The 57,671-nt window shown below is 51.1% G+C and carries 47 protein-coding genes and 1 riboswitch (1 of these 48 only partly in view); of the genes, 12 read left to right on the top strand and 35 right to left on the bottom strand.

Annotation, left to right across the window (positions count from 1 at the left end; translation table 11 throughout):
- On the top strand, nt 1–581 hold the 3' portion of the coding sequence (locus LCH85_15925) for an aldo/keto reductase (GenBank protein ID MCA0353482.1). The gene continues 280 nt to the left of window position 1, outside the view; only the last 581 of its 861 coding nucleotides appear in the window; its start codon lies beyond the left edge, outside the window; the stop codon is at nt 579–581.
- 244 nt (nt 582–825) lie between these two features.
- On the top strand, nt 826–2,079 hold the full coding sequence (locus LCH85_15920; GenBank protein ID MCA0353481.1) for a glycosyltransferase: 1,254 nt from the start codon (nt 826–828) through the stop codon (nt 2,077–2,079).
- Nucleotides 2,080–2,146: 67 nt separating this feature from the next.
- On the opposite strand, the gene LCH85_15915 is transcribed toward LCH85_15920, so the two are convergent.
- The 3 genes from LCH85_15915 to LCH85_15905 form a co-directional block, all read right to left on the bottom strand.
- Entirely contained in the window at nt 2,147–4,282 is a 2,136-nt protein-coding gene (locus tag LCH85_15915; GenBank protein ID MCA0353480.1) for a hypothetical protein, read from the bottom strand.
- A gap of 116 nt (nt 4,283–4,398) precedes the next feature.
- Nucleotides 4,399–6,483, bottom strand: coding sequence for a cellulose binding domain-containing protein (locus LCH85_15910; GenBank protein ID MCA0353479.1), 2,085 nt, complete (start codon nt 6,481–6,483; stop codon nt 4,399–4,401).
- A gap of 299 nt (nt 6,484–6,782) precedes the next feature.
- Nucleotides 6,783–7,307, bottom strand: coding sequence for a GNAT family N-acetyltransferase (locus tag LCH85_15905; protein MCA0353478.1), 525 nt, complete (start codon nt 7,305–7,307; stop codon nt 6,783–6,785).
- A gap of 167 nt (nt 7,308–7,474) precedes the next feature.
- Here LCH85_15905 and LCH85_15900 point away from each other — a divergent pair, with 167 nt between their 5' ends.
- From LCH85_15900 to LCH85_15875, 6 genes are all read left to right on the top strand, one after another.
- Nucleotides 7,475–7,903 (top strand): CBS domain-containing protein, encoded by a 429-nt coding sequence (locus tag LCH85_15900; GenBank protein MCA0353477.1) that lies wholly within the window; start codon nt 7,475–7,477, stop codon nt 7,901–7,903.
- 21 nt (nt 7,904–7,924) lie between these two features.
- Complete coding sequence (locus tag LCH85_15895; GenBank protein ID MCA0353476.1) at nt 7,925–9,337, top strand: FAD-dependent oxidoreductase; 1,413 nt, start codon at nt 7,925–7,927, stop codon at nt 9,335–9,337.
- An 86-nt stretch (nt 9,338–9,423) separates the two neighbouring features.
- On the top strand, nt 9,424–10,089 hold the full coding sequence (locus LCH85_15890) for a hypothetical protein (GenBank protein MCA0353475.1): 666 nt from the start codon (nt 9,424–9,426) through the stop codon (nt 10,087–10,089).
- Between the two features lie 366 nt (nt 10,090–10,455).
- Nucleotides 10,456–11,301 carry an ABC transporter permease gene (locus tag LCH85_15885; protein ID MCA0353474.1) on the top strand — a complete coding sequence of 282 codons (846 nt, stop codon included), beginning with the start codon at nt 10,456–10,458 and terminating at the stop codon, nt 11,299–11,301.
- Between the two features lie 1,142 nt (nt 11,302–12,443).
- Nucleotides 12,444–14,195 (top strand): S8 family serine peptidase, encoded by a 1,752-nt coding sequence (locus LCH85_15880; GenBank protein ID MCA0353473.1) that lies wholly within the window; start codon nt 12,444–12,446, stop codon nt 14,193–14,195.
- A 148-nt stretch (nt 14,196–14,343) separates the two neighbouring features.
- On the top strand, nt 14,344–14,643 hold the full coding sequence (locus LCH85_15875; protein ID MCA0353472.1) for a DUF4231 domain-containing protein: 300 nt from the start codon (nt 14,344–14,346) through the stop codon (nt 14,641–14,643).
- A gap of 114 nt (nt 14,644–14,757) precedes the next feature.
- On the opposite strand, the gene rfbC is transcribed toward LCH85_15875, so the two are convergent.
- Complete coding sequence (rfbC, locus tag LCH85_15870) at nt 14,758–15,324, bottom strand: dTDP-4-dehydrorhamnose 3,5-epimerase (protein MCA0353471.1); 567 nt, start codon at nt 15,322–15,324, stop codon at nt 14,758–14,760.
- Between the two features lie 78 nt (nt 15,325–15,402).
- On the opposite strand from rfbC, the gene LCH85_15865 reads away from it, so the two are divergent.
- The gene (locus tag LCH85_15865) at nt 15,403–16,956 is read left to right on the top strand and encodes an HD domain-containing protein (protein ID MCA0353470.1); all 1,554 of its coding nucleotides are present in this window, start codon (nt 15,403–15,405) and stop codon (nt 16,954–16,956) included.
- Here LCH85_15865 and LCH85_15860 read toward each other — a convergent pair.
- The 3 genes from LCH85_15860 to ftcD all read right to left on the bottom strand — a co-directional run bounded on the left by LCH85_15860 (nt 16,927) and on the right by ftcD (nt 18,961).
- Complete coding sequence (locus LCH85_15860) at nt 16,927–17,064, bottom strand: hypothetical protein (protein ID MCA0353469.1); 138 nt, start codon at nt 17,062–17,064, stop codon at nt 16,927–16,929. The genes LCH85_15865 and LCH85_15860 overlap by 30 nt on opposite strands.
- 189 nt (nt 17,065–17,253) lie before the next feature.
- Complete coding sequence (locus LCH85_15855; GenBank protein MCA0353468.1) at nt 17,254–17,412, bottom strand: hypothetical protein; 159 nt, start codon at nt 17,410–17,412, stop codon at nt 17,254–17,256.
- 61 nt (nt 17,413–17,473) lie between these two features.
- Nucleotides 17,474–18,961, bottom strand: coding sequence for a glutamate formimidoyltransferase (gene ftcD, locus LCH85_15850; protein ID MCA0353467.1), 1,488 nt, complete (start codon nt 18,959–18,961; stop codon nt 17,474–17,476).
- A 382-nt stretch (nt 18,962–19,343) separates the two neighbouring features.
- Here ftcD and LCH85_15845 point away from each other — a divergent pair, with 382 nt between their 5' ends.
- A complete protein-coding gene (locus tag LCH85_15845) occupies nt 19,344–19,919 on the top strand; it encodes a hypothetical protein (GenBank protein MCA0353466.1) in 576 nt (191 codons plus the stop codon).
- Between the two features lie 61 nt (nt 19,920–19,980).
- Here LCH85_15845 and LCH85_15840 read toward each other — a convergent pair whose 3' ends face one another.
- On the bottom strand, nt 19,981–21,141 hold the full coding sequence (locus tag LCH85_15840; GenBank protein MCA0353465.1) for a thiamine ABC transporter substrate-binding protein: 1,161 nt from the start codon (nt 21,139–21,141) through the stop codon (nt 19,981–19,983).
- A gap of 59 nt (nt 21,142–21,200) precedes the next feature.
- A riboswitch (TPP riboswitch) is annotated at nt 21,201–21,303 on the bottom strand.
- 276 nt (nt 21,304–21,579) lie between these two features.
- Between LCH85_15840 and LCH85_15835 the strand changes: the two genes are divergently transcribed.
- Both LCH85_15835 and LCH85_15830 read left to right on the top strand, forming a co-directional pair.
- Nucleotides 21,580–23,337: an ABC transporter ATP-binding protein/permease gene (locus tag LCH85_15835; GenBank protein ID MCA0353464.1), complete on the top strand. Its 1,758-nt coding sequence runs from the start codon at nt 21,580–21,582 to the stop codon at nt 23,335–23,337.
- A 131-nt stretch (nt 23,338–23,468) separates the two neighbouring features.
- Nucleotides 23,469–25,322, top strand: coding sequence for an ABC transporter ATP-binding protein/permease (locus LCH85_15830; protein MCA0353463.1), 1,854 nt, complete (start codon nt 23,469–23,471; stop codon nt 25,320–25,322).
- A gap of 240 nt (nt 25,323–25,562) precedes the next feature.
- Here LCH85_15830 and LCH85_15825 read toward each other — a convergent pair whose 3' ends face one another.
- The 27 genes from LCH85_15825 to rsmH all read right to left on the bottom strand — a co-directional run bounded on the left by LCH85_15825 (nt 25,563) and on the right by rsmH (nt 57,668).
- A complete protein-coding gene (locus tag LCH85_15825) occupies nt 25,563–26,318 on the bottom strand; it encodes a segregation/condensation protein A (protein ID MCA0353462.1) in 756 nt (251 codons plus the stop codon).
- Nucleotides 26,319–26,529: 211 nt separating this feature from the next.
- The gene (locus LCH85_15820) at nt 26,530–27,780 is read right to left on the bottom strand and encodes a Glu/Leu/Phe/Val dehydrogenase (protein MCA0353461.1); all 1,251 of its coding nucleotides are present in this window, start codon (nt 27,778–27,780) and stop codon (nt 26,530–26,532) included.
- A 39-nt stretch (nt 27,781–27,819) separates the two neighbouring features.
- A complete protein-coding gene (locus tag LCH85_15815) occupies nt 27,820–28,761 on the bottom strand; it encodes a 2'-5' RNA ligase family protein (protein ID MCA0353460.1) in 942 nt (313 codons plus the stop codon).
- 64 nt (nt 28,762–28,825) lie between these two features.
- Nucleotides 28,826–30,574 (bottom strand): peptide ABC transporter substrate-binding protein, encoded by a 1,749-nt coding sequence (locus LCH85_15810; GenBank protein MCA0353459.1) that lies wholly within the window; start codon nt 30,572–30,574, stop codon nt 28,826–28,828.
- Between the two features lie 255 nt (nt 30,575–30,829).
- A complete protein-coding gene (locus LCH85_15805) occupies nt 30,830–31,819 on the bottom strand; it encodes a dipeptide ABC transporter ATP-binding protein (GenBank protein ID MCA0353458.1) in 990 nt (329 codons plus the stop codon).
- A gap of 12 nt (nt 31,820–31,831) precedes the next feature.
- The gene (locus LCH85_15800) at nt 31,832–32,806 is read right to left on the bottom strand and encodes an ABC transporter ATP-binding protein (protein ID MCA0353457.1); all 975 of its coding nucleotides are present in this window, start codon (nt 32,804–32,806) and stop codon (nt 31,832–31,834) included.
- Nucleotides 32,807–32,831: 25 nt separating this feature from the next.
- Complete coding sequence (locus LCH85_15795; GenBank protein MCA0353456.1) at nt 32,832–33,803, bottom strand: ABC transporter permease; 972 nt, start codon at nt 33,801–33,803, stop codon at nt 32,832–32,834.
- Between the two features lie 52 nt (nt 33,804–33,855).
- Nucleotides 33,856–34,923, bottom strand: a complete 1,068-nt coding sequence (locus tag LCH85_15790; protein ID MCA0353455.1) for an ABC transporter permease — start codon at nt 34,921–34,923, stop codon at nt 33,856–33,858.
- A gap of 318 nt (nt 34,924–35,241) precedes the next feature.
- Nucleotides 35,242–37,161 carry a peptide ABC transporter substrate-binding protein gene (locus tag LCH85_15785; GenBank protein MCA0353454.1) on the bottom strand — a complete coding sequence of 640 codons (1,920 nt, stop codon included), beginning with the start codon at nt 37,159–37,161 and terminating at the stop codon, nt 35,242–35,244.
- Between the two features lie 337 nt (nt 37,162–37,498).
- Entirely contained in the window at nt 37,499–38,665 is a 1,167-nt protein-coding gene (gene ftsZ / locus LCH85_15780) for a cell division protein FtsZ (GenBank protein MCA0353453.1), read from the bottom strand.
- A gap of 70 nt (nt 38,666–38,735) precedes the next feature.
- Nucleotides 38,736–39,983 (bottom strand): cell division protein FtsA, encoded by a 1,248-nt coding sequence (ftsA, locus tag LCH85_15775; protein ID MCA0353452.1) that lies wholly within the window; start codon nt 39,981–39,983, stop codon nt 38,736–38,738.
- A 253-nt stretch (nt 39,984–40,236) separates the two neighbouring features.
- A complete protein-coding gene (locus LCH85_15770; GenBank protein ID MCA0353451.1) occupies nt 40,237–40,581 on the bottom strand; it encodes a small basic family protein in 345 nt (114 codons plus the stop codon).
- Nucleotides 40,582–40,592: 11 nt separating this feature from the next.
- On the bottom strand, nt 40,593–41,441 hold the full coding sequence (locus LCH85_15765; protein MCA0353450.1) for an FtsQ-type POTRA domain-containing protein: 849 nt from the start codon (nt 41,439–41,441) through the stop codon (nt 40,593–40,595).
- Complete coding sequence (locus tag LCH85_15760; protein MCA0353449.1) at nt 41,438–42,523, bottom strand: D-alanine--D-alanine ligase; 1,086 nt, start codon at nt 42,521–42,523, stop codon at nt 41,438–41,440. The genes LCH85_15765 and LCH85_15760 overlap by 4 nt, the downstream gene beginning before the upstream one ends.
- On the bottom strand, nt 42,520–43,428 hold the full coding sequence (locus tag LCH85_15755; GenBank protein MCA0353448.1) for a UDP-N-acetylmuramate dehydrogenase: 909 nt from the start codon (nt 43,426–43,428) through the stop codon (nt 42,520–42,522). The genes LCH85_15760 and LCH85_15755 overlap by 4 nt, the downstream gene beginning before the upstream one ends.
- Nucleotides 43,429–43,430: 2 nt before the next feature.
- Nucleotides 43,431–44,711: a tetratricopeptide repeat protein gene (locus LCH85_15750; protein ID MCA0353447.1), complete on the bottom strand. Its 1,281-nt coding sequence runs from the start codon at nt 44,709–44,711 to the stop codon at nt 43,431–43,433.
- 4 nt (nt 44,712–44,715) lie between these two features.
- Nucleotides 44,716–46,047: a UDP-N-acetylmuramate--L-alanine ligase gene (gene murC, locus LCH85_15745; GenBank protein ID MCA0353446.1), complete on the bottom strand. Its 1,332-nt coding sequence runs from the start codon at nt 46,045–46,047 to the stop codon at nt 44,716–44,718.
- A 160-nt stretch (nt 46,048–46,207) separates the two neighbouring features.
- A complete protein-coding gene (locus LCH85_15740; protein ID MCA0353445.1) occupies nt 46,208–46,840 on the bottom strand; it encodes a hypothetical protein in 633 nt (210 codons plus the stop codon).
- Between the two features lie 5 nt (nt 46,841–46,845).
- A complete protein-coding gene (locus tag LCH85_15735; protein MCA0353444.1) occupies nt 46,846–47,871 on the bottom strand; it encodes a glycosyltransferase in 1,026 nt (341 codons plus the stop codon).
- A 16-nt stretch (nt 47,872–47,887) separates the two neighbouring features.
- Nucleotides 47,888–49,330: a putative lipid II flippase FtsW gene (gene ftsW, locus LCH85_15730; GenBank protein MCA0353443.1), complete on the bottom strand. Its 1,443-nt coding sequence runs from the start codon at nt 49,328–49,330 to the stop codon at nt 47,888–47,890.
- Between the two features lie 15 nt (nt 49,331–49,345).
- Nucleotides 49,346–50,206, bottom strand: a complete 861-nt coding sequence (locus LCH85_15725; GenBank protein MCA0353442.1) for a rhomboid family intramembrane serine protease — start codon at nt 50,204–50,206, stop codon at nt 49,346–49,348.
- Between the two features lie 153 nt (nt 50,207–50,359).
- On the bottom strand, nt 50,360–51,658 hold the full coding sequence (murD, locus tag LCH85_15720; GenBank protein MCA0353441.1) for a UDP-N-acetylmuramoyl-L-alanine--D-glutamate ligase: 1,299 nt from the start codon (nt 51,656–51,658) through the stop codon (nt 50,360–50,362).
- Between the two features lie 71 nt (nt 51,659–51,729).
- Nucleotides 51,730–52,860: a phospho-N-acetylmuramoyl-pentapeptide-transferase gene (gene mraY, locus LCH85_15715; protein ID MCA0353440.1), complete on the bottom strand. Its 1,131-nt coding sequence runs from the start codon at nt 52,858–52,860 to the stop codon at nt 51,730–51,732.
- 17 nt (nt 52,861–52,877) lie between these two features.
- Nucleotides 52,878–54,347: a UDP-N-acetylmuramoyl-tripeptide--D-alanyl-D-alanine ligase gene (locus tag LCH85_15710; protein MCA0353439.1), complete on the bottom strand. Its 1,470-nt coding sequence runs from the start codon at nt 54,345–54,347 to the stop codon at nt 52,878–52,880.
- A gap of 44 nt (nt 54,348–54,391) precedes the next feature.
- The gene (locus tag LCH85_15705; GenBank protein MCA0353438.1) at nt 54,392–56,218 is read right to left on the bottom strand and encodes a penicillin-binding protein 2; all 1,827 of its coding nucleotides are present in this window, start codon (nt 56,216–56,218) and stop codon (nt 54,392–54,394) included.
- 36 nt (nt 56,219–56,254) lie between these two features.
- The gene (locus LCH85_15700) at nt 56,255–56,626 is read right to left on the bottom strand and encodes a hypothetical protein (GenBank protein ID MCA0353437.1); all 372 of its coding nucleotides are present in this window, start codon (nt 56,624–56,626) and stop codon (nt 56,255–56,257) included.
- A gap of 28 nt (nt 56,627–56,654) precedes the next feature.
- Nucleotides 56,655–57,668: a 16S rRNA (cytosine(1402)-N(4))-methyltransferase RsmH gene (gene rsmH / locus LCH85_15695; GenBank protein MCA0353436.1), complete on the bottom strand. Its 1,014-nt coding sequence runs from the start codon at nt 57,666–57,668 to the stop codon at nt 56,655–56,657.
- Between the last annotated feature and the right edge of the window lie 3 nt (nt 57,669–57,671).

Here is a 57,671-nt window from a genome sequence, read left to right as displayed (position 1 = left end):
GTTCGCTCCAACGCTTAGGCCTCGATTATCTCGACCTGTATTTGATTCACCAACCCTACGGAGATATTTATGGTGCGTGGCGGGCTATGGAAGAGTTATATCAGGCAGGCCGGATTCGCGCGATTGGGGTCAGCAATTTTCACCCCGATCGGGTAATGGATTTGATCGTTCATAACCAAGTTCCGCCTGCGGTCAACCAGATTGAAACGCATCCATTCCAGCAGCAAATCGATACTCAGCAGTTCTTACAGCAACAGGGTGTACAGATCGAGTCGTGGGGGCCATTTGCTGAAGGTAAACATGCTATTTTCCAGAATGAGCTACTAGCAGGTATTGCCGCTACCCATCAAAAAACCGTTGCACAGGTGATTCTGCGCTGGTTAACTCAACGTGGGGTTGTGGCAATTCCCAAATCGGTACGCAAAGAACGCATGGAAGAAAACTTCAACGTGTTCGATATTACCCTTAGCCCAGAAGAAATGGCGGCGATTAGCACATTGGATACAAAAACCAGCAGCTTCTTTGACCACCGTGACCCCGCCGTCGTGAAGATGTTAGGTGAAGCAAACCGCCCAACCTAGAATACTAATCATATCCAACACCCTCACAGCAGTTGGTGGCAACTGCACCAGAATATTCGATCTGCTCGTCTACAAGCGGCTCAATTATGTGAGCCGTTTGTGGTTTTAGGCGATTTTCCTCAAATCAACGAGCCAAACAGTAATTCAATGCATGTTCCTTGACGCTAGCTACAGATTGTGATATTTATAACATAGTTGCTAAGCGAAAACTCTTCGTTTGGGGCTGGCGTATGCGGGGGTGTTCATGGATATTAGCATCATCAGTTATGGTTCGCGCGGCGATGTTCAACCATTTGTAGCGATTGCACGAGCATTACGCCATGTAGGGCATCAAGTTCAACTGGTTGGCCCAGCCAATTTTGCTGCGCTAAACCACGATGCAGGTGTTCCGTTCGTTTCGGTCGGGGTTGATATTCAAGCCTATTTGCGCGAACGCATCGCTAGCTTATCCGGTTCGCGCAATGTAATAGAGTTGCTCAAAAGCCTGCGTAACGAACTAAACGAATTGATTGAAGGAATTGCCCAAGAAACATTGCAAGCCTGTCAAGGAACTGATCTCATCCTTGGGACTGGCCCTCAGACCGCTAGTTTTGCTGAACGACTTGGGGTTCCATTTATCGAAGCAGTGCTGCAACCGCTAACTCCCACCCGCGCCTATCCCTCGCCAATTGCCCCAGCTTGGCTCCAACTTGGCGGATTCGCCAACTATCTCACGCATCTTGGTTTTGAGCAGATTTTTTGGCAGATCTTTCGGCCCACAGTCAATCGAGTTCGCAGCCATGTGCTGGGCTTACCATCCTATGGCTTTACCAGCCCGTTTGGTAAAATCCGCGAGCAGGTTCCGTTGCGGCTGCACGCCTACAGTGCTTACGTTATGTCACGCCCAACCGATTGGTCTGCACAGCATCACGTCACAGGCTTTTGGTTTCTGCCAGCACCAGCCGATTGGTCGCCACCGGCTGAGCTTTGCGCCTTTCTGGCTGCTGGGCCAGCTCCAATGTATATTGGCTTTGGCAGTATGATGGGTGGTGATCCACGACAATTAACTAGCACTGTGAAGGAAGCCTTAGCTCGCTCTGGCCAACGTGGAATTCTCGCTGGCGGTTGGGGAGCATTAGCTGAAACCGCAGAGCCAACCGATCAATTATTTTTTGTTGACAGCGTGCCACATCAGTGGCTATTCCCTCAAATGGCGGCAATTGTGCATCATGGCGGTGCTGGCACAACTGGCGCAGCCCTACGCAGTGGCCGACCGTCAATCGTTGTGCCCTTTGCCTTCGATCAGACTTTCTGGGGGCGACGGGTGGCTGAGCTAGGCGTGGGTTCCGCACCCATCCCACGTTCGCAGATTACAGTCGATCGGCTGGTGACGGCGATTAATCAAGTAACAACCCAAGCTGCAATTCGTGAACGAGCAGCCCAGCTTGGCAACCAAATTCAGCAAGAATATGGCACAGCACAGGCGATCGATCTGATTCTTCGGATAGCTCGACGTTAATTTGGCACGCCAAAACCCACGATTAATATGATCGCAAACGGCTCATGTATCTGAGCCATTTGTGGTTTTAGGCGATTTCTTCTGGCTCCAGCACTGGCAAATTCCATAATTCTTCAGGCACTTGAATATGAATATGGGTGCCACCCTGCTCTGGCGTAGCAATATTCAGGCTGCCACCAATCACCATTAACAAACCGCGATGCAGGCGTAAGCCACTACCACTGCCCGATGAACTTGCTTGATGGGTTTGTATGCCCACACCATCATCACAAATATCGACGATTAAACCATGTTGCCAATCGATTTGCACTCGCATCTGCAAGGATCGGCGTGGATCGTTGCCACGGGCATGGCGGGCAGCATTACGCAGTGTTTCTTGCAAGGCATAGCTAATCACTTCGCCGATAAATTGCGGCGTATCAGCCAAACGCGCTTCTGCCGCAGGCGCAACGGTATAACTGACCTGATCAAAGGCATTGCCAAAATCAACTAAAACCATATCGTGTAAGGTTTGGGCTAAACCACCTTGGGCCAAACGATGCGGTGTAGCTGGCGGCAACGAGCGAATCAGTGCCGAGAGTTTGGTATGAGCCTCGGATAACGCCTGAATTGTTTGTTGAGCCATGGGATCGTTGGCCGAAACTGCACTGAGATGAATCAAGGCGGCATGAATTTGCGGCAATACATCATCGTGCAAGGTGCGTCGCCCTTGGCTACCCAAGACTTTGACCTCAGCAATGCGTTGGCGCAACACATCGCCGAGCATTCGCGCTGCTCGTTCGCCAGCCAGCGCATCGGTCAAACGCGCACAACAGGCCGCCGCAACTTCCATCAATTCTTCGCTATACACCGCGCCGGCTTGGGGCGAACCAAGCACCAAGGCTCCGGCCAAACCACGTCCATCCCACAAGGGCACGGCCCACTCCGCGCCACTTTGCGCCTCAAGCCGAATGCCCGAATTTCGGCGCTCGTTGGAGATTGGCAATTGTTCAAGCAATGGAATTGGAGTTTGACCCCAGTGATAGCTAATCACGTTGGGCAGGCCTGGCACTGCATCGCGCAACAATAAACAAGCGCGTTCCGCCCGCAGCACATCACGACTGACCGCCTCAACCAAGCCTTCGACCGAAGCCGAAAGGCTAGCCCCACCATCCAACAAACGATCTTGAAAGTGCAAACTGCCGACGAACGGGCGCAAACGCTCCATAAAAGCCTCGTGCTCAACCCGATAACGCCAGCTCAACAGGCCATAGGCCAGCGAAGCCAAGGTTGTAGCAAACAATACAATGTAGATCGAGGCCACTTGCAGCGCTGAGCTGACCCCAACCATCAAGGCAAAGCCGCCAGCAATCGCCACCAACCAACGCCATTGATCGATACGGTTCCATTGGGGCAAGGGGCGATCGGTAAAGGCGGCGTAGGCTCCCATGGCCTGACCAGCAGCCCCCAACGCCGCTGCCACCACAATCAACACCATCACATCAAGCTGAAAAAATAGTTCGATTGCGCGATCAGCCAGCCAAGCGACCTCTGGGGTACGCCCCGATGAACCTTGCGAAAAAACGATCACTGCACCGATTAATGCCACAATTCCGGCCAGCAACCCCAACAACGAAGTGCGAAACAGCCACGAGCGCACCCGCAGCCATGCCTGATGTGGCAAGTTGTTGCGCCGCCCTGGGCCAGTCAATAAGGCATGAATCGGCAAGCTAAAACACATAATCAAGGCCAAAAGATAGCCTGCCACAATAAACGGCAAATTAGCAACCAACCAAGCTGGCACAATTTTCAGGGCTAAAATTCGCGCTTCTTGAGGCAAAGGATAAATTGCGGTCAGCACCAAGCCCAAAATTCCAATAAAAATACCCATAGTAAATAGCAGCAATTTATGAATCCGCAGGCTCTTACCGCTCACTCCGGTATACCAAATCATCGTGGCATACCAGGCATAGGGCGCAAGCAACGAAACCACGCTGATCACCCGCCACCAAAAGGGCAAGCCCACATCAACCACTGGTGGGCCGCGTCCAATAATCGCTGCATGAATCAAAAAGAACACGCCAGCCATCAATAAACCAGTCGCTGCTAAACGCGGGCCACGTTCACGCCCGCCATCGAGCGCCACCGTCATGCCTAACCACAAACAGATAATGGCATTGAAAATTGAAATTGCCAGCGCGATCGATTGCAGAATAAAAATCATGAGTACTACCTATAAGCCAGTTGTTTCATCATACCAGCTTCAAGCTAGCACCTAGGTGCTTAAACGCCAACGACGATCCCATTGCTGAGATCGTCGTTATGCCGTTGCGATTGAGTTTATTGGCAGGTTACGCCATTGAGTTGGAAGGCGTTGCTTGGCAAACTTGGAACACTCCCAACACCTTGGAAACCAAAGTTGGCTGTGCCACCATTACCTGCAAGATAGCCATTCCAGCCAGCATTCGTGACGGTAACTGCGCTACCAGTTTGGCTGAGCGTACCATTCCACAGGTTGCTGATGGTTTGGCCACCGGGGAAGTTGAATTTCACATTCCAGCCATTTAAAGCGCTTGGCTGCAAGTTGGTTACGGTAACATCGGCGATAAAGCCTACGCCCCATTGGCTCGTCACCTTGAAATCAACTTTGCAAGCGCCGCCAGTGCTGGTTGGCGTAGCCGTTGGCACTTGGGTTGGCGTGCGCGTTGCGGTTGGAATATTCGTTGGCGTGACGGTTGGAATGGTAGTTGGGGTAGAAGTTGGGCCTTGGGTTGGTGTGCGCGTTGCGGTTGGAATATTGGTTGGCGTAGCCGTTGGCGCTTGGGTTGGCGTGCGCGTTGCGGTCGCCGTTGGCCCAGTGGTTGGGGTTGGTTGGTTGCTATTGAGCACACCCACGGTCAGATAGTCGGCGTAGATCGTCGCTGTGCCACTATTACCCGTAAGTGCATTGAATTCAACCCCCAATTCGCGCACTTGGTTGATATCAGGCACACCTGCCAATTCAATTGTCAGCAAACTAGTGCCCGAATCGATCAGCACAGTCCCACTATCTTTCCAATTCCAAGCGCTTCCAGTCTTGATGTAAAGCTTAGCACTGAGACCGCTCCCAACATTTTGGGCACTCAGGCGAATTTGGATGCGTGATTGACCAGTTAAATCGAGCTGGATCGGGAGCTGAATCGCAGCGGGAGTAGCAGCTAAATTAACTTGAGCTTTGATTGAACGTTGGCCATTGGCAGCCCATTCGGTGTTGACAACTGGCCCCGAAAGCAAATTCGAGCCAGTCCAGCCTTGCAGCGTGCCATCTTCAAAATCGCTGACCACGATCCCAGGAATTGGCGTAGGCGTTGGTGTGCCCGGCGTTGCTGTGGGAGCGATCCCAAGCGTACCATTCCAAAGCTGGCCAACATTGGTACGATTCAAGGTTGCCCAATGGGCATAGGTGCTTTGAATGCGGCTATCGGTATTGCGATAAAACATATCGGTGTGCCAAATCATAAAGTAGGCAAATGGCGCGCTGCTCAACAGAGCTGGGTCCATCATGTAGTCGGTTTCGCTGAGGGCTTTAATCTTGGTTTGCGAGAAACGCCCAAGATCTTCATACCAACTCACATAGTTGCCCGAAGTTTCGTTATATACATCGCTGCCCAAAATATCGGCTTGGCCAGCGGGATACCAAGCCGTGCTGACCCCTTTGACCCCAGGTGTCCAAACCCAGATCAGGTTGTGCAGGCCACGGGTGGTTACCAAATAGCTGAACATATCATCCCAAAGGCGGCGATAATTGGTGGCTCCATTATCTTTATCCCACCAAAACCAACCACCACCAGCCTCGTGGTAGGGTCGCCATAGCACTGGCACGCTGGCATCTTCGAGCTGTTGCAAATCATCGGCAATATTATCGAGCCAAATCAGATAATTATTGCGTTCAGTCGTGCCATTGACAAACATATTGTCAATATCAACCACCGTGAACATATCTTGATGGTTAGTGCCTTGGCTGGCAAGTGGGGTCCAGTGTTGGCTGATGGTTGGAATAACTTTGGCATTGGTCCAATCGCTGATGATCGCATCGATCATCCATTGACCATCGTTAGGCAGTGCGCCGCCGATCGGAAAATCCCAGCCACGCAATGCGGGGTAACGTTGTGGATTAGTGCGGGCAAAAACCGCATTCGACATTTCGTCTTTGCGCGAATTATCCCAGTGGACTTCTTGCTGACCACCTAGCCAATACTGACCTTTGTATTGGACAAAACGATCGAGCACATTTTGGGCATACGGGGCGAGATTTGGATCGGCGGCTTGATAGGCGGTAATCGCGGCCTTGGTGGTGTGCGTTGGTAACAAACTCAGTGAACCAAGCAAGACCCCAAGGAGCGCAATGGTCAACAACGACCGCGAACGGCTCAGGTTCGACCACATGGCGACAATCTCCTTTGATTGAGGACACTCAGCATTGGGTATTGATCGTGGCAAGAACGAGGCGAGAATGCGATGGCTACGCGTGCGAATGTCCAAGAGTCCAGAGCAAATATAGGAACATTCCCACCAGCGATAATAGTATAAATTTTTAAAGAGTCAATTAAAATCTTAAGTATTTCTTTAGAATTTAAAGCCAAGCAGCTGCTAGATAAATGGCTATCCAGCAGCTGCTTGAAGATTTTAGGGCGTTATTTTACTAATAATTTAGATCAATCGCGGCTTCAATCTAGGATCAATCATTACCCAGCCCAAGCCGATTTGGTTTGACGAAAGAGCACATGCGGCAGGTTAGCTCGCTCAAAATGGCGTTCATAGCGCATACCTAATTTTTCAGCAACCCGCTGTGAAGCAATATTGGTGGTCATGGTAAAAAGCACAATCGAAGCTAACTGCAATTGCTCGAAGGCGACAGCTCGCGCTTGGCTAGCAATTTCGGTCGCCAAGCCTTGGCCCCACCACTCTGGCAGCAAGGCATAGCCAATTTCAGTTTCGGGCTGCTCATCAAGCTGCAATAAACGTAAACCGCCGCGCCCAACAAAGGCTCCGCTGGCACGATCATGAAAAATACACAAGCCATAACCAGCTTGTTGCCAATCAGTAATTTGGTTATGTAAACCCTGTAAAGTGCGTTGACGATCTTGCAAACCGCCGAGGGTTGCCATTACCGTAGGATTTTGGTGCATTGCCGCCAATAGATCGGCGTGTTCAAGGCTGATTGCGCTGGCAATCAAACGTTTAGTTGAAAAAACCTGGGGATCAAGCATACAACCTCACAAGAAATTTCAAATAGCACGATTCTGACCAAAATTAATTATCAATTAAGCTAATACGGCATTGATCTTGCATATCGGGATCGACATAAGTATGATACTATCAGCATGGCATCGTTGCCCTACATCGTCCCCATTCGCTGCTAGATTGGAGGTACGCTATGAAGATCAAGCATGTGCTCGCAACCAAAAGTCCCATCATTCATACGATTACTCCGCAAGCCCCACTGAGCCAAGCCGTGGCGATTTTATCCGAACACAATATTGGCACGTTGGTGGTAATGGAAGCTGATCGAATTGCCGGAATTATCTCCGAGCGAGATATTATTCGGGCCGCAGCCCAAGACCCGGCAATTTTTGAGCGCCAAGTGCAGCATGTAATGACGGCCAATGTGATAACCGGTCGCCCCAGTGATGATCTTAAAGCCGTGCTCCAAACCATGACCAACCGCCGCTTCCGCCACTTACCCATTCTTGATGGCGACATCTTACTTGGGATTGTGTCGATTGGCGATGTGGTCAAGGCGCAACTTGGGGAATATGAAGGTAAGCTCGATACCCTCGAAACTCAAATTATCGAAGAGGGCTAGACGCTCAAAAGGATTGCGATCATGACAACTGTGGGAACTGAAGCGCAGCCATTACGGGTTGCGATCATTGGTTCTGGGCCATCGGCATTTTATGCGGCGGATCACTTGCTCAAACAAAGCGATCTGGTTGTAGAAGTTGATATGTTCGACCGTTTGCCAACGCCATTTGGTTTGGTACGCGGCGGGGTTGCGCCCGATCACCAGAAGATCAAGACCGTCACCAAGGCCTTTAATTTGGTTGCCAAAAATCCTCGTTTTCGTTTTTTTGGCTATGTGGAATATGGCAAAGATCTGAGCCACGCCGATCTAGTTGAACACTATCATCAAATTTTATATGCCACTGGTGCGCAAAGTGATCGCCATATGGGGATTCCTGGCGAGGATCTGACCAATAGTTTTCCGGCGACCGCCTTTGTGGCTTGGTACAACGGCCATCCCGATTATCGCCATTTACAATTTGATCTCTCGCAAGAGCGGGTGGCGGTGGTTGGGGTTGGCAACGTGGCAATCGATGTGGCACGGATCTTGTGTCTCTCGCACGAAGAATTGGCGCGTACCGACATCGCCGACCATGCTTTGGAAGCGCTCAGCAAAAGCAATATTAAAGAAGTGTATTTGCTGGGGCGACGTGGGCCAGCTCAAGCGGCCTTCACCACTCCCGAAGTTAAAGAATTGGGCGAGTTGGAAGAAGCTGATGTGGTGGCGATTCCCAGCGAAGTTGCCCTCGACGATGTGAGCCGCGCCGATCTTGAGGCTGGTGGCGATAAAGCCGCTCAGAAAAAGGTCGAATTGCTGCAAGGCTATGCTCAACGTGCGCCCGAAGGCAAAAAACGCCGCTTGATTTTCCGCTTCTTGGTTAGCCCAACCGAAGTTTTAGGCGATAGCGATGGGCGGGTAGCAGGCTTGCGTTTGGCTAAAAACGAACTCTACGCCAGCGAATCGGGCAGCATCGCCTCACGCGCAACTGGCGAAACCGAAGATTTGCCAGTTGGCTTGGTTTTCCGTTCGGTCGGCTATCGTGGTGCGCCGCTGGTTGATGTGCCATTCAACGAGCGCTGGGGAACCTTCCTCAATCAAAAAGGCCGAATTCTCGACCCAACCAGCCAACAGCCCAAAGTTGGCGAATATACTGCTGGCTGGATCAAGCGCGGCCCTAGTGGCGTGATTGGCACCAACAAGCCCGATGCGGTTGAAACTGTCCAATGTATGTTGGAAGATTTGGCGACAGGGCAAGTGCTCAATCCAAGCCATGCCGAGCGTGAGAGCATTGAAAAATTGGTGCAAGAACGCCAACCCAACTATGTGACCTTCGCCGATTGGCAACGCCTCGACGAGATTGAGGTTGCCAATGGCGCGGCTACAGGTCGGCCACGGGTCAAATTCACACGGATCGAAGATATGTTGGCTGCCCTTGGCAAAAATGTAACTGCCTAAAATTCTAGGTATAGTAAAACAAATAGATGATTTTTAATTCATTCTATTTGTTTTACTATTTAATAAACTAATTCAAGTGAGGTTTTATGAGACAACACAATCTTAGCAGTAGAGTTTATGAAGGTGAGTGGTTTTTTGTTTGTCAACCACCTTGCAATGGTTATTTAATCGAATACTCGTTTCATAAATTTGACACGATTGCTAGTAATTTCTTAACAAACTCGCCAATTCATACAAATCAAAATTGTCATTTATGTGGTGGGTTATTAGAATGGGCAGGGTATGGTGGCGCAATGCCTAATACAGAAAGAATATTAAGACTATTGCAGGATGGACATAATATGGCGGCAACAGTCATTATCGCTTCATATATAGAGAGTTCATTACAAAATCTTCTATGGGCAGTATTAGTAGATAATGGAATTGAGTCTAAAAAATCTGAGATATTTATTGAAAAAGGAAGATTATCACGAGATAATCTTATAAATATGATAAAAAACATAGGAAATTTTAATATCAAAGATATAGTTTTTCCTATAAGGAATATGGTTGCTCATGGAAAAGGGTTTCATAAGGAGGAAAGTTTCTATAAATTAGAAGTTTTAAGCCAAGCAAACGATATAGATAAATGGATAAATCATTTAACTAAAGACCGAGAGATATCAAATTTCATGCCAAGCGAATCTGAAAGATGGTTACTATTTATGAGTGTTTGGGCTGATGGATTTAAGAAATATATAGAAAATTTATAATAGTATCATATAATTTAATAATTATTTAGCATTATAGTATAAATAAGCCTAGTAAAATCCTGCTTTTATCCTTCTTTCTATACCCCTAACTTCAATATTCATCCTTTTTCGCTAAAGATTAGTGAGATTATATTTCTATGCTTTTTATTATTCATCCTTCATCCTTTGAAACTCTGCGCCAAACACCGATCCCCAACCCCCAACAACCGATCCCCAATTCCTATGTTCTTTGCTCTATGTTCTTAATTTCATCCCTCATAATTCATCCTTCATAATTCGCTCTGCCTTTTGGCGGATTTGGCATGATGCAGAACGCAGTACAATGCATATAGCAACTACCCATCATCGTAAAACAAGGAGCAAGCTATGGCATTTGGGCGTTCGTTTTGGCGTGAAACCCGCGCATCGTATGCATTTGTTGAGCGCAATATCAACTTAATCAAACGCTATTGGGGTTGGGAAGTTGTTTGGTTAATCTATTCGATTGTCAATGCCTTATCGATTACCTTTATTGGTAAGGCGGTTGGGGCGATTACCGGCCAAGAATTCGACCAAGCAACAATCAATGCCACAATTTTATATTTGATTGTCGGGACATTGGTTTGGCACTATTTAGCGGTAGTCTTTGATTGTATTGCTGAATCGGTGCAGTGGGAGCGTTGGGAAGGTACGATTGAATATACCTTTATGGCTCCGATTTCACGGCTGACCCACATGCTGGGCACAACGATTTTTGCAATCTTCTGGGGCTTGTTTCATACAGGGATTATTTTGGCCTTTGTGGCGGTGTTTTTTCAAATTAGCCTTGAGAATGCCAACTTCTTGGGTGCAACCGTCATCTTGCTGACGGGCAGTATCAGCTTTATAGGCTTAGGGATTGTCGCGGCGGTCTTGCCATTGCTCTTTCCTGAACGTGGAGCGCAGATGACGAACATCGTCAAAGCCACAATTTTGCTGGTGTCGGGCGTGTATTATCCAATTAGCGTGTTGCCAACCTGGATGCAGCCACTGGCCTCGGTCTCGCCAGCGACCTATGTTTTGGAAGGCATGCGGCGGGCTTTGCAAAATAATGCGGGGCCGCTTGACCTCTGGGCCAGCTACCTGTTGCCATTATTGGGCAGTGGTTTGCTACTTGTTCCCTTTGGCTTGTGGATTTTCTTGCGGGGCGAGGAATATGCCAAACGCACTGGCCGCCTAAAACGCAACGGCTAAGCGCTTATTGACACATTTTTGCAGCAACTAGCCCAATTTGAAGCCATTTTGAACATAATTAATCATTTTACTCAGCAGTGACGCTAAAAATTAATGGTATAGATTCAATATCCCCCTTGGGGGGTATTTTTTTATAATCTAGGGCTAGAGTAACCACTGTACTACGAAGCATTATAGGACCAAGGTCATGCTTTTCAGGCCGAGGTTAAACCTTTTAGCGACTTCATGGGGGATAGCTATCCCCCCTTTAGTACCAAAGAACCATTAATAATTTTGACAAAAAACTGCTGGACAGTTACAATATGCCTAACAACCTACCTACGATAGCCTGTAGAAGCCATTTTTTAGTGAATCACGGCTATTCGGCCTAGGAATCAGCCTGATCAGCCACCAATGGTTTCAACGTGAGAGGTCTCTGGCGTTAAGGAGGAATCTCACCACACATCCAACATTCCTACAGCTAACGTATCATCGCCCAACACCAATAAACTCCACCGGATCTTGCTCGGTTTACCGGAACATCCCCGTGTAAATAGCGAGGGAGGCTACCATGATTATCATTTTCTAAATGAATTCAGCATAATCGAACTGACATAACGTTTGGGGGTCTGTTTATGGTAATAATCTTCTAAGATTGAGGGTGTGCAAGCCTCGGATACTAAGCGCTGATCTTCCCAATGCAGGGTGGAACACGACCGATGAGCAACGCTCGTCGCCAGGATCAACGAGGTTTTGTGAATTCACAGCTATATTTTGGTTGTGTTGAGGCCATATGCACTATCTTGGGGAGGATTTCATGATTATCATTTTCTAAACTGACCGTTCAATAAACTCTAGCAACCATCACGAGATCAGCGATTTCGTGATGGTTGTGTTTTTAGCCTACGACAAATAAATATTAATAATTTTGACAAATTCGTTAAAATGATTTAATATATGTCATGTACTCGACCACTTGAGTATCCCGACGTTGTTCGACTGGCCACTTACTTCATCCACAGAAAGGGGCATGCGACTTCGGAAGAACCCAACGGCCTCACCGATTCCTTCGAAACAATGATGTGTACGTGCGGTAATCCAACCACTGTCGGTTTTGGGATTGCCCATGGTAAATTTGCAATCCACATATTGAGGAGGCACCCTTGAAGCGTCTGTTTGTTTCATTCGTCTTGATCTGCAGTCTTGTCATCATCTTCAGTGCTCCCAACCCATCATTTGGTCAAAGCCGTACTCCTGCGAAACCAGTTGATCGCGTTGATTTTGCTGCTCCAGCAGTTGCAGGCCAATTTGTGGTCAAGTTCAAAGCCACGACCAGCAAAGCCAACCGTAGCTCGGCCCTCAAAGCCCTCGGCGCAGTACAAATCGATCGCATTGCAGCGCTTGATGCAGAAGTGATCGAAGTTGCGAGCCTCAAGAGCAACGATACCCTCGCAGGTCGCGAAGCTGTCTTAGCTGGCTTGAAGCAAAATCCCAATGTCGAATATGCCGAACCCAATTTTATTTATAATGTGAATTTTACGCCCAATGACCCAAGCCAAAGCTCACAATGGGCATGGGGTGTCATCCGTGCATATACCGGTTGGGATATCACCCAAGGCAGCAGCAGCGTGGTGATTGCAGTTGTTGATACTGGGGTTCAAGGCACCCACCCTGATCTTGATGCCAAGATGGTGGCTGGCTACGACTACATCGACAACGACTCAACGCCAACCGACGGCAATGGCCACGGTACCCACGTTGCAGGTACAAGCGCCGCTGAAACGAATAACAGCACTGGTGGTGCTGGTACATGTCCAAATTGTAAGGTGATGCCAGTGCGGGTATTGGGCAACGACGGAAGTGGGACATTGGCTGGTGTAGCCAATGGGATCACCTACGCTGCCGACAATGGCGCAAAAGTCATCAACTTGAGTCTTGGTGGTGGTGGTTCGACCGCATTACAAAATGCTGTTGACTACGCTTGGGGTCGTGGGGTGTTCTTAGCTTGTGCTGCTGGTAATAGCAACACCTCAAGCACCACCAGCTCGTACCCAGCCGCCTACACGAACTGTTTTGCCATCGCCTCAACCACCTCAAGCGATGCTCGTTCATCGTTCTCGAACTACGGTTCGTGGGTTGAAGTGGCAGCCCCAGGTTCGAGCATCTACTCAACCTGGATCAACAGTGGCTACAACACCATCAATGGTACTTCAATGGCTACCCCACACGTTGCTGGTTTGGCTGGCTTGTTGGCCTCACAAGGCTTGACCAATAGCCAAATTCGCGACCGCATTTGTTCGACCTCAGATCGCATCAGCGGCACAGGCAGCACCTGGACTTGTGGTCGAATCAATGTCTACAATGCAGTCAACAACGGTGGCTCAACGCCAACGCCAACGCCTCCAACCAGCACGCCAAATCCAACCACCCCAACCGTGGTTCCACCAACCGCAACCCCACCTCCAGGCGGCGGTAGCATTGTCAATGGTGGCTTCGAAAGTGGCACAACTGGTTGGACCCAAGCCTCAAGCGGTGGTTATGGTTTGATCGACACCACTCGCCCACGCACTGGTAGCTACAGCGTTTACATGGGTGGCTACAACAATGCTAGCGAAGGAATCTACCAAACCTTGACCGTGCCAGCAGGCAAGTCGTTGAGCTTCTACTGGTATCAAACCACGACCGAAGGTAGCACAACGGCTTACGACTACCTACGCGTTCGGGTTTATAATACCAGTGGAACCTTGTTAGGAACCTTGGCTACTCGCTCGAATGTCAACACCAAGAATGCTTGGGTGGCTGAAAGCTTGAGCTTGGCCGCCTATGCTGGTCAAACGGTACGCATCCGCTTTGAAACCACAACAGATAGCTCATTGATTACATCATTCTTTGTTGACGATGTAAGCCTTCAATAAGCTGCTCGTTCTTCCGTAGTTTGCAATCGAACAACGTCAGCCACACCCGTCAACAGCAATGTTGGCGGGTGTGGCGTTTTACAAGCGCCCTGCGTTACGCTAAAATAGAGCTAGCAACCACCAACCATGTTTAAGGAGTGAGCGATCAATGTCCAGTGAGTCAAACAAACCTTTGACCAACAAGCGTAGCTATTCGATTATTGGCACGCTGTTTGTACTTTTATTAGCAGTGCTTTCGTTTATTGTTGTGCCAATGATGTTGTTTGCCGATGATTCGCCAGCTGGGGCTTTGGCCTTCTTGGCAATTATGCTGGGCTTGGCAGTCACCATTATTGCATCGGTCTTGGCTCCCCTCAAGCAACAAGAATATACCGATTTTGCGGTGCGCCCGCCAATGGAGCTTGATTTGGAAACCTTCGATGCCAAAAAAGATGGGGTTTCGTGGTAATTCGCTAGGGTTGCCTACCAACGCATAAGCATTAACCATCGCAGCGCCTCGCCCTTCTCCGCAACAATTAGGAGAAAGACGGGGCGCTGTTTTTAATCACTACCTTTGCAAAGCTTAGCCGCGATAACGAAACGCTGGGTTCTCAAGGTAGTCAGCAAGGCTCATTGCAGCTTGATCACGGCCTGAGAGCGTTGGCTCATTGATCGGCCATTCAATCCCAATTTGTGGGTCATTCCAGCGCACCGCACCTTCAGTCTCTGGCGCATACAACCCTGTACAGCGATACTGCACCTCAGCAAACTCCGAAAGCACCACAAAGCCATGACCAAAACCCGAAGGAATCAGAAATTGTAAAAAGTTATCGGCGCTTAGCTCAGCCCCAACCCATTTGCCAAAGGTCGGCGAGCCAACGCGCAAATCGACAGCAACATCGAAAATGCTGCCAACGCTACAACGCACAAGTTTTGCCATCGGTTGCCGCTCATCTTGATAATGTAGCCCGCGTAGTACCCCTTGCTTGGAACGTGAGTGATTATCTTGCACAAAATCGGTAGGCAGACCGAGGTCAGCAAACTTGGTCTGATGGTATGTTTCAAGGAAGAAGCCGCGTTCATCGGCAAACACGCTTGGTTTAATAATGACAACGCCATCAAGCGCGGTTTGCGTTACGGTCAAACTCATTGCCTTTCGTCCTTTCGCCATTCGGTGGGTTCAATTATCCCACAATTATAGAGCATAGCTGCCCAAAGTGAGTTTTGTATGAAGATTAGCCATATTCAGTTGCCCCAAAGCTCAGCCTACCTGAGTTTACGCCAAGCCTTGAGCGTGCTTAAACACCTTTTAGGTTCTCAACCAGCCTGGGTCGTCGGCGGTACCCTGCGCGATCTGGTGATTGGCCGCCCGTTGCATGATGTTGATTTGGTGGTCAATCAACCAGCCATTACCTTAGCCCAAAGCCTTGCCAAGCAACTCAACGCGAGTGTGGTAGTGCTCGATGCTGAGCGTGATATTGGGCGGGTGGTCTTGACCGATGGCAAGTATCTTGATCTGGCCCATTTGCGGGCTGCTGATTTAGTGGGCGATTTGGCCGACCGCGATTTTACAATTAATGCCATGGCCGCGCCGCTTTACGAGCAAGCCCAACTCGGCCAAATCATCGATCCCCATGCTGGATTGAACGATATTGAGACTGGTACGCTGCGCATGGTGCAAGCCAATGCCTTAGCCAATGATCCATTGCGCATGCTACGAGCGGTGCGGATTGCCGCCCAACTCGGCTGGCAACTTGATCCAGCGACCGATCAGGCAATCATGGCCCATGCCGAATTGATTAGCCAGGTGGCGGTTGAACGAGTGCGGGTTGAATTATTGGCAATTTTAGCCACCCGTTGGAGTGCTAGCTGGCTGCGTTATTTGGATCGAGTTAATCTTTTGCCAAGCTTAATTCCTGAAATTCGCCCAATGTATCACCACACCCAGCCCAATATTCACTTTTTAGATGTGTGGGAGCATTCACTCGAAACGATTACGGCTGGCGAATGGCTGCTTGCCCAGTTGGAACATGATCAACAGCCAACGCCACTAGCACCGCCAGCTATCGCCGATGATTGGCATCCACCAGCCTTTTTTCAACAACCCGCGACCTTGCGCATGCTACCCAACTTGACGCTGCAACTGCAATGGGCCGAGCAAGTGGTTGCCCAAATTCAACAGCCAATTGGCCAGACTACCAGCCATCGCGCCCTCTGGAAAATGGCGATTCTGCTGCACGATTGTGCCAAGCCAGCGACACGAGTTGATAAACCCGATGGCAGCGTCTCGTTTCATGAGCATCAAACGATTGGCGCTGACATTGCCCGCGGAGTGTACCAGCGGCTGCGATTTAGCAACCAAGAAATTGAGTATATGTGCAAGGTAATTGCGGGGCATATGCGGCCTGGTCAGCTTTACTCGCAGCCTGAAACCACGGCCAAAGCGGCCTATCGCTTCTTTCGCGATTTAAAAGAAAGCGCCGTCGATACCTTACTGCACGCCTTGGCCGACCATATGGCGACGCGCGGGCCGTTGCTGCAAGAACATCATTGGGCCTACCAAGCCGCTTGGACTGATGCAATGTTGGGGTTTTATTGGGATGCTGAGGCCGAACAAAAACGTGTGCCCTTATTAGATGGACACACGCTGATGCAAGAGCTAGGTTTAGCAGCCGGCCCACAGATTGGGCTGTTGCTTGAGGCAATTCGTGAAGCCCAAGCGGCTGGCGAAGTGACCGACCGTGAGAGCGCCTTAGCGTTGGCGCGTCGGCTTCATGCGTAATTGTGGCTCGTCGGAATCATCCTCGACCACTGGCGTTGAGCGTGAGACATACGGCAATGCGGCTAATGCCACAAGCAGGAGCGCAACAAAAAATAGTGTCGTCAGCATGGCGACCTCCATGGGCTTGTGTTTCCAGAGGCAGCGTACTTAATAACTCCATGCTACGCCAGTATGCCGATCTGACGAGCGCCTGATGGCCGACTGATAGCTCCGCCGCAAGACCGATTAAACCACCAGCCGCTCAACAATCCAAACAAGGATTATTGAGCGGCTAGTTTAAGCAGCTATTAGGGATGCTTAGGCTTGCTTTTGCAAATCCGCCAATTGACGATCAAGGCGGGCTGAGATGTCGCGGTACATATCGCCACGTGAGCGGGCGGCATCAAGTTTACGTTGTAAGTCGATGACGCGCACCAAAGCAGCCAAGCCAACGACAATCAGAAGCCAACGAGCCATTGAAAAATCTCCTCGCGATACGCAGAAGTTGATCTATGTGCTCATTGTAGCATAACCCTGCCTAGAGTGTCGTTAGTTTTTGCAAGCCTTGATCAGCTTGTTGGCGCAGCTTGGCAACCGCCGCGCTGAATTGTTCACGCAATTGAGCATCGCTTAAATCACCAAGATTGACCAACACATTTAAGCCAGCCCCATTGACTGCGGCATAGGCCAAATAGCCACCAACTTGGGCATCGGTGCGGGCATTGACGTTGCCTTGGGTCGCCAAGAGATATAAATCATCAAACAAACTGGCAGCTTGTTGGGCCACTTGCAAGGGAACTTCACAGGCATGGACAATTGCTGCCGCCAATTGTTGCGCTCGGTCAGCTTGCTCTTCAGGCAATTTACGGGCAACACTGATAGCATTAAAGGCGGCACTATCGGCCAAAGCCAATTTGCCTAAGCTGGTGGTTGCTTCGCTCAAACGCTCCAAGGCTGCTTGCATGCTGGGCTTGACCGCTGCATATTTTTTGCGGCTAACCGTTAAATTCGCCACCATTTGGCCCAACGCGCCAGCCAAAGCCCCAGCCAAGGCCGCCGCCGAACCACCACCAGGCGTTGGTGTACCAGCCGCAAAGGCTTGGAACGTGTTGGTTGGCAGCCAGTCAGCGCCAGCACTTGGCGCGGCCAACTTCGATTCAAGCACTTGGTCGCGACGAAAACGATTGAGTTGCAGATAATGCTCGGCGGCATCAACCAGCGCATCTTGCGGCACAAGCCCGATAACTTCGCCCTCAGTGATCGTTACGCCATAGCGCATGGCCTCGGCGCGTACCAACTCCTGCACTCGATGAATTGGCGTGCCACGGAAATTAACCAAGTTCATCGAGATTTGGGCACGGCCATCGACCAACAAGCCCAAAGCTTTGACATAGCGTAAGCCACCGCCAAGATACCGAATTGATTTAGCGATTTTTTTGGCAATTTCTACATCGGTGGTATTTAAATAGATGTTATAGGCAATCAATGGCTGGCGTGCCCCAACCACGGTTGCGCCTGCGGGTGTCGCCACGGCTGGGCCAAAATCTGGCTCCCGCGCCGGATCAACCCCGATGGCTTTGCGCCAAGCCTCATATTCGCCCTTGCGTACATCGGCCAAATTTTGGCGTTCGGGGCGGGTCGCAGCCTCTTCATACAAATAAACCGCAATCCCCAGTTCATCGCCAATTCGCTTGCCAACTTTGCGAGCCAAGGCAACACATTGCTTCATGGTGGTTTGGCCAAGTGGCACAAAAGGCAAGACATCGGTCGCGCCGATGCGTGGGTGTTCGCCGCGATGGGTATTCAAATTAATTAAGCCTTGGGCAGTGCGGGTTGCTTGGAAGGCAGCTTCGCCAACTGCTTCAGCCTCGCCCGCAAAACTAATCACCGTGCGATTATGATCAGCGTCGGATTGAACATCGAGCAATTGCACCCCAGCAACAGCCGTAATCGCATCACGAATGGCGTGCACAACCTCAGTGCGACGGCCTTCGCTGAAATTCATAATACTTTCGACCAAGCCCATTGAATGTCTCCTTTGACGAACCACAACGGCCCAAGTATAGATCAGATGGTGAGAATTTGGTTAAACAATTGGCGATTAACGTTAATCGCTTATTGACATCATCCTCACCTGATACTCATCTGTTGGCGGCATACTACAGGTGCGTTTCCTCTCAATCCGAAAAGGTCAGCCGTGCTCTTGGGTGGAACGGCACGGCTGGCTCAACGGAACTCATTTTCCTCGCCAAATTGCTGCACCAAGACCAACCAAGCATGATACAATACAGCGCGAGTTGGAAGCCTTAACTCATCGAGTTGGGGATTACTGGCTTGTTTGCGATTGGGAATACCGTGCTATCGGAATGATGTCGATCAATTTAATCTTTGCTATCTGAGGGACGCACATGGCTGATACAAGCGATGAAAAAAAGGCGCGGCTCGATGCGATTCGCGCAGCCAATGCCGCCAAAAAGGCTGCTGCGGGCGAAGAGCCTGCGGCTGCACCTGCACCTGCTGCGCCGGTCGTAGCGGCAACAACCGAGGCTCCAAGCGCTGCGGTTGGCGCTAATATGTCGGATGATAAAAAGGCTCGGTTGGAAGCAATTCGGGCTGCTAAAAAAGCTGCTGCTAGCGATGCACCTGCTGCGCCAGTCGCGGTTGCTGCGACCCCAGCTCCTGCCGCTGCACCTGTGGTTGCCGCCACGCCTGCTGCTGCTCCGGCTGCACCTGTTGCCCCAAAACCAGCTGCTCCCGCCAGCAATGGCAACGATTTGATCACCGCAAATTCGATTATTTCGCTGACTATGCTTGGTCGGCTCAAGCGAATTATTGTGGGGGTTGCCTTCTGTGTGTTGATCGGCTTGGGTTTGGCCACGGTCACAGGCGAATATTTGCTCGGTGGTGGCTTCGGCGCATTAATCGGGGTTGTTGGCGGGTTGATGGTTGGCGATTGGCCAGCAGTCAAAACCACTGGCGACTAAACTGCATTTTTGCTAACAGACATCCCCTGCAACACTTGAAGTTTGCAGGGGATGTTGCGTTTTAGCGTAGGACGGTTTCTTGCCATTCGTTGAGCCAGCGCTCGCGGTTGGCAGCAATCTCAGCTGGCGCAAGCGTCGCCACAGCGCTGGGCACTTGGGCATATTGAGTAAATTCAGCTGGCACTTTAGCGCTAGGCAGGGCTGGGTACACAAACATCTGCCCGCCAATATCGCTTTGGAAGGTATCGCCCAGCATATAGTCAATCCAAGCTTTGCCCAATTCAGGGTTTTTGGCATCTTTCAGCAAGCCCACAAATTCAATTTGCTGGAATGCGCCACCAGGCAACAACAAATTGCCAGTCGGTGCATCGGTCAATGGCGTTGTAGCAAAGATAACTTCGGCGGCAGGGCTAGTCGCATAACTGACGACCAACGGATATTGACCATCGCTGGCTCCGCTAAAATCGCCATAGTAGGCTTCTTCCCAGCCGCTAGCCACTTTGATTTCATTGGCTCGCAGGTCGCTCCAGAAGTTGCGCCACGTATAATCACCGCTCTCACCAAAGTGGGCAATCGTCGCCAACATAAATGATAATCCAGGCGATGAAGTTGCTGGATTTTCAACCACCAACTTGCCTTTCCATTCAGGTTTGGTTAAATCGCGTAAATCGGTTGGCAAGCTCAGGCCAGCCTCGGCCAAGGCAGCTTTATCGTAATTGATCGTGACATAGCCAACATCAACTGGCGAAACCCGATTTTGGCTATCGAGTTTCAATTCAGCAGGAATTTGTTCGATATTCTTGGCAGCATAGGCCTCGAAAATATCAGCATCAAGCGCCCGACTCAAAAAGGTATTATCAACCCCATACAACACATCGCCCAAGGGTGCGCCTTTGGCCAAAATGCTCTTATTGAGTGCTTCGCCAGCATCACCCGATTCCAGAATCTGCACGGTTGCGCCAGTCATTTGCTCAAAGCCTGAGATAACTTCGCTACTAATTGCAAAGCTATCGTGCGAAACCACCACCAAGGTTTGGCCGGCAAACTGGCCGCTATCAGTCGGCGCTTGGGTGGCTTGGGTTGCCGCAGGCGTAACATCAGCGGCAGCCGTGGTGGCCGGAGTAGGCTGAATCGCGGTTTCAGCGGTTGGCGTAGCCGCCGCACCACAGCCAGCCAAAACCAATGAACCAATTGTTAAAAAACTCAGTAACCAACGTTTCACGAAATAAACTCCTTGAACATTGGCTAGGGGCCAGCATGCAAAAATCCCGCGCACGGCGGGATTAAACCACGCCGCTTTCCTTCGCTCGGACTAACGAGATCAGGTTCAGAGGGTCTTTCGCCGTTGCGAAATCTCAGCCACATGGCTCCCCTAGCGGTTGTTATCTGTAATTGCTCACACAATAGCACAAAAAATTTGAATCAGCAAAAACTATCCTTAACAACAGCAGCTTGAACAATCTAGCCAGTAAGTAAGCACTGAAATCAAGCTTGCCAATCTCAAAATCCAACAGCTTAATTGTCATGGGTGTTTGGGTTTCACCCATGATCTAACCGTTTGGAAAATGATCATGCGACCAAAGACTGATATTGTTATGCACATTTTAGCATATACTATATAGTCTGCTGGTTCGGGATAACCATCAAAAAGGAGGCATGCGTGAAGCATCTAGATCAGTATCGACGGCTACTGGCGCACCTACGGCCTTACCCTAGGCAAGTGTTCTATGCCTATGGCTCAACCTTGTTGGCGGTCGGCTTAAACATTGCGATTCCACAATTGCTCAAACAAGCGATTGATCAAGGCATCGCCAGTGGTTCAAGTCGCGCGTTGCTGATTACAGCGCTCATTATTTTGGGCGTGGCGGTGGTACGGGTGATTTTTGGCTTTGCTCAACGCTATTATGGCGAATGGCTGAGCTTTCGGGTGGCCTACGATTTACGCAATCGTTTTTACGATGCGATTCAACGGCTGCCTTTTTCGTTCCATGATCGCTCACAAACTGGCGACCTGATGAGCCGCGCCACCAGCGATATTACCGAAACCGAGCGTTTTGTCGGGGTTGGGCTACTTGAACTTAGCTCAACCATGCTCTTGCTTTTCGGCATTATCGTGGCCATGGTGCTTGAAGATTTAACCTTGACTGGCTTGGCACTCTTGCCCTTGCCCGTACTGCTCTACGCCACAATTCGCTTTGGCAACACGGTCGAGCCGCTGTTTACCAAAATTCAAGAGCAAATGGGCAAGCTCTCAACCATGATGCAAGAAAGCCTGACTGGCATTCGCGTGGTCAAAGCTTTTGCCCGCGAACCATATGAACTCGAAAAATTCGATCGCGATAATGGTGAGTGGTATAACCGCCGTTTTGCGGTAATTCGCATTTGGGGCAATAGCTGGCCCTTTTTCAACTTTTTGGTCGCCATCAGCGTGATTATTTTGCTCTGGATTGGCGGTCCACAGGCGATGAACGGCACAATTACGGTTGGCTCGTTATTCGCGATGATCAGCTATGTGCTGTTGCTGAATAACCCAGTGCAACGCTTGGGCTTTACCGTCAACTTGGCGGCTACAGCGGTAGCAAGTTCAGCCCGCGTGTTTGAAATTATTGATACGTTTGATGAATTAGCCGATAAAGCTGATGCTCATTCGTTGGATCATGTGCAGGGCAACGTTAAATTTGAGCATGTTTCGTTTGCCTATCGCGAAGGTGGTCGCCCAACGTTGCACGATATTTCGTTCGAGGCCAAGCCTGGCCAAGTTGTGGCCTTGATGGGGCCAACTGGCTCAGGCAAAAGCACCATCACCAATCTCATCCCACGCTTTTACGACCCAATCGAAGGGCGGGTGTTGGTCGATGGCCACGACGTGCGCGATTTGGCAATTCAAAGTTTGCGCCAACAAATTGGGATTGTACTGCAAGATTCATTTTTATTTAGCTCAAGCATCGCCGATAACATTCGCTATGGGCGGCCTGAAGCCAGTGATGATGAAGTGATTGCGGCGGCCAAAGCAGCGCGTGCTCATGATTTTATTTTGCATTTTAGCGAAGGCTACCAAACCAAAGTTGGCGAGCGGGGCGTGACCCTCTCTGGTGGTCAACGTCAGCGCATCGCGATCGCTCGTGCCTTGTTGCTCAACCCACGCATTTTGATTTTGGACGACTCAACATCGAGCGTGGACACGGAAACTGAGCACTTAATTCAACAAGCACTCGAACAACTGATGCAAGGCCGCACGACCTTTGTGATTGCCCAACGTTTGCTGACGCTCAAAAATGCCGACCAAATTCTGGTGCTTGATGCTGGCAAAGTTGTGCAGCATGGCACCCACACCGAGCTACTGGCCCAACCAGGCTTGTATCGCACCATCTACGATCTACAACTCAAAGATCAAGAGGAAAGCGTTTTGGAAGTATGAAGGATGAATTATGAATGATGAAATAAGCCGAGTAATTTGAGGTTTCCTTGCCGAATAAATATTTGGATGTGTCGTTGGATGAATATGTTCATCCTTCATCCCTCATCCTTCATACTTAACAAGAGGGTGTTATGACAACTAAAGCTTTAGCGCCGTCGCGTAAGCGCGATGATGAAATAGAAAAAAAGGTCGCCGATTTATTGCCCAAGGATGATGAAAATAGCTTGGGCAAGGCCTATGATCCACGGTTGATGCGGCGACTATTGGCCTTTATCGGGCCATACAAACGCACCATGACCGCCGCAATTGTGCTGATGATTATTGGCACAGTGCTATCGGTCGTCTCGCCATGGGTGATTGGCCAAGCAATTGACGTGGGGATCAAAGCTCAATCGCTTGATTCGCTCTACACCTGGACGATCATTTTTGCGGTCGTTTCATTGGGCGAATGGCTCTCCAACCGCTCACGGATTCACTTGCTGGCAGTTGTGGGGACGGGCGTGGTTGCCGATGTGCGTTCGGCGCTGTTTCGCCATTTGCAGCGTTTATCGCTTAATTTCTACAATCGCTACAGTGTTGGCCGCTTGATGAGCCGCCTCATTTCTGATGTTGATGTCTTGCAAGATTTTGTTACCTGGTCGATTACCGGGCTAACGCGGGCAACCTTCTCGCTGGTTGGCATTACAATCGCCATGCTCTTGCTGAATTGGAAATTGGCGCTGGTAACCTTTGCTGTGCTGCCAATTATGGTGATTGTGACCAACTACTGGCGGGTACGCGTGCGCCAAGCATATCGCTCAACCCGTGAACGGATTGCCTTGATCAACGGCTATTTGAACGAATCGATCTCAGGCATTCGGGTAACCAAAAGCTTTGTGCGCGAAGCAGCCAACGGCGAGCATTTCGATGATCTGAATCGCTCATATTTTAACGCCAACACCAGCGCTGCGCGTTTGGCCGCCACCTTCTTTCCCGCTGTCGATTTTATGGGTTCGTTGGCAACGGCCTTGGTTGTGGGCGTGGGCGGTTGGCTGGTGCTCGGCGATAATCTTACGCCGGGGGTTTTGGTGGCGTTTGTGTTGTATGTCAGCCGTTTCTTCGACCCAATTTTGGAGTTGGCGCAACGCTACAACACCTTTCAATCGACCATGGCTTCATCGGAGCGCATGTTCGCCTTGCTTGACACCGAGCCAGATATGCTCGACGCGCCGAATGCCCAAGCCTTGCCTGCCGTGCGTGGCCATGTGATGTTTGATCATGTGTCGTTTGGCTATGCCGATGGCGAGCCAGTGCTGCGCGATGTGACCCTCGAAGCCCAGCCAGGTGAAACGATTGCCTTGGTGGGCGAAACAGGCGCTGGCAAAAGCACGATTATTCGGCTGCTTGGGCGCTTCTTCGATGTAACCGATGGCGCAGTCTTGGTCGATGGTCATGATATTCGCGAGGTAACCCAAGCTAGCTTACGTCAACAATTAGGGATTGTGTTGCAAGATACCTTCTTATTTGGCGGTAGTATCACCGAAAATATTCGTTATGGTCGTTTGGATGCGAGCGAGGACGCTGTGATTGCCGCAGCCAAAGCGGTTGGGGCACACGAGTTTATCGAGCGCATGCCCGAAGGCTACGCCACCGATGTTGGCGAAAATGGGGTCAATTTAAGTGTGGGCCAACGCCAAATTCTCTCATTTGCTCGAGCCTTGTTGGCCGATCCGCGCTTGCTGATTTTGGATGAAGCGACCAGCAGCGTCGATACCACGACCGAACGCCAAATTCAGGCCGCCTTAGATACGCTGATGCGGGGCCGAACCAGCTTTGTGATTGCCCACCGTCTGAGCACAATCACCAATGCTAGCAAAATTGTGGTGCTTGATCGCGGCCAAATTAGCGAAATGGGCACGCATGCCGAGTTGTTGGCCCGTCGAGGCCGCTACTACAACCTTTACACCATGCAATGGAGCAAAGGCAACGGCACGATTGGGGAGTAAGAACATAGAGCATAGGGGGCGCTGGGAATTTCGGTTCTCAGCGCCGCTTAATTTCGATCCACGAAGGGCACGAAGCGCACGAAGGGCCGAAACCACGAAGGGCCGAAACCACGAAGGCTGTTTATGCCAAATCCCTGACATCAGATCCCTCGTCTTTCTCTGCACTTCTGCGTTAAAATTGATCCCAACATCCAATACCGGATAAGGCCTATGCTCTATGCTCTATGCTCTATGCTCTTACTATTCAGTCAGCTTTTCCCCAAAGCGTGCTCCACGCGAGAGATTGATCAACTCAAACAAATCATCCTGTTCAACATTAATAATTTCACGTTTGGCGAGCTCTAAAACCGTCCAAAGAGCTACAATCACTTCGCTACGGGTCGTCGCGAGGCTCAGCAGGTCGTCAAAGGCGACAAAGCGTTGGCGCTGCAAACGTTCACCAATCAACTCGGCCATTTCGGCAATCGTAATAACTTTGGCCTTGGGGATGGCTATCGGTGGAGTTTCACGCTCGATCAGGCTCAAACGCCGCGAGAGGGCATTAACCAAGGCACTTAATTTATGGGCGGCGATTTGGGGCGCAGGTAAATCAGGCTGGGGCGGTAGGGCAACCCGCTCCCACACGCGCAAACCAGCGCTTTCCCATTCGCGCAATTGGGTCGCAGCTTGTTTAAATTGTTGATATTCGCGCAGACGTTGGGCCAATTGCTCAGCCACATCTTCTTCAGGAGGGGCGGGTGGTGGCTCACGTCGAGGTAGCAATGCCCGCGACTTAATCAACAATAATTGCGCCGCCAAGGCTAGAAAATCGGCCACGGTCAGCGGGTCGGGGTCGGGCATGGCTCGCACATGAGCCAAATATTGATCGGCAACTGCTGCCAACGAAATTGCCGTGATCGCCAATTCTTCACGCTCAATCAGGCGCAACAGCAAATCCAAAGGGCCAGCAAATTCGGGCAATTGCAGATTATAGGGGTGATGAGTTGCTAAGGGCATAGTCGTATCGATGAGGGATGAAGGATGAGGGATGAAGTCATCACGTATCGCCCATTATAAAACAGAGAGCATAGACAAGAGGGGTCAGGATTCAGGGGCTAGGGGTCAGGCAATTGACATCAGCAGATAACTACCGACAGATATATCAATCTGTGGACCAACATAAATCTTCACAGTTCCAAACTGACCCCTGAACCCTGACCCCTAACAACTACGGATAAATCCCACGCATTGCCATCGCGCGGACGACGCGATCAACGGCTAGCAGATAGGCGGCTGTGCGCAATGGCACAAAGCGTTCTTGGGCGACGGTAAAGACCTCGTTAAAGGCTCGTTCCATGGTCGTGGCTAATTCGCCATGAACTTCGCGTTCAGTCCAGAAGAACTCTTGCAAGCCCTGCACCCATTCGAAGTAGGAAACCACAATCCCGCCTGCATTGGCCAAGATATCGGGCACAACCATAATTTGCTTATTGGCGAGAATCGAATCGCCCGTTGGCGTGATTGGGCCATTGGCTAATTCGACCACAATTTTAGCTTGAATTCGGCCAGCATTGGCTCCGCTAATATCGTTTTGGCCTGCTGCCAGCACCAAAATATCGCATGGCAATTCGAGCAATTCGTTATGGCTAATCGGCCTTGTCCCAGCCAAATTGGCTACGCCATCAGTCTGAACCCGATGTTCAATCAAAGCAGCAACATCAATCCCAGCCTCGGTTTCGGCCACAATGCCGGTGTTATCATCGCTGGCAGCAATAATCCGACAGCCCATTTCAGCCAAGAATTGCAACACCAAACGCCCAGTTGAACCGGAACCTTGCATCACCACCCGTGCTCCCGCCAAATCGAGGCCAATTTTGCTGGCTGCTTGGCGCACGGTATAGCACAAACCACGGGCAGTTCCTTGGCCATGGCCCTGTGAACCGCCAACTTGAACTGGTTTACCAGTTGCGACCGATGGCATCGTGTAGCCATGATGCATCGAATAGGTATCCATAATCCAGGCCATGGTTTGCTCGTTGGTGTTAAGGTCGGGCATGATTACATCGCGTTCAGCGCCGATCAATGGGGTAATTTCGGTCACATAACGCCGAATAATCCGCTCAAGTTCGCCGCTGGTCAATTCGCGATGATCGCAAACGATTGCGCCCTTGGCTCCACCATAGGGAATTTGCACAATCGCACAACTCCAGGTCATCCACATCGCCAAGGCTTGCATTTCATCGAGCGTAGCCGACGATTGTAAGCGCAAGCCTCCTAGGGCCGGGCCACGGGTAATATTATGATGGACACGATAGCCAGTTAAAGTTCGCACCCGCCCATTATCCAGCTTGACCGGAAAATGCACAATCAACTCACGCCGTGGCTCGCGGAGCATATCGCGAACTTCCGGTTCTAAGGCCAGCAATTCAGCGGCAATATCAAATTGGCGCTGGGCGGTTGCCATTGTGGTTTCAATCATCGTAAAACTCCTCGGCAGTGAGTGTAAAGCAACGCTGCTTTAGGCATAATCGTTAAGTGCATGTATCTTAACACACTCCGCATGGTTCGTGCTAGCGCATAAACGAAAACGCCGTACTTCGTGCCACATCCGGCCAAAACGTTCTTCAAACAAGACCAATTCAGCCACATGCCAGCGTTGTGGTTGCCATGTTTCGGCGACCCAGGTTTGAGCGCTCGCCAAACTGCTATATTGCAATAATTTGCCAATCGTTAGGGCTGGCCATGGCTGGCGTTTGATTGGGCGCGTTTGCGGCAAGCTCGCTTGGAGTTGTTCGAGCAAGTTTTTGCCTTGGCTGGGGAGCAGCACCAAACGATGCTGGTTTGGGGCGATTTGCAAGTGCTCAAGGGTCAGATCGAAACTCGACCATTGGCTTAGAATGGTTGCCACCTCTCGCTCAAAATCATCACGATCGCTGGGATGGCTGCTTGGCACAAGCACAATATGCGGCGGCAAGCCATGGCGATAACTCGGATCATAGCGCTGGCGATAGTGATCAAGCATTGTCACTACCTCGGGCGGTGGCACAATTGCCAAGCGAATTGGCCGATGCTTGCGCTGATAGCGCGTGCGATATTCAACAAAACGCCGAATTTGCTGATTCATGGTGCGCAACGAGCTGATACCAAAGCGCCCCAGCCAGGCCAAAAATCGATTGGACGAACCAGCCAAACGATGCAAAAACTGTTTATAAGCTACCCGCGTTCGGCGAATCAGCCGATGGCGTGGGCCAATCAAGGCCGAGCCAATCACCAAGAAAATAATCCCTTGAAGAATTGGCAGAATCACACCCAAGATGCCGATAAAAATCAAAAACCAGCCCAATATTGGTCGAACCCGTGGCCAGATACGCAAAAACCACCCCCAGAGAATTTGGCGTTCTTGGGGGCGGTAGCTACACCACACTAAGTTTAGCAATAAGATTCCAAGTAGTAAGCGCATAATTTCAGTTTGATCCACGTTGATCGTCAGTAATCATCAGCGCGATTAAGCAAAATCTGCGCCGCTAGCGTTGCCAAGCACCCACGTTCCAAGTAATTGGAGCCAATGGTTGCGGTTGCACACCTCGCACATTCGGCGCAAGCAACACCGTCGTTTGGCGGGTAATCACGGGCAAGACTGGTAATTCGCGGGTAAAAATTTGCTGTTGTTCGCTATAGGCAGCTTTACGCACCGCTGGATCAAGCGAACTGGTGGCGGTACGAATCGCCCGATCAGCAGTATCCATACACCAACCAGTAAAATTATCGCCGGAGTAGCCGTTAATTTGGTTAGGAATCGCGGCGCAACTCCACAACACCGCGCCGTCGGGATCAACGCTGCGCAGCCAGCCAAACAAGGCCAGCTCAAAGCGTCGGCCAAATAATGGCCCTTGCTGGCTATACAAATCGGTGGTTGATAAGGCTTCAACCTTGATATCAATTCCGATTGCCTGCATATCGCTGACAAATTGCTCACTAAGGCGTTGGCGAATCGGGGTTTGGGCCGAAGTGGTTAATGTCAATTGGAAGGGCGTGCCATCAGGGCGTTCGCGCAAACCATCATCATTGGTATCACGATAATTCATTTCATCAAGCAATTGGCGTGAAAGTGCAGGATCAAAAGTATAACTGACCACCGTTATTGGATCAAAAGCCCATGATTCAGCCGCCAACCAACTATGCAAAACTGCGTTGGGCGTGCCATACAAGGTTGTGCTAATCGCCTCACGGTCGAAGCCATGGGCAATCGCTTGGCGCATCCGAATATCTTGTAAAGCTACAACCGCCAAATTCATGTCGATATGTTCCCAAATTGGGTTAGGTGCTTGGAGCAATTGCAAGGTTTTGGATTGCACATCAGTTTTCAGATCAAGCGCTAATTGTTCCAACGAGCCTTCTGTCCAAGCCACATCGACCCGCCCGCTCAGCACATCGTCGCGCATCATGGCAATATCAGGATACAAACGGGCAATAATCGTGCTAGGCAATTGTTGCGCTTGACCTTCGCGCCGCACAAATTCCAACTGCGTGCCTGCCGTCCAGGCTTTGAGCGTATACGGGCCATAGCCAACTGGCGACTGGGCCAAACGATCGCTAACTTCTTTGGCACTTGGCTGGCCTTCAAACAAATGTGCTGGCAGTGGAGTCCAAACCGTGATCAAATAATTTGGGTCGTCACGTTCGGGCGGCAAATAGGCGCGGGTCGTATATTGATCAAGCGCCACATAATCGGCGGTTAAGTCGCTTTGAGTTGCCAATTGGGCAGTTGAGGCGCTGCCACGCAACAAATTATAGGCAAAAACTGAATCGGCTGCGGTTAATGGCTGTCCATCTTCCCATTGCAGATTTTTATTCCAGCGATAGGTAACAGTTAACTGCCGCACACTGGTAATAGTTTCAGTTTGCGTAGTGGTAATTACGCCATTCGCATCAAGATTAACCGTGGTTGTAATATATTGCACATCACCATTTTCGAATGATGGCACGCGCTCCAAAACGCCAGTTGTGGTATAAGCTTCAGCAACCACCGTCAAAGGCGCAGGGTAAAGCAATTCAATCAAGGGAGCCGCGCCACGAAAGGCATAACTGTAAGGATACAGATCAATCGGCTCCTCAGTTAAGCCCAACGTCCAAAGATTGGAAGTGGCAGGGTTGGTAGTTGGCAAGGGAGTTTGCACTTGGACAGTTGGCTGACCAACTGGGGCACCACCCTCAATACTACAACTAATCAAGCTAAAACAGAGCAACAGCGCAAGGCTAAAACGCAATTTCATGAGCATCAATCCAAGGCCAAGCATCGAGCAAGCAATGAACAACTTGCTGATGGTTGACGCTCTAATTTATTCAAACCGCAACGTTCGATCACTTTTAAGCAACAGGCAGTGTAGCGCAGCCCGCCACTTTTGTCGAATATTTGTAGGCCATATTTCAGGGATTATGGAGGTTTCTCATCAGATCTTTAGCTAGTTAAACAACGAACCGAGGTAGCAAAGCCGCCTCGGTTCTGGTGTTGTTGCCCAACAATGCGCTTAACCTTGAGCAAAGTGACAAGCGACAAAGTGGCCTGGCTCTTTTTCCTCAAAGGCTGGGTCATCGTGTTTACAAATATCTTGAGCCAGCCAGCAGCGTGGGTGGAAGCGGCAGCCACTTGGTGGATTAACTGGGCTAGGCACATCGCCTTCCAAGATAATCCGGTCGCGCTTGATGGTTGGGTCGGGCAAGGGAATCGCCGACATCAAGGCTTTGGTATAGGGGTGCATTGGTTTGCGGAAGAGTTGATCGCGGGTTGAAAGCTCGACCATCCGCCCCAAATACATCACACCCACCCGATCGCTGATGTGTTCAACGACGCTCAAGTTGTGGGCAATAAACAGATAGGTTAGGCCCAAATCTTTTTGCAAATCGTTCAACAAGTTGAGCACCTGCGCTTGGATCGACACGTCCAACGCTGAAACAGGCTCATCACAAACGATCAATTTAGGTTGCATCACCAAAGCCCGGGCGATCCCGATCCGTTGGCGTTGACCACCTGAAAACTCGTGCGGGAAGCGGCGCATGTGGCCTGAATTCAGACCAACCCGCTCCAACACTTGGGCAACTTGGTCAAGCCGCTCTTTGGGCGTGCCAATATTGTGAATCTTCAAGCCTTCGGCAATACTTTGGCCCACTGGAATCCGTGGGTTGAGTGAGGCATAGGGGTCTTGAAACACAATCTGCATATCGCGGCGCAAGGTTCGCATGCGGCCAGAACTTGCCTTGAGCACATCTTGGCCATCAAATACCACCTCGCCTGCCGATGGCGGAATCAAGCGCAAGACCGTGCGGCCAGTGGTGGTTTTGCCACAGCCTGATTCGCCGACCAAGCCGAGCGTTTCACCCTTTTTGATGCTGAAACTTACGCCATCGAGTGCCTTAACTTGGGCGACTGTGCGGCGTAACAAACCACCCTTAATTGGAAAATATTTCTTGAGATTGCGTACCTCAAGCAAATTCTCACTGGTACTGTTGGAAACAGTCATGTCAAACCTCTTCTAGTACAACCAGCAACGTACCAGTCGATCACCTTCGAGCTTGATCAACGGGGGTTCTTCTTGCGTACATTGATCCATGCGATGGGCACAGCGTGAAGCAAAACGACAACCTGCTGGCGGGTTCAACAAGCTCGGAACCTGGCCAGGGATTGTTTCTAATTCATCGCGCACATTGCCCAACACTGGCGTTGAAGCGATCAAGCCTTGGGTATAGGGGTGTTTGGGTGCTTCAAACAAGGCATGGACAGGCGCATATTCAACCGCCTTACCTGCATACATCACCATCACATTTTCGGCCATTTCGGCCACCACCCCTAAATCGTGGGTAATCAAAATAATTGCAGTATTAACCTTTTCGCGCAACTCGCGCATGAGATCCAAGATTTGGGCTTGAATCGTTACGTCAAGTGCAGTGGTTGGCTCATCGGCAATCAACAATTCGGGGTTACATGCCAAGGCCATGGCGATCATCACCCGTTGGGCCTGACCGCCAGAAATTTCGTGGGGGAACGAACGCATCCGACGCACGGGGTCGGGCAAACCAACTAAAGTAAGTAGCTCAATCGTGCGTTTATTGCCTTCCTCGCCCGAAAGCCCTTGGTGAATTTGCAAGGCCTCGATAATCTGTTCACCGATGCGGAAAACAGGATTCAGACAGGTCGTTGGCTGTTGGAAAATCATTGAAATCCGATTGCCACGGATTTTGCGCATTTCTTCTTCACTCAGGTCGAGCAAATTCTCGCCATCGAACATGATCTCACCTTCGATGACTTTACCAGTTTTGCCCAACAAACGTAAGATCGACATGGACGTTACGCTTTTGCCACACCCCGATTCACCGACGATGCCCAAGGTTTCGCCACGACGCACCTGAAAATCGAGGCCATCGACGGCATGGACAGTGCCTTCATCGGTGAAAAAGTAGGTTTTGACACCCTTGAGTTTCAACAAAACATCGGATTGAGCCACAAGCATGCCCCTATCTAGCAAGAATTACAGGTTAGCGTTTGGCGCGTGGGTCAAGAGCGTCGCGCAAGCCATCGCCAATGAAATTGAAGCACAATGAACAAATAAAGATTGCCAGCCCCGGGAAGAAGGCTTGCCACGTATATTTTTCCAAAACGGTTGTATTAACATCTTTGAGCATATTACCCCAAGATGCTGCGGGTAATTGCACCCCGAAGCCCAAAAAGCTTAGGGCGGCTTCGGTGATCATCACACCACTCAAGGCCAATGATGCATTAACAATGTTGGGCGCTAAGGCATTTGGCACCAGGTGGCGGAACATAATCCGCAAGTTGGAAGCACCTAAAGCCCGTGAAGCCGAAACATATTCTTGTTCACGTAAGCTCAAAATTTGGCCGCGCATCAAGCGTGCGCCGCCAGTCCAACTAAAGAAGACCAGAATCATAATCAATACATTGATTGTGGGCTTCAAAATAGTCGAGATAATTAAGAGAATTGGCAGCAATGGCAAGGTGTTGAGGAAGTCAACAAAGCGCATTGCAAAGGCATCGACCACCCCACCGAAATAACCGCTCATCACGCCAACGATAATCCCAATCAATTCACTGAGCAGGGTTACAGCAACGGCGATATAGAGCGAAACACGCCCAGCATACAGCAAGCGGGTCAGCAAATCGCGGCCATTATAATCAGTACCCAACCAAAAAGTTAGCTCAGCACCCTTGGGCGTGCGAACTTCGCCGCCAATCCCATTATAGAAAAGGTCTTTGGGCAACGTATAAGCCGTGCCAGGTGGTTGGTTCTTCTTGACAATCGCACTATCGGTCTCCCCGAAAGGCATCAAGAACGGCCCAACGATCACCGCCAAAACCACCAAGAACAAAACGATTACACTACCAACCGCAAAACGGTGACGGGTAAAGCGTTTAAGAATCTCAAGCCATGGGCGCTCATATTCTTCTTTTTTTGCCTCGCGAGCTTCGACTTGAGTTGTTGAAACAGCCATGGATTTTCCTTTCACAGTGTTGATAAGACCAATCGCAAACCGTCAGCCGTAGCTACTCAAGTCGGATTCGTGGGTCAACAATCGTATACAGAATATCAGCAAGCAAGGTGGCAAAGACCAACAAAATCGATGAGATCAGCAAGAAGGCCATTGCCAATGGGTAATCTTTGAGGTTCAAAGCGCTAATAAAGGTAAAACCGAGTGCTTTATAATTAAAGACTGTTTCGGTAAACAATGCGCCACCGAAAACCCCAGGAATTGCAAAAACGATAATCGTGATCAAGGGAATCAAGGCATTGCGGAAGGCATGCTTGTAGATCACGACCCGTTCTTTAACCCCTTTAGCGCGGGCAGTTCGCACATAATCTTGGCTCAACACTTCGAGCATACTAGCCCGCATAAAGCGGCTCCAGTTAGCCAAGTTGAGCATTGAAAGCACGGTAACTGGCATAACGAGGTGCATCACGCGATCGAGGAACGAGCCAGCCACAACGGTACCGAGGATTGGCACCTCGTAGTTGCGCAAGGCCAAAATATCACCAGCCGGAAAGTAGAACCAGCCATTACGTTTGAACCATAGCGATACCGCAATAATCAACAAACCAAACCAGAAGGCTGGCAGTGATAAGCCAATAAAGCTAAATGTGGTCAGCACATAATCAAAGAATGAATATTGGCGTACTGCCGAGAAGACCCCCAACGGAATCCCCAACACCAACGAAATCAAGGTTGAGGAAATCATTAACCAAAGCGTATCGGGGAGTTTATCGCCAATAATTTCTAAGACTGGCGTATTGCGTTGGAACTTCCACGATGTGCCCCAATCCCAGCGCAAAATTCCTTTGCGATCACCCTTGTATTCCTCAAGGCCAATTTTATCCATCCAAGTATCGCCAGCTAACCAAGTTGGATACCACAAGTACCAAGGCTTATCAGCCCCAAGCAATTTCGCTTGGCGTTTGATATCCTCTTCACTCGGACGGCTTTTGGGATCTGTGTTTTGGCGCAACTCATCAAGTGGACCACCAGGAGCCAACGCAAACAGCGAGTAGATCACTGCTGATGAGAACAGGAGAACGAGCATCGCTTGAAACAAGCGCCGAATGAGATATACGGTCATGCGGTACCTCTACACATGCTTGAATGGTTAATACCAAGATAAACGGTTGTTAACTATTACACTCTACTTTAGTCAATTACGTTCAAAAAAAGAGCAATCAATTTTAAAGCTGGAAAAACTGGCCTATTGTACCATTTATCTCGCATTACAAAAAAAACCACACAAGCACGACAATCACTGTCTGGTGGTTACGACATCCTGAGTGACAACATTGTCTTGATTTAACTGCATGGTGCTCGCGAAAGGTTGTAGGAAACGAGAGGGAACAACTACGGAGCCACGTGCAAGCACGCAGCTCCGTAGTGGGGAGCTTACCAATTACTTGGTAACATCCCAGGTTTCGATGTTCCAGAAGTCAACTTGGCTGGTTGGGTTCAAGTCCAAGCCGCTAACCTTGACGTTGTAAGCACCAACATTGACGCGTTGGTACAATGGGAAGGTTGGCAATTCGGCATTGAAGACCTTTTGAGCTTCGATGACCAAAGGAATCCGCTTGGCGCGGTCGGTTTCTGATTGTGAGGCCAACGCTGGCTTGTCGTAAGCTTCGTTACACCAGCCGGTGTTGTTTTGGCCACCGTAGCTGTTTTCAGCGGTTGGCACTTGCTCACAGAGGTACAGAGCGGTCGAAGGCTCTGGGCCACTGACCCAAGCGTACAAGCCTAAGTCGAAGCGGCGGCCTGACAAGATACCTTCTTCGCCGTTCTTGAACAAGACATCGGTTGCTGGCACGAAGTTCAATTGAACATCGATCCCAACAGCTTTCAAGTCTTCTTGGATCAACTGAGCCACTGAGGCGCGGGTTTGGTTGTTTTCGGTGGTGAAGAATTGAACCGTGAGCTTGGTACCATCTTTTTCAAGAATACCATCAGCGCCAGCAGTCCAACCAGCTTCGGCCAAGAGAGCCTTAGCTTTTTCAACATCGTATTCGTAAGCTTCCAAGCCTTCGCCGTTTGGTGGATAAGCCCAGTGGTCGGCTGGCAAGAAGGTGTTCATCACAACGGTCTTGCCGAACAAGACGTTATCGATGATTTGCTTGCGGTTGACAGCGTAAGCTACAGCTTGGCGCAACTTGACATCAGCGAATACTGATGGTTGGCCGTCGTTGCGCTCGACACCGAAGTCCATGTGTTCCCACACGGTTGCTGGAACATATTGGCCCTTGAGCACGCCAGCAGCTTCGAGTTCGTCGAGCTTAGGAGCGTTAGCCAAGGTCAAACCAATTGAACCAACTACGTCGATTTCGCCGCTTTCCAATTGTTGCAACACTTGATCTTCGCTGGTCAGATACTTGAAGGTAACATTACCAACGAGAGGGAAACCAGCTTTCCAGTAGGTTTCGTTTGCAACCAACTTGGTGCTTTCTTGTGGGGTGTTTTCGAGGATTTTGTATGGGCCATAAGCCAATGGCTTGCTAGCGTAGTCGCTACCACCAATGGTTGCTGGATCGACGCTTTCCAAAACGTGCTTTGGTTCAGGACCAAAGGTGTTCAAGAAGTAGGTTGCATCGGTGTAGCCTGGTGCAGCGTACCATACCAAGGTTTTGTCGTCTTTGGCTTCGTATTTTTCGGTGCGATCAAGCACGAAGCGGCTAGCGTTCTTGATGCCTGGATCTTGGTACAATTCAGCAGCAAACACGAAGTCGGCTGCGGTGATGGCGGTGCCATCTTCCCAAGTCATGCCATCAATCAAGGTCCAAGTTACAACAACTTGTTCCAATTCAACAGCTTCGGTCAAGCTAGCGGTATCGGTGATCAACTCATCGTCGATCACGATGTTGCCAGCATAGGCGCTATCAACTGAGACGGTTTGGGTCACTGCATCGCCATCTTCGAAGCTTGGCAATTTGGTGAAACAAACTGGTTGATATTCGTAGCTCAAAGTGGTGAAACAAGCTGGTTGAATCGCTGACAACACTTGGGTGGTGGCGCTTGATTGTGATTCAATGCCGAACAAGGTGTCTGGCGATTGGGTCATACCGATGATGATGGTTTTATCCATATCAGGTGCACCACCGGTTTGTGGTTCGGCAGTTGCTTCAGCAACGGTTGGTTCGACGGTTGCTTCAGCAGTTGTTGGTTCAGCAGTTGCTGCTGATGAAGTATCTGTAGTTGCGGTTGCTGGGGCAGTCGTTGCTGGAGCTGTGGTTGGAGTTGTTTCGCCACCACAAGCGGCCAGGATCGGAACAACAAGGACCAACATGAGCGCAAAGCTCATCAATTGGCGCTTTGATCGAAGCATTCTTGCCTCCTAAATCAAACAGTTGAAAGGACGATTTCTAAATCGAACATTCCTATATCAGAGGGATATAGGGCCAACAGGGTGTCTCGTTGGTGACGTGACCACCTCCTTCCAATGTGGTTTTTGGGGATAGTATAAGTAGCACAGATGCAATCTGTATTCAGAGCATCATTATAACCATTAAAAAGCTGATGTCAAAATTTGTAGTACTTTTTGCCTAATCTTTGGGCAGTTTGCCCAACGACCTAGCTAACTATCTAAAAATATTCACGCTCAATTTGGGCAATTTGCTCGCCCCAAGGGGGTAGTACCACTCCCTTGGAGCGAGCTAAAAGCTTTACTTGCGGCGTTCGCGGTTGCGCAAGAATGGCGGAATATCTAAATCGTCGTTGCTACCAAACGAGGTTGGTGGAGTGGGCCGTTGTGGTTGTTGCGGTTGAGGTGCTGGCCGCACTGGTTGCTGCACTGGTTGTTGGTAGCTGGTTGGTTGGCTAGGTTGGCTTTGCGCCGATGGATATGAACGTGAGCGATTGTTGCCTTGTGGTCGCGCTTGATCAAAGCCGGTAGCAATAATCGTGATTTTAACTTCATCAGCTGGCAGGTTAGGGTCAATCCGTGCGCCGAAAATAATGTTGGCATCAGGATCAGCTGCCTTGGAAATAATCTCGGCAGCTTCGTTGACTTCCAACAAGCCCAAATCTTCGCCACCAGTCACGTTGAACAGCACGCCCTTAGCACCATCAATCGAGATTTCAAGCAAGGGTGATGAAATCGCCATATTGGCAGCATCGACCATGCGATTATCGCCGATACCATGGCCAATTGCCATCAAGGCCGTGCCTTGTTGCGACATAATGGTTTTTACGTCGGCAAAGTCGAGGTTAATCAAACCACGACTGGTAATCAAATCGGAGATCCCTTGAATACCTTGGCGCAGCACATCGTCGGCCATGCGAAAAGCTTCATTCATTTTGGTGTTTTTCGAAGCAATTTGCAGCAAGCGATCGTTTGGCACCACAATCAAGGCATCAACGCTTGGCTTGAGTTGGTCAATCCCCGATTCGGCAACTTTGCGGCGATGGTTGCCCTCAAACAAGAAGGGGCGCGTCACCACACCAACCGTCAAAGCGCCAATTTCTTGGGCAATTGAAGCAATCACGGGCGAAGCACCTGTGCCAGTACCACCACCCATGCCAGCAGTGATGAAAACCATATCCGAGCCACGCAACACATCGTGCAGCTCATCATGGGTTTCTTCGGCGGCTTTTTGGCCAATCACGGGATTACCGCCTGAGCCAAGCCCGCGCGTCAGTTTATCGCCAATCCGCACGCGAATTGTGGCAGGCGAGTGAATCAGGGCTTGAGCATCGGTGTTGACGGTGATAAATTCGACCCCTTGCAGGCCCGATTCGACCATGCGATCAACCGCATTCGAGCCGCCACCACCAACCCCAATCACCTTGATTTGGGCGAAATTTTCAATTAAGTTGCTATTGAAATCCATGTTAAGTTTGCCTCCAGATCAGCACCAAAGCCCAGCAATGGCGTGGATCGACTGTAGCCACGATGCTCGTTTAGGGTAAAAATTCCCGTAACCACATTTTGAAGCGGTCGTAGGTTTGTTTCCAGTTGGTCGTTGCTGGTTGGCTCGCAGCATGGCCGCCAACGCTGCCCATTCCATGACGCAAGCCCCAACGGACAAGCCCCACAGCCGTGGCATAGGGTGGTGCATCTATTGCTTCAGCTAATCCAGTCAAATTCGTTGGAATGCCAATGCGCACTGGCATCCCTAAAAGTTGGCGTGCCATCTCATCTAAGCCAGGCAATTGAGCCGAGCCACCTGTCAGGACAATCCCCGCAGGCAGTAGGCCTTCATAGCCAGAACGACGGATTTCATTGCCAATCATGTCGATCAGTTGTTCGGCTCGCGCTTGCAGAATTTCATTCAATTCAATCCGCGAGACTTGTTGATGTTCGCCTGGCGAAAAGCCATCGGTATCGATCAGATCATCATCAGGGTCATGGCTGTCGATATCGGTTACTTTGCCATAGCGCAATTTGAGATATTCGGCGGTGTTATGCGGTGTATGCAGCACATAGACCAAATCATTGGTGAAATGTGCTCCGCCAATTGGCAACACCACGGTGTGCCAAATGCCACCACCAATAAAAATCGCAATGTCGGTTGTGCCACCACCAATATCAACGAGCACAACCCCACGGCTTTTATCTTCTTCGCTTAGCACCGCCTCGCCTGAGGCTAAGGGTTGCAGCACCAGGTCGTCGATGCCGACCCCAGCCCGTTCAACACTCTTGATTAAGTTTTGAATCGCCATTACTTCGCCAGTAACGATATGCGTTTCAACTTCAAGCCGATAGCCTGCCATACCCACTGGGTCGCGAATGCCCTCATGGCCATCAACGATATAGGCCCGTGGAATCACATGGATCACTTCACGTTGGGTTGGGATGGCAATCGCTTGGGCGGCTTCGACAGCGCGGGCAACGTCTGTGCGCGAAATTTCATGATCAGGCCGTGAGATGGCAACCACCCCACGACTATTCACTGAGGAAATATGGCGGCCCGCAATCCCGACAAAGGCAGTGCCAATGCGATAGCCCGAAAGCCGTTCGGCCTTTTCAACCGAAGTTGCAATCGCGCTAACTGCCTCGTCGATATTGACCACAACACCGCGATCAAGACCTTTGGAAGGCGTGAGGCCAACCCCTAAAATATTCACTTTGCCTGTATCGTGAACTTCAGCAACCAAAGTACATATTTTGGTTGTACCGACATCAATACCGACAATGGTGCGATTCATGGAAAACCCCTTGTGTTAGGCTAAAATGTTGCCTGTCAAGCAGGGTTGCTGGCGATTATACGAGATAGCAGATCGCTTTGCAACCACGCTGCATTGCGTCAACAACCTACACTAGGTCGCAGAAGAAGCTGCATCTTCAAGGCTGGAACAATGCTCAATGTCGGGTTGCTCGAAATAATGAATGATGAGAGCGCGACATTGCGAAAAAGTGCATCTATCAAGCGTACCACAGCCTTGTTTTGACAACCTGCGCCTAGCCAACCAGGTGTTGTCGAATGCGACTGGCATTTTCAAACAAACGGACACCAAAGGCCACCACTGCCGCCAAATAGAGGTCAATGCCTAACCGCTCACCAAGAAACGCCAGCACGACCGCCAATACAGTGTTGCCAATTAATCCCGAAATAAAAATCCGATTCCGATAGCGTTTTTCGATTGTTGCCCGGGTTGCCCCAACAATCGAATCAAGCGCCGATAAAACTGCCACCGCTGTGTAACGGGCAAATTGCGAGGGGATTGTCAGGCCGGAAACAAGTCCAATCGCCACCCCGACTCCAAGCCCCGCCAGCGGAATCCACATAGCTTGTCGCTGCTCCACGCATGTGCTCCTTATTGCGATCCTGCCGTTGGCGTTGGAGTCGCCTGCGGTCGATAGTAGGGTTTTTCTGGTCGTAAATCGATAAATGTCCATGCAGTGTTGCTTGCTTGAACTTGTTGCAACGTTGCAAGTTTCAAATCAAGGCTCACCTGCTGTTCAGCCAACCGCCCAAATACCGCTTGATTGGTATCATTGTAAACCGAAAGCCCATAGTATGGGTCCCATTCGTAGCGCGTCGGTTGCCAACCAAGCTCTTTGGGAATGCGCAAATACAGCGTTTGGGCCAAATTCAGCGCATCAGTGTCGATGTAGCTCCCCGCCGAAATGGGAATCGTGCGGGTATCGTAAATCACTAAGGTTGCCGTGGTAATCGAAGTAGCCAAGCCTAACACTTCGCCACCTGCCGTCACTTCGTAATTTGTACCACCCATATTCCAAACCACTGCTGCCTGACGCTCTTGCACCCGCACCAACACGCGGGCGGGAATCCGCAATTGCACGCTGGCCGTGGCCACATAGGGATTTTGGCTAATTCGCGCGGCCACTTCTGCCGGATCAATATCCCAAATCGAGATGCCTTGCAGGTCAGCTAGTTGGCTGATCGTGGCGGCATCAACCGAGCGATTGCCCTCGATCTCCAATTCGCCAACCACAAAGGCTGGCGAACGAAAGACCACAATCAAACAACCGATACCAAGCAACAACAATCCCAAAGCCACTAATTTGCCATTTAAGAGCATGCTGCGCAGAATGGTTCGCGCAGTTGGGCGCACCATCGGCGTGGTGGTACGCACGCCCAGCGGTGCACGCCCGCGCGGTTTGCGGCTAATCAAGCGGCTTGAGCGGCGTGGATTACTCATCGGCCTCGCTCGTGATAACGCTCAATCGCCAAATCGATCAGCCGATCAAGTAATTCGCTATAGCCAAGGCCCGTGGCTTCCCACAATTTGGGATATTGGCTCATCGCCGTAAAACCAGGGAAGGTATTAATTTCGTTGATATAGATCGCGCCAGTTTCGCGCTCGACAAAGAAATCGACCCGCGCCAAGCCAGCCCCGTCAATCGCTTTGAAGGCGGTAACTGCCATTTCGCGCAGTTGTTGGCTGGTCGCAGCATCAAGCTCCGCCGGAATTGCAAATTGGGTTTGGCCTTCAAGATATTTATCGGCATAATCGTAAAAATCGTTGGCAGGCAGCACTTCGCCTGGCACTGAGGGCTTGGGATCATCGTTGCCCAAAATTGCGACTTCAATTTCGCGGGCATTGATGCCTTGCTCGACCACAATTCGCCGATCGTAGCCAGCGGCCTCGGCCATGCCAACCGCCAATTCAGCGCGATTGCTGACTTTGCTAATACCGACGCTGCTGCCTAAGTTGGCTGGTTTGACAAACATTGGATAGTGCAAATGAGCTTCAAGTCGCTCGTAGAGAGCTTCGGGCTGGGTTTGCCAATCGCGGCGCAAAACCAACTGCCATGGTACTTGGGGCAAGCCAGCGGCGGCAAACGCCGATTTCATCAAGCCTTTATCCATCCCAACTGAAGCCGCCAAAACCCCACAGCCAACATAGGGCAGATTGGCGAACTCAAACACCCCTTGAATCGTGCCATCCTCGCCAAATGGGCCATGCAAGACTGGAATAATCACATCTAAGGCCGCAACATTGGTTTGTTCGGGCAAACTGCCAGCACTTTGCACAATTGCTGTTTCGCTGACGACCCCAGCTTGCGGTGCACGGCCAAGCATCTTTTGGTCGGCCTGTTGCTCCAAGGCCAACAACGGATCACCGCCGCTGAGCCATTGGCCATTACGGGTGATACCAATCGGAATCACGGTGTATTTTTCAGGATCAAGCGCATTCATCACGGCCCGCGCCGATTTTAACGATACTTCGTGCTCGCCCGATTTCCCGCCAAAAACAATTCCAACCCGCCGTTTTGTCATAACGATTGATCCTCACTGGTGATCACGCGAACTTCTAATTCGAGTTCGATCCCAAATTGTTTGAGCACTTCGGTTTGGGCATATTCGGCTACCCGCAAAATATCGCTAGCCGTCGCCCCACCCAAATTCAAGATATAGTTGGCATGTTTTTCGGCAATTTGAGCCGCACCCATGCGAAAACCTTTCAAACCAGCAGCATCGATCAAACGGCCAGCCGTGGTATTGGCAGGGTTTTTAAACACCGAGCCACACGACGAGCCAGCTGGCGTGCGTTGCTTACGACCATCAGCAATCTCGGCCATTTTGCTGGCGATCCGCACAGGATCATCGCGCCAAGCAGTCAAGACTGCATCGAGCACATAGGGAATGCGCGTGGTTGGGCGATTGCCTGCCAGTCGTTTGAGTTGGCTGGTGCGATAGTCGAATTGAAAATCAGCCGCCGTCCACTCGATAATCTGGTTATCGGGCATTAATAAACGGGCTGATTGCAAGTGTTTGGCGGTTTCGCCACCATAACAACCAGCGTTACCATAAATTGCCCCGCCGATTGTGCCAGGCAAACCTTCGGCCCATTCGAGGCCAGCAATACCCTGAGCCGCCAAGCGACGCACTGTGCCAGCGGTCGGCGCACCAGCCTGCACATGAATCGTCAGTTGATCGCCATGTTCATACAATTCAAAGCCAGTCGCACGATTGCGAATCACTAAGCCATTCCAGCCTACATCGCTCATCAGCAAATTCGAGCCGCCGCCCAGCATAAAAATTGGCAATTGCTGAAGCTCGGCCCATTGCACCGCCTCAACCTGTTGCTCAGGACTGGTAACGTTTACAAAATACCGCGCAGGGCCACCAATGCGCCAAGCTGTGTAGGGCGCGAGTAGCTCATGTTCGCGAAGATCGATCATGCTTAAACCTGCATTCCTATAGTTCGCAAGCGTTCACGCAAGCGTTTTTGTTCATCGTAATGGCCAAGACCTTGGCGCAATAAAAAGGCTGTATGCCAATGCTTGGCCGCATCGTGGCGATCATTCCATTCATAGGCCAAATCGCCCAAACGCTCGCTAGCCAAGGCAATCCCGACTGTATCGCCCAATTGCTGGGCATTAGTCAGGGCAATATTGTAGTTGGTGCTGGCCGAGCCATAATCGGCTTGCGCTCGATAGGCATCGCCCAAGCGATTGTGCAGCATAATCTGGCCAACTCCAGGCGTGCGCCGATCCTCATATTGCAAGGCTTTGAGAAACGATTCAATCGCCGTTTGATAATCGCCGCGTGCATGGTGAATCACCCCAAGCACGGTGTAGGCGCGGGCGGTGCCAACCGCATCGTTTAATTTTTCGCGCAGCATCAAGCTTTCGGCTTGGCAACGCAGCGCTTGATCCAAATCGTTTAATTCGAGATACGAAAGCGCCAATTTTTCATGGACAATCGCCACGCCCAACGTGCCAGGCAGATGTTCCTCGATTTCCAAGGCGCGTGAGTAGTAATCGGCTGCTTGTTGGCCGGAACCAATCAAACGATACACATCGCCAATGCTTGTGATAATTTTAGCGATTGTTAGCCGATCGTCAATCACCGCTCCGCGTGCTTGTGCGGCGTTATAGAGGTGAATTGCTGCGGTATGGTGGCCTTGGAGTTGCTCAGTTTTGCCAAGATGCAACAAAGCTTCGGCCTCAAGCGGCACATTGTTGGTCGTTCGAGCCAAATCGAGCGCCCGTTTGAGCGTTTGCTCGGCACTGCTATAATCGCGCATTGCTCGTTGCGAACGCCCCAAGGCCACTAATGAACCACCCTCAATTTGCACCGATTGCGCAGCGCGGGCTAAGGTCAACAATTGCTGGGCGTAAAACAAGGCATCATCGTGATTGCCCGCCCAATCCAGTACCGTCCAAGCCAAGCTGTAGGCCCGAATTGCGAAATTGGCGCGTTGATCCTCGGCCAAACGGTTCAAATATTCCAAAGCCCGTTCGCACCAAACTCGCGCATCGGCGATATTATGTTGAGCAATCACAGTTTCTGCTTGATCAAGTGCGGCAGTAATTGCAGCGGGCCACTCACAGGCTAATGCTAAATGCCATGCCATAATTCCATCCAAACCCTCAGGCCGCCCTGTTTGTTCAGCGTAAAGTTGACGCAAGCGCTCTGCCGCATCACGATGAAATTGGCGATAGGCAGCATCAGCAATCATCAAATCACCTCAGCGCCGCCACCAACCGCTCGCCAACCGCAACCCCATCGCCAGCCCCCAAGGTCAGCACCACATCGCCAGCCTGCACATCGCGCAGCAATTGCTCAAACGCTTGGTCTAAATCGCCGACTGCCAAGGCATTCGGATGCTGCATGCCAGCCACGATTTGAGCGGTTGGGTCACCCTTGCTGGTTTCGCGTGCCCCATACACCGCGCCAATTCGCACCAGATCCGCCTGCTCAAAAGCAGTTTGAAAATCGGCAAGAAACGCTTCCAAGCGGCTAAAGGTGTGTGGCTGAAAATAGGCCACAATCCGTTGCGTCGGAAAGCGCTTGCGGGCTGCCGCCAAGGTCGCGCGAATTTCCACCGGATGATGGGCATAATCGTCAAACACCCGCACAGCGCCAACCTGGCCTTTTGGCTCGAAGCGCCGCGCCGCCCCTTGATAGTGGGCAATCGCTGCCACCGCTGCCGCCAAATCAACCCCATAGGCATGGGCGGCAGCTAAGGCTAATAAAGCATTTTGTACATTATGCTCACCAGCAACCGCTAATTGCACCGTAATTGGCTCGGCAACCGGGCTGATGATTTCAAACAGCATGCCATCGGGCGTAGCCTGAACCGCAGTTGCTCGCCAAGTATTATGCTCAGCCAAACCACAACGAATCGCTGGCACATCAGCAAGCACCCGTTGCGTGCCTACATCATCGCCGCACAACACCAACTGTTGCAGGCTCGGCTTGGTGGCAAATTCACGAAAGGCTGCATCATACTCAGCTTGGCTGGGATAAATATCCACATGATCCCAATCGAGATTGGTGATGATGCCAATCGCTGGACTCAGCGCCAAAAACGTGCGGGCATACTCATCGGCTTCGAGCACTAACGGCCCATGGCCCCAAGCGGCACTTGCGCCTAAGGCAGGCACATCGGCTCCGATCAAAAAGCCAGGTGTATAGCCACAATACTTAAAAATAACCGCCAACATTGCGGTAGTGGTGGTTTTGCCATGGGTTCCAGTAACCGCAAGGGTTGGGCGTTCAGCACTCCATTCACGCCATAAATCATGACGGGTCAGCACCGGAATCGCCACTTGGTGAGCTGCCACAATCTCAATGTGGTCAAGTGGCAAGGCCGAAGTCACCAACAGCCGATCAATCCCCTGCACATGGCTCGCGCTATGGCCAATTTCGACTGAAACGCCATGGTCAGCCAAGCGGGTTGTGGCCGCATTAGCCGCCCGATCGCAGCCAGAAACCTGATCGCCACGCTCCAGCAGCAGCGTCGCAATCGAACTCATGCCTGAACCACCAATTCCAACAATGTGCGTATGCACCAGTGACTCCTTAAAAAAGCCAGATAAAAACAGCAGAAACGCTGAGATCGACGATTCCCAGCGTCCCCAAGGATTTTCAGAACATCGAACATCGAGCATCGAGCATAATTGATTAATCACATTTGCTATGTTCTATGTTCTTTGCTCTATGCTCTTCAGCTTACTCCCGCATTTTGGGCAAGCGGAAGAAAGTCACAACCAAGACGACCAAAAAGAGCAAGGCAAAGATCGTCGGCAAATTGTCTTTCAAAGCATTGTCTTGCGAAATTGACGAGACGGTAATGCCCACGCCCTCATCAAAGGGCAAATTCGCGCCATCTTTGTCGAAGGCAATCCAAAAATCGAGCAAGCGCGAAAGCACAATATACGAATTGAGCACGCCCACGCCAACCCCAATCACCTGCCCACCGCGACTGGTCTCCTCGCGGCTGCCGATTGCCGAGCCAATCACATACGAAAGAATCACCCCGATAATAAACGAAATTGCTCGAAAATTCTCGAAATTCTCGCTATCGATAAAGGGCGAACGTTCACCGCTATCACTGCCAAAAAGCGCATTAATAAACACCGCAAAAGCATTGACAATTCGATTCAACAGCCCAGCCATGTTTTCAGCAACTGTAGGGTTTGCGAACAGAACCAACGAGAAAATCAGCCCGACCGTGGTGATCGCCTCTTCCTTCCAGCCGCGTCGCCAGCCAAAGAAGCCTGCGATTGGAAAAATCACAAGCATCAAAAGCTGCAAAAAGCTAAACTGGATCGCTTGTTGCAAGAGGATCAGTCGAAACGACATACGCTTTAGCCTCCTCGGGCAAGCGCCAGCCATTCGCTGGCAAGCCGCGCCCCTGCATCTGGTTGGGCAAGGCTGGCACTGCGTTGCGCCATCGTTTGTAAGCGCAAAGGGCTGCTCAGCACTGCTGAGAGTTCGCGCCACAAACGGCCTTGGATTGGCTCTCCAGAGCCTAGCATTGCTTCATCAGGAATGCTAATTGCTGCGCCGCGGTCGGCTAGGGCAGCAGCGTTATATTCTTGCTTCACCATGGTCAAAGGCACCAAAATCGATCCAATGCCTGCGGCAGGAAGTTCGGCCATCGTCGATGCGCCAGCCCGACTTAACGCAAAATCTGCTGCGCCAAACGCTGTGCTCATCGAGCGTTCAGCATCCGCATGCAGATAGGGGTAAAGATGATAACGGCTGGCTAGCTCAGGGCTGAGTTTGGCTTGGGCCTCACGCAACCATGCTTCATCACCATTCCGTCCGCAAACATGCACGACCTGTGCTAATTCTAACAGATCGCTTAAGAGCGCGGCAACCGCCTGATTGATCGATCGTGCCCCGCGACTGCCACCATACACCAACAGCACTGGCAATTGATCATTCAGGCCAAATATGGCTCGACACTGGGCTTTATTTTGATTAAACAGCTCGCCACGCACCGGATAGCCCGTTTCAACCACTTTATGCGCAGGCAAATAGCGCTTGGAATCATCAAAGGTTACAGCAATGCGCGTGGCTAAACGGGCCAACACCCGCCCAGCCCAGCCTGGCACAATATCTGGCAAATAAAGCAAGGTCGGCACACGCTCAAGCGCCGCTGCCACAAACAACGGCACACACACATAGCCGCCAGTGCCCAAAATTGCCGCAGGCCGTTCGCGTCGCAACAAGCTGCGAGCAGCAAGCACTCCTTTGATCAAAACCCCAGCATTTTTCAGCATTTGCAGTGGATTGCGCCCACGCATGGCCGCAGCAGGCAGGCCAATAAACGGAATTGTGCTTTCGCGCTCAACCAAATCGCCTTCCATGCCATCAACCGAGCCAATATAGCGCAGTTGCGGCTTAACGTTGGCGTTTATTGCGCCGACGCTGCTCGATCCGTTCGCGGGCGGTGCTGCCGTTGATTGGCTGGCTGACCAAGTTTTTGCGCTGTTTGGGCTTGCGCCAAGCGATAAGTCGCTTGGATTCGTCGGCTGGTTTGCGCCACGTTCCGCCGAGGGAGTTGCCGACGGCAAAGCTGCCGGATCGGTGATGTTCTTCAGGGCGCTGGCCACCGCCAAAGCCGGATACACGTGGCCGCCCGTGCCACCGCCGCACAGCATCAGCAGCGGCGACCACTCGCGGTCGGAGTTGGCCAATTGTGGGGATGGAGAGTTCATTGGTTCGTTCCTCAGCCCGTTTCAACGGCGCATAACGGGTTACACTCAGCAGCAAGCCCGCCGCAATCATGGTCATCATCAACGATGAACCACCATACGAAATAAATGGCAGGGTAATTCCAGTAAATGGAATCACGGTGGTCACAACGGCGATATTAATCAGTGCTTGCACCACCAACCACGTGGTCACGCCTACGGCAATCAAGGCTCCAAACGGGTCGAGCGAGCGCGAGGCGATGCGGAAACCGCGCACTGCCAGCACGACAAATGCTGCCAGCACCAAGCCAGCACCAATGATGCCTAATTCTTCACCAATCACGGCGTAAATTGCATCGGTATGGGCAAACGGCAACCAGAAAAATTTCTGGCGGCTTTGGCCTAAACCAACGCCTGTCCAGCTGCCTGAGCCAAGTGCATACAAGGCATGGATTGGTTGATAGCCACCATCACGCGGATAGCTGAAGGGATCTTGCCAGACCAACACCCGCAAAGCCCGATAGCCCGCCGATTGAATCGCCAGCCAACCAACCACCGTGGTCATACTGGCGGCGATGCCCAAGTGGGTCAAACTTGCACCTGAGGTAAACAAAATTGCTGCACTGATCACCACAATCACAATCGTGGTACTCATATTTGGTTGCAACAGCACCAAGCCCGCCAATAGCCCGAGCATAATCCCAAACGGCAATAGCCCTGTGACAAATTGACGAATTTTCGAGCCACGCCGCGAAAGCCAGTCGGCAAAATAGATAATCGCTGCAAATTTGGCAATTTCGCTGGGCTGCATCCCAACTGGGCCAATGTTAATCCAGCGACTAGCACCATTGACCTTGGTAATATGTTCGGGCAATAGCAATACTAGGAGCAGCAAAAAGAGCGTAACAAGCATTAAGGGCAACGAAAAACGCCGCAATTTACGATAATCAAAGCGCATGGTCGCAATCATTGCGCCAACGCCGGCAATTGCCCACATGGTTTGGCGCAACACCCAATAGACCGATGAGCCATATTCGGCATAGGCCACATAGAACGATGAGCTATAGACCATCACTAGCCCAAACGCAACCAAGCCGCCCACCAGGGCTAGCAACATTCCATCAGGTTTTCGCGGAACTCGATCGTTCATGCGACCTCCAACCGTCTAACGGGCATTTAACCAAGCTTGATAAAGTTCTTCTAAGAGCGCAACGCTTGTAGCATCGTTCATGCGTTGATTATGCACAAACCACGTTGCAACCAGAATAAAGCCAACCGCACCAACCACGCTCAGCCAGCGCAATGCTGATGGCGCGTTGGCCTCAATCCGCGGTTTAAACCAATCGGCAATATAGACAAGCCGTGGAGCCAAACCATAGCCCACCGCCAAGCCCATCAGCATCCCGCCAATGTGCGCATAATTGTCGATCACCGACGAAAACGATAAGCCGATAATCAAGTTAATTGCTGCTGTGCCGACCATTTGGCGCAAGTTTTGGCGAGCAAAATCACCCAAGACGCTGCGAGCCGACAGGAAAAAGCCAATCAAACAGCCAATTAGGCCGAAGATTGCCCCCGATGCGCCAATTGAAGGGCCAGTCAAATTGCCAAAACTATACGAAGCCCAAGCCCCGCCAATCCCCGCAATCAGATAGATCACGCTAAACCGCAGGCTACCATAGAAGCGCTCAACGGTTGGGCCAAGCGCATACAGGGCATACATATTAAAGCCAATATGCACAATCCCGCCGTGCAGCACAGTCGCAGTCAATAAGCGCCACCATTCGCCGCCCATATCCATCAAAGGCGACCACTTGGCTCCAAGCTCGATCAAGACAAAGGCATCGCCGCGAGCATTGCCCATCACGCTCATGCCCTTGAGAATACAAATCACAAACATAACAACGTTGATCGCCATAAACACCCAAGTAGCCCGTACTGGCGCACTGGGCAGTTGCACCATCACAGGTTGGTTGGGCGAATATTCAACACGCTCAGGTTGATAGCCTGAATAGGGATCTTGCATGGGTTGCCAATTTCTGAGCCAATTGCAGCAATCAAGCTCAATAGCGACGAAACCAGAACTTAGGCTGTTGGCAATAACCTTCAATCGCAGAACCTTCACTATCGTGGCTGGTTTCAAGCAATTGCGCTATAGCCCAATATTCCTAAATAATTTTTAAGCTTCCGTCAATAGGCCAACAATTCGGCGAAATTCTTCGCCGCGATGAAATTCATTGCGAAACATGCCAAAACTAGCGGCACCTGGCGAGAGTAACACGGTATCGCCAGCTTCAGCCTCGGCAAAAGCCGCGCGAATCGCTTGTTCAAACGATTGATAGCGCTCTTGCTGAGTACCAAGCGCCGCACTCAGGGCTGGCGAACCCGTGCCATCCAAGATAATCAGCCGCTTCAATTGGGCCGATTGTTGAATTGCTTCAACTAACGGTGTCCACGCCAGTTTTTTATCAGCCCCACCAGCGATCAAAATTACTGGGCTGGTCATCGAATTGAGCGCCGCCGCCGCAGCGGTTGGGGTCGTAGCAGCCGTATCGTTGATCAAACGCACGCCGTTGATCTCGCGCACTAACTCCATACGATGCTCAACTCCAGCAAAATGCTCAATTGCATTGCGAATTGCTGCATCGGGCACGCCATAGGCCTGAGCCAAAGCCGCCGCCGCCGCAATATTCAAGGCGTTATGCTGGCCTTGCAACTGGCCCATCGGCCAGCCTTCGTTGCCATCAAACCAAATCACTCGGCCTGGAGCATCGTTGGCCCAGGTATTGACAATCAGATCGTGTTTCGGTAGCACCACCACATCATCAGGGCTTTGATACAGAAAAATTTGTTGCTTGGCTAATCCATAATCAGCCATCGAGCCATAACGGTCGAGATGGTCAGGTGACAAATTGGTGACACACGCATACTCAGGGCTTAATCCGGCCTCGCCCAAGCCTTCCAATTGCCACGACGATAGCTCAAGCACCACTGGCGTTTTGGCAGTAATCCGTGGCAATTGTTCCAAGGCCGAAACCCGCAAATTGCCCGCAACCACCGTATCAGGATAAACCTCGCGCAACATCGCCCCAGTCAGGGTGGTGGTGGTGGTTTTGCCCTTGGTTCCGGTGATGCCAATAATTGGCGCAGGGCAAAGCCGGAAGAATAGCGTCATCTCCATTTCAATCGCCACGCCAGCAGCGCGAGCCAATTGCAAATAGCGCGATTCACGCGGCACACCTGGGTTGCGAATCACCATATCGACCCGCTCAAAATCTTGATCACGATGCTCGCCCAGCACAAATTCAACTGGCAAGCCCGCCAAAGCCTCAAGCGATGGCTGCAAAATCTCGGCGCTGCGCAGATCAGTCACAATCACATGAGCTCCTTGCTCAAGCAAAAAGCGCGTGACCCCTAAACCGCCACCATGAACCCCCAAGCCCATCACCGTTATGCGTTTATTGCGTAAATCGAGCATGCATTGCCTTACTTGCTAAGCGCCTTGCTATTGAATCAAGCCAACTCTACCAGCAACCTTACGAACAATCGTTAATTGCCCAACGGCGTTGGATAGGCCGTTGGCAGCGGATCATCGGTCGTGGTAAAAGGATTATTTGGGGTCGTCGGCTGGCTGGAACTAGATTGTTGGGGCAAGGCTGGATTTAGTGCCAGCGAAATGCCAATCATTGCAGCAATAATCCCAATCATCACAAAACGCTGCACCACTTGCATTTCCGACCAGCCTGCTAGCTCGAAGTGATGGTGAATTGGGGTCATTTTGAAGACCCGTTTGCCAGTGCCAGTAGTGATGCGGGTATATTTGAAGTAGTAGCGCTGAATCACCACTGAGGCGGCTTCGAGCACATAAATAATCCCGACGATTGGCAGCAACAACCAGGCTTTGGAGATCAGCGCCACAATCGCCAAGGTCGCGCCCAAGGCCAACGAGCCAGTATCGCCCATAAATACTTGAGCCGGATGGGCGTTGAACCACAAAAAGGCCACACACGCGCCCGAAACCGTAAACGAGTAGGTCACCAAATAATCGAAGCGATAGACAAAGGCAATCACACCAAAAGCGGCAAAGGCAATCGCTGAAGTCCAGCCAGCCAAGCCATCCATGCCATCGGAAAAATTCACCGCGTTGGCCATCGCCACAATCAAAAATGTTGCGATCGGAATGTACCAATAGCCAATATCAATCACGCCAACAAATGGCACAACCACCTCGCCGCCATTATCCAAGCCAAATGGTGCAGGTAAATATAAGGCCAGCGAGGCAAAAAAGGCGATCATCACCAGCCAAACCATTTTGAAGCGTTCGGTCAGGCCAAAGGTTTTCGAGCGCACTTTGGTCAACGAAAGATAATCATCGAACGCTCCAAGAATGCCATAGCCAACTAGTGCCGCCAAGGGCAACAGCATCGACCAACGCCCAACCAAGTTGAAAATCACCGTGATGATCACAACCGAGGCGATGATCATCACGCCGCCCATGGTTGGCGTGCCAATTTTGATCATGTGGCTCTGCGGACCATCAACCCGAATTGCTTTGCCAATGTTATGGGCTTTGAGCCAGCGAATCCACCAGCGGCCAAGCACTAGGGTTAAAATAAAGGCCGCTCCTGCCAATAACAACGCTTCAGCCAGTTTGAGCACCAACGCTCGCTGAATCTCGATCACGACCTGTTGGTTATTCACGCCGTAGCCTCCGGCCTAACTTGCAAGGCATTTGCAACATCTTCCATGGCAGCAGCACGCGATCCTTTGACAAGGACGTAATCATTCGCTTGGAGCGTCGATTGCAACGCCGCAATCACCGCAGCTTTATCAGGCAGCACATGTACTTGTTCAGCAGGCAGGCCTACTTCAATGGCTTCTTCGCCAATCCAACGCGCTTTTTCGCCTACTACATATAGTTGATCAACTACATCGGCGGCTCGCACCCCAACCAAACGATGACCCGATTCGTCGTGCGGGCCAAGCTCGGCCATATCGCCAAATACGGCAATGCGGCGGCCTTGTAGTTCAGCCAATAAATTTAGTGCCGCAATGCAGGAAACGGGCGAGGCATTGTAGGTATCGTCAATCAGGGTTGCGCCGCCAACCGCCGGATATGAGAGCAAACGTAATTGGGCGCTGCTGCGTAATCCTTGAATCAGCGAATCCCATGAAAGCCCCAACACAATCCCGACTGCTGCCGCCGCCAAAGCCGTGTGCACGCTGTGCAAGCCAATCAAGGGCAATTTAATATGCCATTGCTCGCCACGATAATGGGCATCAAAGCCAATACCATCGAGGCCACGGCTTTCGATGTTATCAGCCCACAAATCGGCTTCAGGGTCAAGCCCATAGGTAAAAACTTGGGCTTTGGTCACCTGCTGCATCGCCCGCACCCGCTGATCATCGTAATTCAGAATCGCCCAACCATCGGCGGGCAAGGCTTGCACCAATTCGCTTTTGGCCTCGGCCACATTTTCGATCGTGTGCATACGCTCCAAATGCGATGCGCCAACATTGGTCACGATGCCAATTTGGGGCTGGGCAATCGTCGTCAACAAAGCTAGATCGCCTTTGTTATAGATGCCCATTTCGAGCACTGCAATCTGATGTTCTGGTTCAATCCCCAGCACCACCAAGGGCAAAGTATTTTCGCTGTTGTATGAGCGTGGGCTTTTGTGGGTGCGCATAGTTGGCGCAAGCATGGCCGCTAGCACCTCTTTGGTCGAGGTTTTGCCAACGCTGCCCGTAATCCCCACCACCACCAAATCGTTCTGTTGGCGATAGCGCGTTGCCAAGCGATGCATCGCAGTCAAGGGCTGATCCACGCTGATCAGAAAAAAGGCATTGGCTGGCGCTTCATTAGCAATCTGGCCTTGATCAGGGTCGAGCAAGACAAACGGTCGATCCAAACCAAGCTGGCTGGGATCAGCCAAACGCCCGCGTTGCACGAGGGCTGCTCGAACGCCGCGTGCCGCCGCTGCCGCAATAAAATCGTGGCCATCGACCCGTTCGCCATGTAAGGCCACAAACAAACCATCAGCGCTGGCTTCACGCGAATCGATGCAGGCACTACGAATTGGCAAATTGGCGAGGGCTGCGGGCAATTGCAAACGTGGTTCGCTGGCAATTTTCACCCCATCAACGACTGTTTGTAAGGTTAGCATAGGCCTATCTCAAAGCCATGGGTTGCATGGCGCTAATTCATTGCTTATTGGGCTTTTTGGCATTCATGCACCAACTCAGGGTTGGGCGGAATTTGATAATGGGTCAGTAAGCGCTTGAACACGGCAGCATAGACTGGAATCGCTGATGTGCCCCAAATATCTTGGGTACGATCAAGCTTGACCAAGACCGTAAACCGCGCATCTTCAATTGGACCAAAGCCCATAACCGAGCCAATCGTGGCATTTTCGTAGCCGCCACGGCCATCGGGAATTGAGCTTGTACCAGTTTTGGCCGCAATGTTGTAGCCAGGCACCAAGGGCACACCGCCGTTGCCTTGGCGATCATAATAGCCGCTACATGCCGTCCACCACATCTTTTCTTGAAACGCATAGTTGTTGTTGGCGGCCCGTACCATCATTTTGGCCACATCCATCGCAACATCAGCATCGATGACTTTGCGCAACACTTTTGGCTCAACCTTGTGACACTCACCTCGCTCACACCATTCTTGAATGATGTAAGGCTGCATCAAGTTGCCACCATTGGCAAGCGCCGACATCGCCCGCACATGTTGCAGCGGCGTTACGGCAATCCCCTGGCCGTAGCCATTGGTTGAAAGCACAATTGGCCGCCAGTCAAGGGTTGATTCAGGCCATTGCACAATCCCAGCCTCTTCGCCGCCCAACTCAATTCCAGTTGGATCGCCATAACCAAAATCGTGCAAGCCTTGATAGAAGGCTTGGTCGCCCGCCATTTCGGCATATTGCAAGGCTCCCACATTCGATGAATACAAAATCACATTTTCGGGAGTCATTGGCGAGTGACCATTGGAATCAAAGTTGGCGCAGCAGCCAGGCGCACGGGCAATAAACCCCGGGTCATCAACCACACTATTGACGGTAAAGGCCTTGGCTTGTAGCCCAATTGCCAAATTAATTGGTTTGAACGTCGAGCCAGGTTCGTATTGATCGGTAATCACCGAGTTTTTATTGTAAATTTCTGGTTGATATTCGGTATAGCGATTGGGATCAAACTTGGTGGAAGTTGCCATAGCCAAAATCGCACCAGTTTTGGCATCCATCACGGTGATCGAGCCGCCACTTGCGCCATGGTTGACTAAGGCATTTTGCAATTCTTCTTCGGCAATATGTTGGGCAGTTGGATCAATCGTCAAGGTGATGTCAGCGCCATCGCGTGGCTCTTGCACAGTTGGCGGCTCGATCCAAATCGAGTTCGAGGCCGAATCGATTTCGGCTTCTAACGAGCCAGCGACCCCAGCCAACAGCGAATTATTATAGCCCTCAACCCCGCTAATCCCCACATTTTCGTAATTGGCAACGCCAACCACATTCGCGGCAAACGTGCCTTTGGGGTAGACCCGCACTGGTTCTGGATTAAGCGTTAGCGCGGTATTTTTGAGCGCCCGAATTTGCTCGCTGACCTCAGGCGTTAAGCGCCGCGCCAAAACCACATATTCGCGATCTTTGGTCAGCAACAATTGCTTGATCTCGCTAGGCGCTTTGCCAATCAACGGCGAAAGCAACAAAGCTAGGCGATCCGATTCATTCGGGTCGGTTGGGTCATCATCGATATAGGGTGGAGCCACGCCGAGTGTATCGCGATCCACATTCATCGCCAAAACACTGCCAGTGCTATCGCGAATGATGCCACGGGCAGGCTGAATTGTGCGATTTTGGCGAAACTCACTCTGCGCCAAACCTGAAAGCTGATCATGGCGTTGGATTTGCACTTCAAATAATTTATGGGCATTGGCTAAAGCAAACACCACACAGATCAACAAAATTGCGTTGATCCGCCAGCGTGAGAGCAATGGTGGGTTTTGAGGAGTTGGAGCGGTACGTGAGGCCATGCAAGTTCCTCCAAGCAGCAAAGGCTGGAACGGGCGCTAACGAGCCTGAGCCGTCCAACGATGGTGTGGTAGTTCGATAATCAGATATTCGGCTTGGCTTGCTTCAATTGGCTTGAAGCCCAAGGCAGTTGCCCGCTGACGCACAACCTCAAGCGATTGCGATTGTTCAATCTCATAGAGCAACTGGTTATTCTCGCGCTCCAACTTAATTTGCTGCACTTCGAGTTGTTCGAGCCGAAAGCCCAGCGCGGCAATTCGCCCAGTTTGCGCCAAATAGAGCATACACATCAAGGCCACCACTACCGCCAAAGCGATCAGTACACTAGCGCGGCGTTGACGGGTTGATTGGCTGGTGCTGCGATTACGGATGGCACTCAGGCCACCAATTGATTGAGATTGAACCGCCATCAAGCATCCTCCGACAGTTGAGCTATAGTTAAGACGCAAGCGCCTTGGTTAATCGTCGTTCGGCAACCCGCAATTTGGCTGAACGCGCCCGCTGATTGGCTTTCAATTCTTCGGGTGTGGCCTCAATTGGCTTGCGGCTCAACACCTCAAGCGTTGGCACATAATCGCAATCACGGCCAACTGGGTAGATACACGAGCGTGGGCCGGTTTTGGCAGCGCAATTATGCGGGCAGGCCAAAATTTCAAGTTTGGCTGGAATCAAACATTCACTAGCTTGATCGCGCATCCATTCTTTGACAATCCGATCCTCTAAGGAATGGAAGGTGATCACGGCCAAACGTCCGCCTGGGGCTAATAAATTGGTGGCCGCTGCCAAACCTTCGCGCAACGCCCCTAATTCATCGTTGACTGCAATCCGCAAGGCTTGAAACGTTCGGGTGGCGGGATGGGTTTTGCCAGCTTGGCCACCCACGGCACTTTTGACCAAACTAGCCAATTGAGCAGTGCTGGTAATTGGGCTTTTGCTGCGTTGCTCAACAATTCGTCGGGCAATCCGCCGCGAAAGGCGTTCCTCGCCATATTCATAAATCAAATTAGCTAAATCGGTTTCAGCGAGCTGGGCAATCAAATCAGCAGCACTTTCGCCGCGCGTCGGATTCATGCGCATATCCAACGGCGCATCATATTGAAACGAAAAGCCCCGTTCAGGCAAATCGAGTTGCGGCGAGGAAACTCCAATATCGAGTAGAATACCATCGACTTGGTGCCAGCCGTGTTGGGCGGCGAGGCTAGCCATTTGGCGATAATTGCCATGGACAATCGTCGCACGCTCGCCATAGGGAGCCAGTCGTTCACGCGCTGCCGCCAAAGCCATCGGGTCTTGATCGATCGCGAGTAACTGGCCTGTGGGGCCGCTGCCCTCCAGAATACCGCTGCTATGGCCCGCCCAACCAAGCGTGCCATCGATATAGCGCCCAGTTGGGCGTAAATTCAAGGCTGCCAGCGCGGCATCATACAAAACTGGAATATGCATACTCACCATCAA

It is taken from the genome of Chloroflexota bacterium (assembly GCA_020161265.1).
Taxonomy (GTDB): domain Bacteria; phylum Chloroflexota; class Chloroflexia; order Chloroflexales; family Herpetosiphonaceae; genus Herpetosiphon.
Note: the sequence above shows the minus strand (reverse complement) of the source record. Positions and strands in the feature narration are given on the sequence as shown.

What these genes read in the sequence shown, in the direction of transcription:
- LCH85_15920 (MCA0353481.1), top strand. Translation starts at nt 826, where the DNA reads ATGGATATTAGCATCATCAGTTATGGTTCGCGCGGCGATGTTCAACCA.
- LCH85_15915 (MCA0353480.1), bottom strand. Translation starts at nt 4,282, where the DNA reads ATGATTTTTATTCTGCAATCGATCGCGCTGGCAATTTCAATTTTCAAT.
- LCH85_15910 (MCA0353479.1), bottom strand. Translation starts at nt 6,483, where the DNA reads ATGTGGTCGAACCTGAGCCGTTCGCGGTCGTTGTTGACCATTGCGCTC.
- LCH85_15905 (MCA0353478.1), bottom strand. Translation starts at nt 7,307, where the DNA reads ATGCTTGATCCCCAGGTTTTTTCAACTAAACGTTTGATTGCCAGCGCA.
- LCH85_15900 (MCA0353477.1), top strand. Translation starts at nt 7,475, where the DNA reads ATGAAGATCAAGCATGTGCTCGCAACCAAAAGTCCCATCATTCATACG.
- LCH85_15895 (MCA0353476.1), top strand. Translation starts at nt 7,925, where the DNA reads ATGACAACTGTGGGAACTGAAGCGCAGCCATTACGGGTTGCGATCATT.
- LCH85_15890 (MCA0353475.1), top strand. Translation starts at nt 9,424, where the DNA reads ATGAGACAACACAATCTTAGCAGTAGAGTTTATGAAGGTGAGTGGTTT.
- LCH85_15885 (MCA0353474.1), top strand. Translation starts at nt 10,456, where the DNA reads ATGGCATTTGGGCGTTCGTTTTGGCGTGAAACCCGCGCATCGTATGCA.
- LCH85_15875 (MCA0353472.1), top strand. Translation starts at nt 14,344, where the DNA reads ATGTCCAGTGAGTCAAACAAACCTTTGACCAACAAGCGTAGCTATTCG.
- rfbC (MCA0353471.1), bottom strand. Translation starts at nt 15,324, where the DNA reads ATGAGTTTGACCGTAACGCAAACCGCGCTTGATGGCGTTGTCATTATT.
- LCH85_15865 (MCA0353470.1), top strand. Translation starts at nt 15,403, where the DNA reads ATGAAGATTAGCCATATTCAGTTGCCCCAAAGCTCAGCCTACCTGAGT.
- LCH85_15860 (MCA0353469.1), bottom strand. Translation starts at nt 17,064, where the DNA reads ATGCTGACGACACTATTTTTTGTTGCGCTCCTGCTTGTGGCATTAGCC.
- LCH85_15855 (MCA0353468.1), bottom strand. Translation starts at nt 17,412, where the DNA reads ATGGCTCGTTGGCTTCTGATTGTCGTTGGCTTGGCTGCTTTGGTGCGC.
- ftcD (MCA0353467.1), bottom strand. Translation starts at nt 18,961, where the DNA reads ATGGGCTTGGTCGAAAGTATTATGAATTTCAGCGAAGGCCGTCGCACT.
- LCH85_15845 (MCA0353466.1), top strand. Translation starts at nt 19,344, where the DNA reads ATGGCTGATACAAGCGATGAAAAAAAGGCGCGGCTCGATGCGATTCGC.
- LCH85_15830 (MCA0353463.1), top strand. Translation starts at nt 23,469, where the DNA reads ATGACAACTAAAGCTTTAGCGCCGTCGCGTAAGCGCGATGATGAAATA.
- LCH85_15825 (MCA0353462.1), bottom strand. Translation starts at nt 26,318, where the DNA reads ATGCCCTTAGCAACTCATCACCCCTATAATCTGCAATTGCCCGAATTT.
- LCH85_15820 (MCA0353461.1), bottom strand. Translation starts at nt 27,780, where the DNA reads ATGATTGAAACCACAATGGCAACCGCCCAGCGCCAATTTGATATTGCC.
- LCH85_15815 (MCA0353460.1), bottom strand. Translation starts at nt 28,761, where the DNA reads ATGCGCTTACTACTTGGAATCTTATTGCTAAACTTAGTGTGGTGTAGC.
- LCH85_15810 (MCA0353459.1), bottom strand. Translation starts at nt 30,574, where the DNA reads ATGAAATTGCGTTTTAGCCTTGCGCTGTTGCTCTGTTTTAGCTTGATT.
- LCH85_15805 (MCA0353458.1), bottom strand. Translation starts at nt 31,819, where the DNA reads ATGACTGTTTCCAACAGTACCAGTGAGAATTTGCTTGAGGTACGCAAT.
- LCH85_15800 (MCA0353457.1), bottom strand. Translation starts at nt 32,806, where the DNA reads ATGCTTGTGGCTCAATCCGATGTTTTGTTGAAACTCAAGGGTGTCAAA.
- LCH85_15795 (MCA0353456.1), bottom strand. Translation starts at nt 33,803, where the DNA reads ATGGCTGTTTCAACAACTCAAGTCGAAGCTCGCGAGGCAAAAAAAGAA.
- LCH85_15790 (MCA0353455.1), bottom strand. Translation starts at nt 34,923, where the DNA reads ATGACCGTATATCTCATTCGGCGCTTGTTTCAAGCGATGCTCGTTCTC.
- LCH85_15785 (MCA0353454.1), bottom strand. Translation starts at nt 37,161, where the DNA reads ATGCTTCGATCAAAGCGCCAATTGATGAGCTTTGCGCTCATGTTGGTC.
- ftsZ (MCA0353453.1), bottom strand. Translation starts at nt 38,665, where the DNA reads ATGGATTTCAATAGCAACTTAATTGAAAATTTCGCCCAAATCAAGGTG.
- ftsA (MCA0353452.1), bottom strand. Translation starts at nt 39,983, where the DNA reads ATGAATCGCACCATTGTCGGTATTGATGTCGGTACAACCAAAATATGT.
- LCH85_15765 (MCA0353450.1), bottom strand. Translation starts at nt 41,441, where the DNA reads ATGAGTAATCCACGCCGCTCAAGCCGCTTGATTAGCCGCAAACCGCGC.
- LCH85_15760 (MCA0353449.1), bottom strand. Translation starts at nt 42,523, where the DNA reads ATGACAAAACGGCGGGTTGGAATTGTTTTTGGCGGGAAATCGGGCGAG.
- LCH85_15755 (MCA0353448.1), bottom strand. Translation starts at nt 43,428, where the DNA reads ATGATCGATCTTCGCGAACATGAGCTACTCGCGCCCTACACAGCTTGG.
- LCH85_15750 (MCA0353447.1), bottom strand. Translation starts at nt 44,711, where the DNA reads ATGATTGCTGATGCTGCCTATCGCCAATTTCATCGTGATGCGGCAGAG.
- LCH85_15740 (MCA0353445.1), bottom strand. Translation starts at nt 46,840, where the DNA reads ATGTCGTTTCGACTGATCCTCTTGCAACAAGCGATCCAGTTTAGCTTT.
- ftsW (MCA0353443.1), bottom strand. Translation starts at nt 49,330, where the DNA reads ATGAACGATCGAGTTCCGCGAAAACCTGATGGAATGTTGCTAGCCCTG.
- LCH85_15725 (MCA0353442.1), bottom strand. Translation starts at nt 50,206, where the DNA reads ATGCAAGATCCCTATTCAGGCTATCAACCTGAGCGTGTTGAATATTCG.
- murD (MCA0353441.1), bottom strand. Translation starts at nt 51,658, where the DNA reads ATGCTCGATTTACGCAATAAACGCATAACGGTGATGGGCTTGGGGGTT.
- LCH85_15710 (MCA0353439.1), bottom strand. Translation starts at nt 54,347, where the DNA reads ATGCTAACCTTACAAACAGTCGTTGATGGGGTGAAAATTGCCAGCGAA.
- LCH85_15705 (MCA0353438.1), bottom strand. Translation starts at nt 56,218, where the DNA reads ATGGCCTCACGTACCGCTCCAACTCCTCAAAACCCACCATTGCTCTCA.
- LCH85_15700 (MCA0353437.1), bottom strand. Translation starts at nt 56,626, where the DNA reads ATGGCGGTTCAATCTCAATCAATTGGTGGCCTGAGTGCCATCCGTAAT.
- rsmH (MCA0353436.1), bottom strand. Translation starts at nt 57,668, where the DNA reads ATGGTGAGTATGCATATTCCAGTTTTGTATGATGCCGCGCTGGCAGCC.